Source organism: Acinetobacter sp. YH12132, from assembly GCF_013418645.1.
Lineage (GTDB): Bacteria > Pseudomonadota > Gammaproteobacteria > Pseudomonadales > Moraxellaceae > Acinetobacter > Acinetobacter indicus.
Window position 1 is genome coordinate 115344 of sequence record NZ_VPBR01000005.1, and the last position, 57671, is coordinate 173014.

Genomic DNA, 57671 nt, shown 5'->3' on the forward strand with positions numbered 1-57671 from the left:
TTTGTGCAACAAAGCCGTATGATTGGCTCAATCTATACAACTGCAAAAAACGTTGTGGATGGCTCAATACTTTTCGTTGAAGAAGCTAAAAATAAAACTTTAGGTTCATACTCTCAAATTGTGAAGAATTATGTAGCTGAACATGAAAAAAAATCACGTCTATCAAATGATAAACATTTTGCAAAATTTCAAGCTGCCAACGCACCACTTTTTAAAGACTTTGAAAATAGGATTTCAAAAAATATATTTCAATGGGACACAGGAATTAAGACCAATAACTTACGACGCCAATTAAAAAATACAGCTTTTGTTAAAGGGGCTAACTATCAAGGGGGCATACCTGGATATTTGAAAAATATGAATGAGGTAGGTCGCATCAGTAAAAATCTGAGGTGGGGCGGTAATTTGATGATTGGTATGAGTATTGGTGAAGGTGGCTATAATATTTACAAATCCGCAGAAACAGGAGATGCTAAGCAAATTAGAAAAGCTGTATTGGTTGAGCCTTTGAAAGTAGGAGGAAGTATATATGGAGGAACAAAAGGAGCTGCTATCGGTGGTGCTGCTGCTTTAGTAATTGGTGTAGGGACTGGTGGTATTGGACTAGTTGTTATAGGGGCTTGTGCTGTTTTAGGTGGATTAGGAGGAGGTATTATTGGCGGTAAAATCGGTGAAACTATAGGAAATGGTGCTGATCGTAGTATAAATTGGATGATAGATTAAAATGTTTGAAAAAACTTTGGAGATAATATTTGCTCTTACAGGTGCTCTTTGGCTTTCAATCTCATTGATAACAAGTTTCAAAAGCTATGCATACGTTAAAAAAAATCTAGGTTCTATCTCAGAATTATTGTTTGGCAATCCTAAGTATTTTAAAAAATTAGATTTAACTAATTTTTTTTTGATAGAGACAACAACAGCAATTATTGCAGCTGCAAGGTTTAGAGAATTAAAAATATTAAAACGAGACACTGTTTTCTCAAAAGGGCTATTTCCTTTAGCTCCTAATCTTAATGATAAAAATCTTAACTTATTATTAAAAAAACATGGGCAATGGTATAATTCTGTCGTAAAGAATATAATTATTTCAGCATTTTGTTTACTTCTATTAGGAACTATATTATTAATTTTAAAGTAAATAGGTGATAGCTTGAATGTTCTAATTTTTTCTGTAAAGCGAACAAGGTTTAGAAAGTATAATTAAATTTTCTATTTAAAAATATCAAAATGTAAATTTTAATTATTTTAGGCTTTGTTGCACAAAGCTATTCTTAAGGACTCCTTCGGCAATATAATTTCCAAATGAAGAAGCCTACACACAAAATCTACCGCACAACCAATTGGCCCGCATATAACCGAGCTCTCATTAATCGTGGGAATATTGCCATTTGGTTCGATCCAAAGTAAGCGTCCGCTGAATCCCATACCAATTTTTAATTCGATTCAGGTTTCCAGCAGTGCGGCAGCAATTCTTCAATTTGGGTCACTTTGTGTGTCGGTAGCTTTTTCAGCACATCACTTAAAGTTGAGGGCTTTAATGAATGGGAACTTTACCAGTATGTTGTGGAAAAAATAGCATTAGCACGTGAATATGGTTTGGAAGGTACTCGGGATATTTTAAATTTTATTTGTCTAACGTTGATATATAAAAATACTTTCGAGCAAGAAGAGCTGCTTCAAAGTGTGCTGCTAAAAGTGAAAAATAAGATGATGACAATGGATCAGGCGATGGAAGACTTAGAGAGTTTAGTTGACGAAAACGAATAAACTCATAAAACATAACTTTATGCTAACACAATTAATTTGGCATCAAAGAAACGTGAAGTTAGGAATATTCTTTAAGTAAATTAAAAATTATAGGTGATGTGATGAATATATTTAAAAAAATTGTGATGCTGCCAGTAGGCTTGGCTTTAGGTTTGGTTGGTTGCAGTGCAGGCTCAAGTAAAACTTATATACTTACGACAACCTCCTTTAATTATGATCCAAGTTATCGCACATATGATGTTTTGTTAAATGAAGAGTTAATTGGTAGTGGCGGTACGAAAAGATCGGCAGTTATTACAGGACCACAATATGTTACATGGGGGCAAACAAATATTCGTAAACAACACGTTGCAAAAAATATTCCTTATTTAACCAAAGAGGATTTAAAAGGAAAAAGTTATTTAGCAGTGCATCTCTATCCGGATGATAGTGTTGAAATTACACTTACAGATTCTGAAAGCATGCCTAATGCTACACAGAAAGGGCTAGAATGGAGAAATAAACTACGAAAAGAGAAAAATAATAAATAGTGGTGTCCTATGATAAGTAATATAAAAAGTTAAGAATACAAATCAAGATGTAGATAATCTTGGTCCACAAAAAAACAAGACTGTGCTGATGGGGATTCAAGTTAGTCATCCTATTTATGTATCTGGTGTCGGAACCTCATTTAATCGTGAGCTAAATATAGTCGAAAAAAGAATAGCCACAGTGCAAGATTATGAGCTTACAGGTGGTGTAAGACGGATAAGATATGGTGAAAATCAAATCAATATTAACTTTTCGAAGCCGTTCGAAAAGAAGTTGGAGTCGCGACAGGTGATGTGATGAATATATTTAAAAAAATTGTGATGCTGCCAGTAGGCTTGGCTTTAGGTTTGGTTGGTTGCAGTTCAGGTTCCGGTAAAACCTATGTTCTAACGACCACATCATTTGGCTATGATCCAAGTTATAGACCATATATTGTACGAGTGAATGGCGAGGAGGTTGGAGGAGGCTTTGGGGCAGCCACTAAACGATCTGCGATTATTACTGGACCACAATATGTTACATGGGGACAAACAAATATTCGTAAACAACACGTTGCAAAAAATGTTCCTTATCTGACCAAAGAGGACTTAAAAGGAAAAAGCTATTTAGCAGTGCACCTTTATCCAGATGATACGGTTGAAATCACACTGACTGAAGGGCGGAATATGCCTGATGCTACAAAAAAGGGATTAGAAGTAAGATCAGAATTAATTGATGAATTAAATGAGAATGATAAAAAATAAAAAGGTAAGAATATGGTTTCTCAATTACAAAAAATAAAAAATAGCAATCAAGATGTCAGTAATCTGCATCCACAAGCCAAGCAAGATTGTGCGGATGTAGTTAATATTTCTGTTTTTTTTGATGGGACAGGAAACAATTTAGAAGCAGACCAAGATAAAGGAAAGCTCGCCAACCCAGCAAAGTTATGGCGAAATGCACAATCTTATAGTTTATTCGAAATTGAGCGTACAAAGTCGCCAGTGAAGTTAAATCATCCTATTTATGTTTCTGGGGTTGGAACCCCATTTAATGGGGAGCTGAGCAAAGTTGATAAAATAATAGCTAAAGTGCAAGATCATGACCTTTCGGGCGGTTTTACAGGCGTTGGTGGTAGAAGACGCTTAGAATATGGTGAGAGTCAGATCAGTAAAAGTTTAGAAAACACCGGCTTTGTTGCACAAAGATTTCATAACTATATGATTTTAAAAGTTTTGATTATTTTTTGATCCAAAATTAAATTTATTTAAATCAGATGCTTACATATTTATGCAACAAAGCCATCTGCGAATAAAAACAATAATTTTCAATTTTTCGTTAACATGGAGATGCTACGTCAAAGGATCAAAGTAAAGCTTAAACTCAAGGGAATACAAGAGGTAGAAGAGGAAATTAATATAATGAGTACATCACAACTCTATTTAAGTAAACAAGAAATAGAGGAGTTAGTTCGGGATATTCCTCAAGATACTTCAATTCTTTATGGGGAGGAAAACCAAGAATTTGGTGTTTGTCCTTGTGTTACTTTTTATATTTGTAATAAAGATTGTGTAGAAATATTAAATAAAGTTGTGGCTATTTATATCGAATTTGAAAATTCTATTATAGATAAGCCTTTTCAATTAAGGTTTAGGAGTGATACTGAAGTATGGAAAAAGGCTAATAAGTGGATTAGAAGTCGTAACGAAATGTTAACGGAAATGACAACGGTTTATAAAAAACATTTTATTTACTATATTGGTGCAACATCTGCAGAATCTCCTAATCAAAGTGCACGTTGGGCCTTAGGCGCTAAAATTAGAGACTCAAATGAACGTTATTCTAGTATTAAATTAACCTTTGGTGATAAATGGTATAGATCTAATCCAGTTAGGTGGCATCATTTTGTTAAGCAGTGTCTAGAAAAGCTTAACCCAATTCAAGCCTATAGTGGCTATGAAATAGGAAATACAGGGCAATTTGCATTTGTATCTCCAGAGTTTGAAACAGTTGAGCGGACTTTTACGGATTATTTTTACGGGCTCGATATAGATCATCCTGGGATGGAGTTTTCTCATGAAAATATGTTTGTCTCAGAAGATCGTGACGCTTTAGGTGGAGGAATTCGTACCCCAACATGGTGTTTTTTACTTTCGCCCTATTGGCTAGAAAAGTTAGGTTTAAGTGAAGAGCAAATTCGCGAAAAACTCAATGATCCACGTATTGAAATAACTAAAATAGAGGATTCAGAAAATCCTAATCTATATAGTCTATGGATCCGTTTGGGCGAGCTCTCACTTTATCCAGTTGAAGAAGGTGTCCCTGATCTATTGGTATTGGCAAATGAGCTAATTAAACCGATACGTTGTGATAACTTAAAACTTACGACCTTAGATGCATGGTCAGATGATCCAAACCCACGTTTTGATGTAGTAAGTGCGAAACAATGGATTGCTCGATTTGATAAAGACAGTACATGGCCTGAATTAAAACGAGTGGAAGTCGAAGCTCAAGAACCAGAAAGAATTGATATTGTACTCGCTGGAGAACCCTGCCCACACGCAGGTTACTGGTATACATTTGCCAAAGAAAACTCACGCCAATATTTTAAACACGGAGATACTTTCCCTGATTTTGAAAGTGATTGGGGGGATGTGTATTGGCAGTTTGATGGGGAAGAATAAACTCAGTCATGAACGGCTTACTATAACTTTAGTATATATTTTTACTAAAATAACAAAAATAAAAATAGCTATAAGTATTGAGTTAGATTTATCTAAGAAAGAAAAAATAAACCCGCTTACGCGGGTTTATTTTGATCTCAATCGAGATTACATATTTGGATAGTTTGGACCACCACCACCTTCCGGTGTTACCCAGGTGATGTTCTGCGATGGATCTTTAATGTCGCAAGTCTTACAGTGTACGCAGTTGGCTGCGTTAATCTGGAAGCGCTTGGAACCATCATCATTTTCCATAATTTCATACACACCCGCAGGACAGTAACGCTGTGCCGGCTCATCCCATTTAGGCAAATTCACATCAACCGGAATCGAGGCATTGGTTAGCTTCAAGTGTGCAGGCTGGTTTTCTTCATGTACGGTGTTGGAAACGAATACTGAAGACAAACGGTCAAAGGTTAATTTGCCATCCGGTTTTGGATAATTCGGCTTAAAGCTCACTGCATCTACAGTTTTTAATGCACTGAAGTCAGGCACCAAGTCATGCAGGGTAAACGGCACTTTAAAGATGTTCTGGTCGATAAAGTTAAACGCACCACCAAACCATTGACCAAACTTGTGCATTGCCGGGCCAAAGTTACGCGCGTTGTAAAGCTCTTCTTTTAGCCAGCTGTTGTTGAACTTCTCAGTGTAAGAGGTTAATTCTTTTACAAAGAAATCTTCACCCTCAGTCACGCGGGCAATCGCCAGATCACCACCTTTTTCGACACCGGCAGCAATTGCTTCAAAGACTGCCTCACCACAGAGCATGCCGGATTTCATTGCGGTATGAGAACCTTTGATTTTGGCAAAGTTCAGGAAGCCGGCATCATCACCAATTAAGGAACCACCCGGGAAAGTGAATTTAGGCAGCGAGTTAAAGCCACCTTTGGTTACGGCACGCGCACCATAAGAAATACGCTTACCGCCTTCCAAGTATTGCTTAATCAGAGGATGAGTCTTCCAGCGCTGCATTTCCATAAATGGATACATATGTGGGTTTTCATAAGACAGATCGACGATCATCCCCAGTGTGACCTGGTTGTTTTCCGCGTGGTAGAGCCACCAGCCGCCGGAAGAACCGGTTTCAGACAATGGCCAGCCAGCACCGTGCATCACCAGACCTGGTTTATGTTTGGCCGGATCAATTTCCCACAGCTCTTTAATGCCGATACCGTAGTGTTGAGGGTCGGCATCTTTGTCCAGATTAAATTTCTGGATCAGGCGTTTGCCTAAGTGACCACGACAGCCTTCAGCAAACAGGGTGTATTTGGCATGCAGTTCATAACCTGGGGCAAAGTTGTGGGTCGGTTCACCATCTTTACCAATGCCCATATCACCGGTTTGAATGCCTTTTACTGTGCCATCTTCATGGTACAGAATTTCAGACGCCGCAAAGCCCGGGAAAATAGACACTTCCAGTTCTTCGGCTTTCTGGCCTAACCAGCGCACCACGTTGCCCAGTGAAATGACATAGTTGCCATCGTTGTGCATGGTTTTTGGCACCATCCAGTGTGGTGCTTCTTTCGAAGTGGTTTCAGACAGCAGGAAGAACGTTTTATCTTCTGTCACCGGTACATTTAACGGTGCACCTTCTTCTTTCCAGTTCGGGAACAGCTCATTGATGGCACGTGGTTCCAGCACCGCACCTGACAAGATGTGCGCACCGACTTCGGAGCCTTTTTCTACGACACAAACGGACAGATCATTCAGGTTATTTTCAATTGCAAGTTGACGGATTTTAATCGCCGCAGACAGACCCGCAGGGCCAGCACCTACGATAACTACGTCAAACTCCATCGATTCACGTTCGATGTGTTCCATGTAGGACTCCTCATAATACTAGAAGGTGGCAACCGTCATCTCAGAATCCGGTGCTGCCATGAGTGTTCTTAGTTCCTAGACACAAATTTGCTATCGTGTCTTTTATATTGTGGGCTAGTATAGTTTTAAACCTTGGTCTAGCCAATTGGCTGAATCATATTATTTTTCCGTCAGCAGGGTATTCAATGATGAACAATGAGCACAATGAACCAAATCCGACGAAAAAAGTAGCATTTTCTGATGATAAAAATTTAATGGGCATTGCGCAATACTTAAAAGATGCACAGCCCGGTCACAAAAGGTCAATTCCCCCTTTGGAGCAATGGCATCCAAAGCATTGTGGCAAAATGGATTTAACGGTAAAAGCCAATGGAGAATGGTGGCACGAAGGTCAATTGGTGAAGCGCCAGTCATTAATTGAGCTGTTTTCTACCGTACTCTGGAAAGAAGGTCACACGTTCTATTTAAAAACCCCGGTCGAGCAGATTGAAATTGAGGTGGAAGATGAGCCTTTATTTGTCAATCAGGTAGATCAAGTTGATATTGAAGGCAAGACCTATCTGCAACTGACCACTACCACCCAGGACCTGGTGATTGTCGATGAGCAGCATCCGATCTTTATGCGTGAATATGAAGGGGAGTTGCGTCCCTATGTGCATGTGCGTTTTGGCCTAAATGCCCTGATCCAGCGCGCGGCTTTTTTTCATCTGGTCGAGCTGGGCAGCTTGCAGGAAAATGCCGAGGGCGATGCAATTTTAAGCCTGAAAAGTGGTGATTTGCTATTGCAATTAGGCACCTGAGGTTTAAGCTTGAGCCATCCTATTTCAAACTGCTCATTCCGCTGCCATGACCGCCATTCATCCCCTTGCTCCTTTGTTGCACCCTATGACCAGAGCGCAGGCGGATGCGCCAATCGGGATTTTTGATTCAGGCATTGGCGGCTTGTCGGTGGCGCTGGAAATTGCCCAGCATTTGCCCAATGAACAGATTGTTTATTATGCCGACACGGCGCATGTGCCTTATGGTCCGCGTGATGATCAGGAAATTCGCGAACTGACCGCTCAGGCTATCGAGTGGCTGTATCGGCAGGGCTGTAAAATTGCAGTGGTGGCCTGCAATACTGCTTCGGCCTTTAGCCTGGATTATCTGCGTGCGCATTATGGGGAAGATTTCCCGATTGTTGGTTTGGTCCCAGCCTTAAAACCGGCGGTACTGCAGAGCAAAACCAAAACCGTGGCTGTGCTGGCGACACCGGCGACCTTTCGTGGCCAGCTAATTAAAGACGTGATTCAGCGTTTTGCCTTGCCGGCCGAGGTCAAAGTGATTCCTTTAACCTCGCTTGAGCTGGTGCCTTTTGTGGAAAGCGGAGCGCAAATGAGTGCTGCCTGTTTAACTACTTTAAGTGAACTGTTACAGCCAGTGGTGGATGCTGGCGCAGATCATCTGGTGCTGGGGTGTACCCATTATCCCTTCTTAAAAACTGCGATTCAGTCTATTTTTGGTCAGAAATTGACATTAATTGACTCAGGAACTGCCGTTGCGCGTCAAACTTCCCGCATTTTAACGAAAAATGAGTTATTATTTGAACAGAGCCGAGCCGATCAGGTGCAGATTCATTGTTATGTCAGCGGTCAAAATGCTGAACATTTACAACCGATTGTCGGGCGTCTGATGCCTGAGCAGATCCGCTGGAAAATTTCCAATCTGCCACGCTAAGCCAGCTCCATAAAGAAAGCAACATGATTGCTTCAGCATGACTTATTTTTTGATTGGGGAACAATACTGATGCCCATTGGGCGCTTCAGCTATTGAGGGAAGGAAGGAGAGCCAATGCTCGATAAACGCTATCAGGTATTTATCTCTACGTCCGGTTCAGAGATGCAGCCGGAACGCATGGTATTGACACAGACCTTGGTGGGAATGGGCTTCTTTTCCTGGGGCTTGGAGCAGCGTACGCCATTGAGTACGGCATTTGCCCGTCGTCAGATTGATGACTGCGATTATGTGGTGCTGTTATTGGGCAGCCAGTATGGCGAGCAGTCGGTATCGGGTGTGGGCTATATGCATCTGGAATATATTTACGCGGTCACCAAGCAGAAACCGATGATTGTGTTTATGCATGAAGACCCGGATTCACGTGATGCCAGCTTGCAGGATGCCAAACCTGAACTGCGGGAAAAATTTAAAGAATTCCGTCGCCTGTTACAGCAGGAAGTCGATCAGGTGTTTTGCTATCGCAGCTTGCGTGATCTGGAGCTGGCGGTACGCTTTAATATGCCGCAAATGCTGGAGCGTTATCCGGTGGTGGGCTGGGTGCGTCCGCAAAATACCCAGGCCCTGCATGATGAAATCGAGCAGCTACAGGCCAAAGTGGCCCAGTTAAAAAATGAACTTGGCAAGACCGAAGCCGATCCATTCTTAAGCCTGCCCAAAGTATCCATGCATGAAGCTTTCCAGTTTGAATACCGGATGCATGCCTATCAGGATGGTAATTTTAAAGAACTGAAAGTACAAAAACAGCTGACCTGGGCGCAGCTGTTCAGTATTTTAGGCTCGACCTTTATTCATCCGACCCCGGAAGAATATTTTTCCAAACGCATGAATGAATATTTAAATGATACCGGCCTGACTGATGCGCGGCGTGAAATGCCACGGGCGCATGCGGTGGCACGGGCGCAAATCAATATTCGTGCCTTGCATACCATTAAAATGCAGATGCGCCAGAATGACTGGATTGTGCAGGCCGGCCGGGATGAACGCCAGCGTATGCTATGGCAGACTACAGCCAAAGGGCAGAAGTTGCTGGACAGTAACCTGCTTGATAATGATCGTGTTTTTCAATATAAATCGACGTATTAATTCATTTAGTAACAGACGGGAAAGCTGTTAAAGTAAACGCGTTCCCTGATGATTCCTGAGAGCCTAATGTCTGTTGTTGCGAAACCGAAAATCACCATTATTCTGGCCAATTTGGGCACACCGGATGCACCGACTGTGCCCGCGGTACGACGTTTTCTGAAACAGTTCCTGTCTGATCAGCGGGTGATTGAAATTCCCAAACTGCTGTGGCAAATCATTTTAAGGCTGTTTATTTTACCGTTTCGCCCCAAACGCGTGGCACATGCTTATGCCATGGTCTGGAATCAGGATTCGCCTATGCGCGAAATTTTGCAGGCGCAGGTTGATGCCATCAGACAGACCTTAACTCCGCTCTACCCGGAATTTGAGCTGAATATTGTGCCAGCCATGACCTATGGCAACCCGGGCATCGACGCTTTGCTGGCAAAGCTGGCCCAGCAGCCGCAAGATCATCTCCTTGTCCTGCCACTATTCCCTCAATATTCCGCAACTTCTACCGCGCCGCTATATGATGCTATAGCCAAATGGATTCCGCAGCAGCGCAATTTGCCGGGGCTGAGCATTATCCGCGATTATTATCAGCATCCTTTGTATATTCAGGCTTTGGCGCAGAGTGTGCGCGAATTTCAGGCCGAGCATGGTCCGGCGGAAAAACTGCTGATGTCATTTCACGGTATTCCACAGCCCTATGCCGATAAAGGCGACCCCTATGCCGAGCGCAGTCGCACAACCGCTCAACTGGTGGCACAGGCGCTGGGTTTAAATGAGGATCAGTGGGCGATCAGCTTCCAGTCACGTTTTGGCAAGCAGGAATGGGTCAAGCCCTATACCGATGTGCTGCTCGAAGAATGGGGCAAGCAGGGGGTCAAATCGGTTCAAATCATGAGTCCGGCATTTTCTGCCGACTGTCTGGAAACCCTGGAAGAACTGGCGATACAAAATGCCGAGATTTTTCAGCAGGCGGGCGGGGAACACTATGCCTATATTCCGGCGCTCAACCAGCGGGACGATCATTTACAATTGCTGAATGCCTTGCTTCAGGCTAATCTGGATGCGCTGAAACAGACTTTTGCCCATTTTCAACAGGACGCTTAACCCATGTTACAAGTCAAAATTGTGCCGGTCACGGCATTTGCCCAAAACTGTTCCATCGTCTGGGATGCAGAAAGCAAAGACGCCATTTTGATTGATGCGGGCGGCGAACCGGACAAGCTGCAGGCAGAAGTTGAAGCACTGGGCTTAACTGTGAAAGCCTTATGGTTAACTCATGGTCATCTGGATCATGCCGGTGCTGTCGGCGCCTTAAAAAAACGCTGGGATGTGCCGGTCATTGGCCCGCATAAGGAAGATGCATTCTGGCTGGATATGATTCAGGAAGTATCGGCGCGTTATGGTTTCCCGATTCCTGAAAAGGTCGAGGTGGATCAGTGGCTGGAAGGTGGTGAGCAGCTGCAGCTGGGCAATGAACAGTTTGAAGTGCGTTTTGCGCCGGGACATACCCCAGGTCATGTGATGTTCTATAATGCCAATTACGGTTTGCTCTGGACCGGTGATGTGCTGTTTAAAGGCTCGATTGGCCGGACAGATTTCCCGCGAGGGAATCATCAGCAATTACTGGATTCAATCCAGCGTGAATGTTTTAGCCTGCCCGATGAAACCCAGTTTATTTCAGGGCATGGTCCGATCAGTACCATTGGTTTTGAAAAACAGCACAATCCTTTTGTGGCGGGGCAGGCCGGTTAATCTGCAAATTTCACCCTAACCAAAGTCAGCACAGTGCTGACTTTTTTATTGCGCCGTTTTGATTGCCATTTATTTGCGAAACGGGTCATTCAGCTGTTTTTTCGCTTCCATGCCCACCAGCCAGGCCATTAAGGCAAATAATACCGCCACCCCAATCAGCAGCGTATCCTGACTATATAAACCGACCGCCAGCATTAAGATTGCGGCAAGCAGAAAGGCGAAAAAAAGAATTTTCAGGAGCGTGGGCATACAGGGCTCGATAATTAGAATCTCGAGGCCATTTAAAAAAGAACCGAATGCGAATAGGGTAACGTTTTGCAGTAAAATTTTTAAATGTGTGCGCTGTTTGCGCAAAGAAGTTTTAAATGTGTAGGATTTTTATTACACCTTTCCAGTAAAAGCGGCTTTTTGTAAAACCGCGTAACCGGTTTTAGTCTTCCGGGTTATCTACCGAGGGTGCATCCTGAGTCGGCAGGCGATATTCATCACTGGCCCAGGCGCCCAAATCAATCAGCTTGCAACGCTCGGAACAGAAAGGGCGAAATTCATTGCCTTCCCAGACAGAAGGTTCACCACAACGTGGGCAAGGGAATGTACGTGGCATGCGGGTCTCCTGATAAAATCCCGGATTAGATTAGGCAAAAACAGCTGCACTTGATAGACTTGTGCGGTTTTTTATAAGTTTGATCTGATTATGCCCATTCGTCAATTTCAAGCCCAGCGTATGCATGCTCCGCGTGACTTTCAAGCCATTGCCAATACTCCTGTCTGTATCGAAATTGGTGCAGGCAAAGGCAAGCACGCGCTGTTGTTCAGTGGGCAACATCCTGAGCAAACCCTGTATGCGATTGAGCGCACCCGGGAAAAGTTTCTGGCCATGCAAAAGCAGCATGGATTAGAACCGCATGCCAATCTGCAGCCAGTCCATGCCGATGCCTTACCGTGGATTGTACATGCGCTATATCCGGCGCAAGTCGAGCAGTGCTTTATTTTATATCCGAATCCGGAGCCGCATAATCCGGCCCAGCGCTGGCTGAACATGCCATTTTTTGAGTTTTTGCTGTCACGTTTGCAACCGAATGGACAGATTACCCTGGCCAGTAATATCCCTGAATATATTGCCGAAGCTGAACAGCAATTATTGGCGCTATGGAAACTACCGTTTGAGAAACAGCGGATTGCCGCCGATTCTGCCCGGACCCATTTTGAAATTAAATATTTGCAGCGCGGTGAATTGTGCCAGCAACTGATTATTCGCAAACCGGAAGGGTATCGTACCCGTTTTGACGATTTTCAGCCGCTTCAGGGCCAGTCGCCAGCGCAGGCAGTGGAAGAATAAGCATGTCCAAGCGGATTGCCATTATCGGGGCAGGCCCGGCCGGCTTGATGGCGGCTGAGGTGCTCAGCCAGTATGGCTATAACCTGCATGTCTATGAGCAGAAGCCTTCGGCAGCACGCAAGTTTTTAATGGCCGGAAAAACCGGGTTAAATATTTCCCATGCCGAAGCAGTGCCGCAGTTTATTCAGCGTTATGATCAGGCCGACTGGCTGGCGCCGTGGATTCAGCGCTGGGATGCTGGCTGGATTCAGGACTGGATGGCAGGCTTGGGCATTCGCTCTTATGTCGGTTCATCCGGGCGGATATTTCCGGTGGAGATGAAAGCTGCACCGCTATTACGGGCCTGGTTAAAACGACTGGCGGATAATGGGGTGCAGTTTCATTACCGCCAGCAGGTCAAAGGCCTTGAGCAGCAACAGCTGCAGATTCTGGACTTAAAACATGGGCAACTGCGCAGTGAAGCATTTGATGCGATTGTGCTGGCTTGTGGTGCGCTGTCGTGGTCGCAATTAGGCAGTGATGGTGCCTGGCAGGACTGGCTCCGTCCAGAGCAGATTGAACCATTTCAGGCCAGCAATGCCGGGGTGGAATATCCGTGGTCCAGCTTTATGCAGCCAGTGTTTGGTCAGCCTTTAAAACGGGTTGAGGCCTGGGTAGAACCGCATACGCGCAGTATCGGCGATATTGTCCTGACCCATTATGGACTGGAAGGCGGCCTGATTTATAAGCAGGGCCGGGCCTTACGTGCACAGCTGAAACAGCAGCAGCGCATGGTGCTGTTTCTGGATTTACTGCCCGAGCAGTCCCAGGCGCAGCTGGCCAAAAAATTACACCCCAGTAAAAAGCAGTCACTTAGCAATGTCTGGCGTAAAGCCGGTTTAGATGCAGCCAAAAGCAGTCTGCTGCGTGAACTGGTCGATAAAAGCTTATGGCATCAGCCGGAGGCACTGGCGGCACAGATCAAACAGCTACGGATTGAATTAACGGGTTTTCGCCCGATTGAAGAAGCGATTAGCTGTGCCGGCGGAATCAAACGCAGTGCCTTCAGCCCGCAGTTACAGCTGAAGGATCATCCGGCAGTATTTTGCTGCGGTGAAATGCTGGACTGGGATGCACCCACCGGCGGCTATTTGCTCACGGCCTGTTTTGCCACCGGACGGGCAGCTGGGGAAGGTGTACATGCCTATCTCGCTACAGGGCAGTAAAACTCACAGACATCCTGCCTGTAAAAAATCAGGGCTATTTAGGGCCCTGAGGTTGTGCATATCATTTAATGCTCGAGCTGTGGATACTGGTCGCGCCAGTGTTCTAATTGCTCTTGGGCATGAATAAATTTCCCCAGACCTTTAACGCTGTCTGGTGCACTCTCCGATGCAGCTGAAGCTGGTTGCTGGGCATGCAGCTGAGCCTGATGATCCCAATATTCATACATCAGGCCCTGGATATAGCGGCCCTGTTCGGTCTTTAAATCCAGCGCTTTCAGCATATTCAGTGCCGACTGGATATTGTCACCTTGCCGGCTTCGTGCAAAGCCATCATCCAGCGTGCCTTGCTGCTGCATCTGCATCAGTTCGGCTTCCATTTCCTCACTCATCTGGCCAAAGCGCTGTTCATAGTCGGTTAGTAGCTGCAGGTCATGCAAGTCCTGCTCGGTTTTTGGGAAAGTGCGTACCGGCTCACTTTTCAGTTCCTGCAGCACCTGATCTTCGGCGCTTAATTCCTGCTTCGGTTCTGGTGATGGATTGCGCTCGCAGGCACTCAGCAGCAGTGCACTGCCAAGCAGACAGGCCAGAGATAAAGGTTTAATCAGATTGGACATGACAGGTTCATCCTTATTGTTCTGTAATTTTTGTAAAGCTATACACATGGGTCAGGTAGGGAAAGTCAATTTGTTGCTGCGGCTGTTTGCCTGTATATTGCAGCACCATCTGCTCGAACTGCTGTTTCAGCTGCTGTTGCTGGTGTTCAGGCAGCGCGGCAATAAAACTGGTAGAAAGCAGGCGTTTTGACACCACCTGTTCAACTGTACCGCTTTGCCATTGCTGAAAAGTAGCTTCTGCGTTAGCGTTAAAGCCGGTCGCAGCCGAAAAGACCTGTCGCCATTGGCCGCTATGAAAACGCGGGGTATCGCCTTCCAGCGGTGCTATATGGTCGGCCAGTGCCTTGACCCAGTCGATGCTGGTGTCACGCTGATTCCAGATCAGCAACAGCTGGCCACCCGGTTTCAGCACCCGGTAAATTTCGTTCAGGGTTTCAAGATTGGCAAACCAGTGAAAGGACTGCGCGCAGCAGACGGCATCGACACTGGCATCAGGCAGCGGCAGGGCATGACTATAGGCTTGAATGCTTTGCACATCAGGATAGTGTTGCTGTAGTTGTGCCAGCATTTCGGCCACCGGCTCAACAGCAATCACATGCGGGCTAAGCTGTTGCAGAATCGGCAGGAATTTACCGGTACCGGCACCTAGGTCGACACAGACCGGTGCGGCATCAGATTTAAGCTGGTTTTTTAACCATGCAACCAGCGCTTGTGGATAACTTGGTCGGACCTGTTGATAAAGTTTGGCGGCTGTGGAAAAGCCTTGTTCTGCTGCAGGATGGAGGAATTGTGTCATATTTTGTGCTTTTTTATCTGCCGGGCATCTATAAAATAACATATTCGCTTTTTAGTCGTCGGCATACGGTCTATTTGTTATTTTGAATCTTGATAGAGGGCTGTGCAGCTCTGGTGTGGGAATGGATAAACACATAATTTTTGAAGACGATCATATCCGCGTCATCTGGATGCCCGGTCATTCAGAGGCGCTGATTTTTTCTTTTGGCGATTTAATTACCCGCGCCAAAGGCCTGACCATTAATGCTGAAAAGTCATTGAGCAAACACGGCTATAATGTGGTTGGCATCATGCCAAAGGAGAAATCCTGGTTTCCCGAACAGTCGATGCGCGCGATGCTGAATGAAATTGCCGCCACCATTGCGCCGTTTCAGCAGCGTATTGGCTATGGCGGTTCGATGGGTGGTTATGCGGCCATCAAATATTCCAACCTGCTGGATTTGCAACGTGTGGTGGCACTGGTGCCGCAATATTCGATTGATCCGGAAGATATTCTGGACACGCGCTACAATATGTTCTTCCATCCGCAACACAATGCTGACATGCGTATTCAGCCCCAAGATGTTTCGGCTGAGCGCGAATATATCGTGATTTATGATCCGCACTATGCCGAAGACCGCGCCCAGTATTTAAAACTGCAGGCGGTACTGCCTTCGCTGCAGACCCTGCATTTACCGTTTACCGGACATGATGCGATTGCGGTGCTGGCCAGTTCCGATTTGCTCAATGATTTTCTTAGCCATCCTTTTGATCCGGCACATTTTTACCAGAAGATGCGTCAGGTCAAAAAGAACAGCAAGTTCTACTATCGCAAGCTGATTGAAAACCTGTTGCCACGGCACAAACATGCGCTGGGGCAAATCCTGAAAAATAACGAACTGCAACTGGACAGCGGCTTTTTTGATGCCAAGCTCAAGCAGAACCTGATTCGCTCGCTGCTCAGCAATAAACAGGTCGATCAGCATGACCTGCATAAACTCGGGATTCAGTTTAACCTGCCGCAGGAAAGCCGCCGCCAGCTGATGGACTGTTTTGGCCATGGGCTGGTATTTAATGTCATTAGCCAGAAGATCGAAAGCTATGCTGCCAGTGCTGTGGCCTTAAACCATAAATTCCTGATTCCGATTTATGCCAAGGGCAATGGACTGGTACAAATCTGGCTGAATGACCAGCGTTATATTGTGGCCATGAATGATCGTCAGGTCATGAAACTGTTTCAGGAACAGGATGAGCTCAGCGCCGGTATGCACCCCATCGTGATTAAAAAATACAGCGATTATTATGTGCTGAGTTATAAACAGCTGAATTTAAGTAGTGATGAATTTGGCGGCAATGAATTTGTCGATGATAGCCCGGAAAGTGCCAAATTTGTGACCCAGCCCGAAGTGGTGCTGTAAGCCAAAACTGCACTGACCCCGAAGTCCTTGTTTTATTTTATATTCAGGCTAAGATGAAGGTGGATATAAAACAACCAGTGGATAAAAGTAGGGTAGTGTTATGACCATTCGACCTCTGTCTGTTGTGGTACTGAGCCTGCTGGGTTGGGCTGTTCCGTCCGTTGCTTCGGCACAAACGGTGCATTATTCAGCCTATATGGTGTTCGGCAGTGGCCTGTTATTGGTATTGGCTTTAACCATTTATGTTATTCGGCAAATCCGCTTTTCTTTACGCAATTATCACAGCAAGCGCCCATGAAATCATGGGCGTTTTTTTGTGGGCATCCCATTTTGAACTGACGCGCAGCGCTACAAGTGTGCTTTAATTTCTTCACGCCATGATGAGAGGATGCACCACATGAACGCCGTATTTCTGGATTTTGCCTCGCTGGATCAGGATGATTTACAGCTAGAAGACTTAAACGCTGTCTTTCAGCAGCAGTTAACGCTGTATCCAACTACTTCGCCTGCAGAGCTGCTGCCACGGGTGCAATCTGCCGAGGTGATTATCAGCAATAAAGTCTTGCTGGATGCCGCGACATTACAGCAATGCCCGCAGCTTAAACTGATCCTGATTTCAGCCACCGGTACCAATAATGTCGATTTGGAACAGGCACGCCGCCAGGGTGTGGTGGTGTGTAACTGTCAGGGTTATGGCACGGCCGCAGTGGCGCAACATACCTTAATGCTGATGTTAAATCTGGCTACTTCTTTTGTGCCTTATCATCAGGCGGTGCAACAGGGCCAGTGGCAGCGTTCTAGCCAGTTCTGTCTGCTGGATTATCCAATTGTCGAGCTGGCTGGAAAAACGCTGGGCATTGTCGGTTATGGTGAGTTGGGGCAGGCAGTGGCCAAGCTAGCCGAAGCCTTCGGCATGCAGGTCAAAATTGCTGCTCTCGCCAACCGGCCACAATCTGCGTCGCGGGTGCCTTTTGCCGAGCTGTTACCGCAGGTGGATTTTTTAAGCCTGCATTGTCCACTGACCGAAGATACCCGGGATTTAATCGGGCCGGCTGAGTTTGCTGCCATGAAACATAGCGCGTTTTTAATTAACTGTGCCCGCGGCGGTATTGTCAATGAAGCGGCGCTGGCCGAAGCCTTACAGTCCGGACAAATTGCCGGTGCGGCGATGGATGTGCTGAGTGTCGAGCCACCCAAGCAGGGCAATATCCTGTTAGACCCAGCTATTCCCAATTTAATTTTAACCCCGCATAGTGCATGGGGCAGTGTAGATGCGCGGCAGCGGATTGTGCAGCAAATGGTAGAAAACGTGATCGCGTTTCAGCAGGGCCAACCGATCCGTCAGGTCAATTAAGCAGATATCAAGCAATAAAAAATACGGACGCATTCAGGTCCGTATTTTTGGGTGGAATGAAAAGGCGAGTGATGATGAGGCTCTCGCTCACTCCCGTCTTAAAGTTCGGTCACGGCATAGCTGGTGGCCCCTGAACCGGTTTCAGCAGGTACTGATGCCGCCGGTTGAGCGGTATCTGGCTGACTCAAGCTGCCCTGTACAATTGGTACCGGCTGTTGCGGTGCGCCGCCTAAAGCTTCTTTGGTGTCCTGAATTTTCTGGTTGGCCTGTTGCGTGGTGTTGCTGGTTAAGGTTTTGGTATTTTCCCAGGCCTGATGCACCGAAGGCCGTACTTTTTGCACACCTTTTTCTGCCACTTCACCAACCCGATCTGCCGCGTTTAAAACACCTTGCTGTGCTTTATAGGCCCAGACATGCAGTAAATTCGGATTATCGGCATACGGCTGAATCGGGGCTTGGAGCTTGGTGCTGCTATTCGCTTCTGCTGGTGGAGTTTGTGCCCAGACTGCAGTGCCCATGAGCATAAGGCCAACAGCCAATACGGATTTCATTTTATGCATAATCATGACCCCTGCTAAAAGAGAATGGAAAGCCTAAGCCTAAACTGAAGGCATGAAGAAATCATGAAGATTCCTGTTACTGTGTTGAGCATCTGCTGAATTGTCTTGAAACTCAACCACAAAATTAAAAAAGCCCGCAGGGTTGCAGGCTTGGTTCTCTCATTTTGATTATTGTGCAGCGCCAACCGCGGTATGGGTTTTACTGCTGACTTTGGCTTTGGCCACAGGCGTATCGACATCAACCTGCGCATTGCTGTGCAATTGTACCTGTGCCGATTTCTGTTTCAGGCTGTTTTTGGTTTTTTCCGTGCGGTCTGCGGCATGTTCACGGGCTGCTGCGGCTTTCTTGGCGGCAGACTGTTTCAGTTCGCTTGAGCGTTCATAGGCCGCCTGTTTTAAATCTGCGGCTTTTTCTTTGCCGGCTTCGGCTTTTTCATTGCTGAACTGTTTGGTGTTTTGCCAGGTGTTCTGGGTCGTGGTTTTTACGCTATGTAATCCTTGACCGACATGCTCGCCTGCGCTGTGTAAGGTCTGCTGCGTACCTTGCACTACATTATTTAAAAGTCCACCAGCCTGTGGCGTCTGCACAGCTGCCGATGCGTTGACATTGGCCTGAAGTGCTGGCGCGGCATACAGTGAAGATGTCGCGAGTAGGGCGCTGCTCATGAATATTGTTGTGAGAGTTTTCTTCATAGGATTTTCCTTGCATGTGTGCCACAGACGCAATGCTGTGAGCGGTGCCTATCTTAAGGAGAAAAATATGCGCCGATATGCTTTATGCAAAAACATCCACAATCTTGCTACAACTGCTTAACAATTCAGGCATTTTTGTAAACCGGGGATTGGCTGCGAAGTCTTATACCAGTTGGTATAGCAGATATAATTTGAATGATGAAAAATCTATTTATTTTTCGGGTTATTTTTATTTTTTCTAGGAAATGTGGAAAAGCACCATACCTTTTGCAGGCATGATGCTTGAATTTTTAGTTACATTGCGCCAGTGCATCTTTATGGAAATGATCGCGCAGGGTCAGGAAGTTTTTCTGTACCGTGGCATCATGCAGGTCAAAATTATGGGCGGTGCTGGTGCCATCTTGGGCAAAGGTAGCTGAACCGGCTGAAATGAGGGTGTTGCCTTTAAATGCCCATTGTTCAATTGAGCGGCCGGCTTTGAGCTGCCCTCTAAATTCAATCACGCATTTATCAATAAACTTGGTCAGTTTGGCCGAGTTATGCGTGGTGTCTGGATAGACCTCAAGATTTTGGACTTCTTGTAATACCCCTGCTTGTAGTTGTGGAATGACTGGCGCAGAGGTACATGCACCCAGAGAAAGGCAAGTTAGACCAGATAAAATTAAAGTTTTAAGTTTCATAAGCTTCTTTCTTGTTGAGTGTTGTTAGGTTGAGTATATGAAATATATAGGGATATGCCTATAGTTACTCCACTTTTAGCTAATCCACTCTATAGCATCTCTCAAATGTTCGTAATCACTTACTAATTCTTCAATAGATTCATTATTTATAAGAGCAGTATTAAATCTACGCCATTCTTGTTCTCTTTTAGAATTAAAACCATAAACAGCCTCAATATCTCCTGTACACCATATGTATATGCCTTTAACTTTTAGAGAATTATGAATGTTTTTTAGTATGGGTTTGGCTTCAGGTAGTTGAGCTAGAGTTTTAAACTTTTTTGCACCGATTTGTCTTAAGGACGAACAGTCTTTGACATGATCCTGACAAATATTCAAATCAGGTAAGTCCTTATTTCTCTCTACTAAACTTCTAAACTCTTCAAAATAATGAGCATTAGAATCATCAATTAGATCCCAATCCTTACAATTACCGATAAAATCAAGATCTGTAAGAATTCTTGAAGGAATTCCAAGAGCACCTAAAACTTTTTGAATAGGTAAAAGACTGGTTTTACTATCAGCAGAAACTAGAGATAGTTTTTTGAGATGAAAAGGGCGTTTATGTATTTTAGTATATATGTTAGGAAGAACTCTAAGCTCAGTTTTTCCTTCTACTAAAAGGACTTCATCACTAAAAAATATTTGAGAAGCATTATTTAACTTAAACACTTCATAAAAATGACTAGGATACTTAGCATTAAGAGATTCGATAATTTTTGAAATAGGCTTTCTTGCTTGTGTGCCTAACTCTGGAGATTTATGAATTTGTAAAGCATTAATTGCATGTTCAGAGGACAAAAGACTTGCGGAATGCGTAGAAAATAAAATCTGGTAACCTGAATTACTGAGAGTCATTAATGCATCACGTACAAGTTCAATAGTTGTAGGATGTAAATAGAGTTCAGGTTCATCAATACAAATAATAGTATTTGATCTTCTTGAGCTAGGATTCTTTTGCTGTAAGTCAGCCAAATATCTAATAAGAGCCATTTGGATTGAGCGCTGAGTACCGTGCCCAAAATTATTAAAATCTCTTTCTGTATGTGTATCTTCAAATATTTTCAAAGTCCCACTTTTAAAAATATCTTCGATGGTTGGGGTTGGGAAATGCAGCTTTACCGATATATTTGGAAAAAAGTCATTAATTATTTCATTTATACCTGTATCGACTTTACTCAATGCAGGAATTCTATTACTTCCATCATGTGATAAAAGATTAGAAACAGATTCCAAACTTGTTATAAAATCTTGTTGATAGTTTTCTTGAATCTCTAAAGAAATCAGTTCAAGAAGTTTAGATATTGCTGTCCCACTTTTATTTTTTGTTGAATCCTCATGAGCATCTGTCATGGCTTCAATATGAATGAATTTTGGAAAAATTTTTATAATTGATTGTTCAATACCGGAAGGGATAGATTTCCACTCCTTACCATCAAATAAGGTAGCAACTATCTTCTGTTTTTCATTTCTATCGAGGAAGGTTCTTCTTTTAATTTTTAATTCTTCATTTTGTATAAATGGTCGAAGCTTATTTGCATGATCCTCTTCTAATAAATTTAATAGGCTTTGTTGCATAAATATGTAAGCATCTGATTTAAATAAATTTAATTTTGGATCAAAAAACAATCAAAACTTTTAAAATCATATAGTTATGAAATCTTTGTGCAACAAAGCCAATTTAATAAGTCATCTTTGATGTTGGTTAGGAGAGCTGTTACTTCTATGGGTTCTTCACAATTATTTGCATTTGCATAGTAGTTAAAAGATTTAACACTTAAGCCTTCTAAAAGAAATTTAATAGCCAAAAGAATATTTGATTTACCCGCATTGTTATAACCAATTAGAGCGGTGAAATTTTTTAAACATACCTGAGTATCTTTACATGACCTAAAATTCAAAATCTCCAATTCTTTAATAATTACACTCATTATCAGCCCTAATATATTGTTTATAAAAATAAAAAACCCCGCTAATGTTATAGCGGGGTTTCGTGTATTTTACAACCAATTAGTTTTTAGTGTTGAAGCACCGAAATATCCGCCACTTTCGTAAATAAGTTACGAAGCTGAGCAAGCAAGCGTAAACGGTTTGCTTTCAATTCAGCATCATCCGCCATCACCATTACACCGTCAAAGAACGCATCTACAGGCGCACGCAGTGCAGCAAGTGCAGAGAGCGCAGCAGTGTAGTCTTTAGCAGCGAATAATGGCTCAACTACAGGCGTGATTTTTGCAAGTTCAGCGAACAATGCTTTTTCAGCATCTTCCACCAGATTCGCTTCAACCACTTCACCAGCTGGTGCCGCTTCTTTGGCAAGAATATTGGCAACACGCTTATTCGCAGCAGCAAGTGCAGCCGCTTCAGGCAATGCGCGGAAGTGATTGACCGCATTGACACGCTTGTCAAAATCAAGCGGTGATTTTGGTGACAAGGCTTGAACGGCTTGAATCACGTCAACAGCCACACCTTGGTCTTCATATTTGGCACGGTAACGACCTTCAAGGAATGCAACCGCATCGTTTAAAGTCTTATCGTGATCTTTGAGTACATCGCCATACGCAGCTAAAGCAAGTTTGATCAAATCTTCGATTGAAACATCAAGCTCGTTTTCAGTCACTAGACGTAAGATACCAATTGCAGAACGACGCAGGGCAAACGGGTCTTTCGAACCTGTAGGCGCTTGACCAATACCGAAAATACCGGTGAGCGTATCTAAGCGGTCTGCAAGCGCAATGGTTGTACCTGTTTTGGTTTTCGGTAAAACATCACCTGCAAATTTAGGCAAGTACTGCTCGCCAAGTGCTTCAGCCACTTCATCATTTTCGCCTTCAAGACGTGCATAGTAAGTTCCCGCGATGCCTTGAAGTTCTGGGAATTCACCCACAAGCTCAGAGGTTAAGTCACATTTTGCCAGCAGGGCAGCTTTTTCAGCGTCAGCCGCATGTGCACCTGTAATTGGCGCAAGCGCAACAGCAAGTTTGGCAATACGTTCAGATTTGTTCCAAAGCGTACCCAATTCTGCTTGGAAGACCATGTTTGCCAATTTCTCTTTACGAGAAGCAAGCGGTTGTTTTTGGTCTTGCAGGAAGAAGAATTCAGCATCCGACAAACGTGGACGAACGACTTTCTCGTTACCTTCAATAATTTGTGACGGATCTTTCGACTCGATGTTTGACACCGTAATGAAGTACGGTTGCAGTTTATTATCGCTATTCACCAGGCAGAAGTACTTTTGGTTGTCCTGCATGGTGGTGATAAGAGCTTCTTGAGGAACAGCAAGGAAGCGTTCTTCGAAGCTGGCACGTAATGCAACAGGCCATTCAACCAGTGCAGTGACTTCGTCACGAAGATCCGCAGGCACAATCGCAATCGCATTCACTTCATCAGCAAGTGCTTTCACTTGCTGGTCGATGATGGCTTGACGCTCTTCAAAAGACGCAACCACATAAGCGCTACGAAGTGCATCTAAGTATGCATCTGCATTGGCCAGCGTAATCGCTTCAGGTGCATGGAAGCGGTGACCATACGTCACATTGCCAGCTTTATGATCTTGAATGGTTGCATCAACCACATCGTTGTCTTTCAGCAACACTACCCATTTTACAGGACGTACGAATTCAGTACGGCTTGCTGCAGAACGCATGCGTTTCGCGATTGGCAGGTTGTCCAAAGCATTTTGTAAAATTTGCGGTAACAGCGCATCCAGGCTTTGGCCTTTGACATCTTTTAAGTAGCACACTTTTTCAACTTTACCGGCCTGGAACGTCGAAACCTGATCAACCGTAATGCCTTGACCACGCATAAAGCCTTCTAAAGCTTTGGTTGGATTGCCTTCAGCATCAAACGCTGCTTGTTTTGCAGGGCCGTCAAAACGTTTTTGAGTGTCGGCTTGCGCGCCATCTACATTGACAATTTTAAGTGCCAAACGACGTGGTGCAGCATAGGCTTCGATTGAATCGAAAGCCAGACCTGCATCTTTTAAGCCTTTAACCGTTTCTGCCTGTAATGCATCACGTAATTTTTTCAGGCTTTTTGGTGGGAGTTCTTCACAGCCAAGTTCAAATAAAACAGTATGTTTAGACATTATTTGTTCTCCGCTGATTTTTCTGCTTGCGCGGCTTCCGCCTCAACCTGTGCTTTTAACTGTGCCAGAACTTCATCACGTAAATGCGGTTCTGCCATTGGGAAACCAAGCTCTGCACGTGCGGCCACGTAGCTTTGTGCAATGGCACGCGCCAATGTACGGACACGTAAAATATAACGCTGACGCTCAGTCACAGAAATCGCACCACGCGCATCAAGCAGGTTAAAGCTGTGTGATGCTTTCACCACTTGCTCATAGGCAGGAAGTGGCAGTTTCGCTTCCATTAAACGAGAGGCTTCTGCTTCATAGAAGTCGAACAGTTCAAACAGTTTGTCGACTGGCGCATATTCGAAGTTGTAAGTCGATTGTTCCACTTCGTTTTGATGGAACACATCGCCATAGGTGACCGTACCGAACTGACCTTTAGTCCAAACCAAATCATAAACTGAGTCGACACCTTGCAGGTACATCGCCAGACGTTCTAAACCGTAAGTGATTTCACCGGTGACCGGATAACATTCAACACCACCGACTTGCTGGAAATAAGTGAATTGCGTGACTTCCATACCATTCAGCCAAACTTCCCAACCTAAGCCCCAAGCACCGAGTGTTGGTGATTCCCAGTTATCTTCGACAAAACGGATGTCGTGAACCAAAGGATCAATCCCGATGGCTTTTAAAGAATCCAGATACAGCTGCTGGATGTTGTCCGGGTTTGGCTTTAATACCACCTGGAACTGGTAGTAGTGTTGCAAACGGTTCGGGTTTTCACCATAACGGCCATCTTTTGGACGACGTGAAGGTTGCACATAAGCGGCATTCCAGGTTTCAGGCCCTAATGCACGTAGGAAAGTTGCAGTGTGGAATGTTCCTGCACCCATTTCCATGTCGTAAGGCTGCAACACGACGCAGCCTTGCTCCGCCCAGTAATTTTGTAAGGCAAGAATTAAGCCTTGGAAAGTATCAATATGCGATATGGCGCGACTCATGGTCATCCACTTAAAATTAGAGAAAAATTGTGCTCAATTATAAGGATTTTGGCGGGAGGTAGCAAAGGTTATCCATACAATGCTGGCGCTTTGATCAGGAAGCGAAGCCTAACCGAAAAATCGCCATGAAAAATCAGTAGAGAAACCGACATTCGGTTGATCTGTCTATCCACAAAAAACGGATTTTGATCTGTAGGATTCGGGGAAAACCCAGCATTGTCATTTCAGTCATTTTTCTCAAAGATTGGTTTCATCTGGTGTATACAGCGCAATCATCTGCGCTGAACGGTGTATACGCAAAAACGATGTTTTTAAAATGAAGGGCTTATCAATTTTTTCTAAAAAGAGGATGATTCAGTGTGCCTATACTGATATACATCTCAACAGAAAAATTCATAATTATAAGATATAGAATGAATACATCTTATAAGCTGCTTCATTTTATAATGGCGGCCGTCGCCAAAATCACAAAGGATTCCCGTGTTTCATCCGCAATCTGAATGGTTAGAAATCTTAAAACCCAATTTCAAATTACTGCCGCTGAAAGAACGTCTGTTGTGCGGATTGGGTGCTTTGCTGGGCTTAAGTTTATCTTCACTGATCAGCTTATGGATTCTGGGCGATATTAATGCCTGGTATATCGCGCCGATGGGTGCGTCGTCAGTATTGCTGTTTGCGGTGCCGGCCAGTCCGCTGGCACAGCCGTGGAATATGGTGATTGGCAATACTATTGCCGGCATTATTGGTGTGACTTGTGCGCTGTATATTCCGAATCTGACCGAAGCCTTTAGTGTGGCGGTGGCCTTATCTATTATTTTAATGATGTCGACCGATTCGCTGCATCCACCGAGTGGTGCTGTGGCGATTACCGCAGTATTGGGCGGTGAGGCGGTCAGTGAACTGGGCTATTTATTTATCTTTTATCCGGTGCTGTTAAATTCGCTGTTATTGCTGTTGGTGGCAATGATGTTTAACCGACTGACTGGCAAGCAATATCCACACAAGGCCCAGCTGAACCTGCGTTCGCAAGACCCGACCCCGACCCAGAAAGTCACCATTCAGCCGCAAGATATTCATCATGTGCTGGAGCATCAGACCGAGCTGCTGGACATTAGTGAATATGACTTGCAGAAAATTATTCTGGAAGCGCAATATCAGGCCAATGCGCGTATGCAGGATGAAAACGTGCAGGAATGGCGCTGTGAAGATATCATGACCCATGATGTGATTACCTTGCAGCAGGATGATGATATCCAGCTCGCGCTAGACAAGTTCAAGCAGGTCAATTTAATGAGCTTGCCGGTGGTAAATGCCGAGCAGCAACTGGTCGGCACATTGGCACTGTATGAAGTGGTGGAATGGTTTAAACATGCTACTGATGTGCGGATGTCATGGCAGCATCAGGTCAAACACATTATGAACCGCAAGGTGGTGACGGTAAAACCACATCAGAGTATTGCCGATCTGGTCCCGTATTTTGTGGAACGTTCGTTTAACTATATTCCAGTGGTGGAACAGCAGCAGCTGGTCGGGATTATTAGCCGCGCCGATATGATTGCCGCCATGAACCAGCGTCTGATCTGGCTACGCAGCAAAACTACGGAAAGTTAAAGCCAGAAAAAAGAAGCTACGGTAATAGGGGGCCACCGTAGCTTTAAACTGTGCAAGAAAAATGAAGATTAACGGTAACTGTTCTGATCTTCATGAATGGTACGTACCGGATTGCGATAGCCATTCACGTGTTCAATTTCAGCTTTCTTTTTCGGCATCACCAGCCACAGTACCAAGTACACCAGAATACCCGGGAAGGCGGCACTCATAATGGATACCAACACAAAAATAATGCGGAGTAAATTTGCATTCCAACCAAAACGTTCAGCAATACCACCCATTACACCTGCAATCATGTTTGAGCGGTTAGAGCGGTATAAACCAACATTGGCCATTGAGGTCTCCTTAAAAAATAAAATGGTGAGTCAATCAACAACTCATAAAATAAAAATGGCGACCTATTTCCGTTTTTAAAGGGTCAATGCGCTATAAATCGTTAATTTATGTAAATAAAATGACACGGTATAAATATTGCGCTTTAAAATCTTGAAACAGGTCTACAAAAACTGTAGATTTGGGTGAAAATTCATGTAATTTCAATAGCTTCGCTGTGTGCCCATCAACCTGATGCAAAGGCATACGGTGGCTATTTTTATTGATACCCGGGAGACACCATATTGGCTGTGCATTGTTCGAAATGGTTATGGGGAATCTGTTGCCTGTCTTTGGCCGCTTGTGACCCGACGTTTAACAGTCAAGAAGAGGAGGCACAGCCGTTTACACCCGTGGCAGACCTGCAGGTGACGGAAGATGTGCCAAGTAAACGCCTGAGTGAAGTGGCTGGCCAACCGGTATTTCCATCTGCAAAAGATGCCGATAAAGCCGTGGTGCCGGAAGCGGCCTTGGCCTATTTCGGCCGGTATCAGGTAAAAATTAGCTGTGAAGATGCCTATGTCAAATGTGAGACCGGTACAGCCGATTTTATTCTGACTTTATTGCCCGATGGCACCGCACATCGTTCCATTGTCTATCTTGGCCGGGTCATGGCCGGTGCACAAATGAACTATCATCTGGATTACTGGATGTATGATGAAACCGCACACCAGATTATTGTGCATCGCAGTAATGGGGTGGAAATTTTTTATGATATTGATGACACGCAGAATCTACGCATGGATTTAGAAAAAATTGCCACAGTATCGACGGTAAATCAGCAGTATTTTTCCCGTAATCCTTTACCGGCACATGCTTATTATCTGGAAAAGTCGGCCGATTAAAAAAGCAGATTGAGCGTTCTTTCATCCACATTAATATTGAGGTTGTAGCGCAGATACGATGCAGCCCAGCATATAAATGTGCAATGCAGAGTAGGGAAGCGAAGATATTTATTTTGGAAGATAAATGGTGGGTCGTCCGCGACTCGAACGCGGGACCAACGGATTAAAAGTCCGCTGCTCTACCAACTGAGCTAACGACCCTGAGGAATAAAAAATAAGCTGCTTATTTTTTAATATGCAAGAACTGGAGTTTTTGCAGAGTTCCTAAGGAAAGATGGTGGGTCGTCCGCGACTCGAACGCGGGACCAACGGATTAAAAGTCCGCTGCTCTACCAACTGAGCTAACGACCCATCTTAGGCTTTCAAATGAGTGGTGGGTCGTCCGCGACTCGAACGCGGGACCAACGGATTAAAAGTCCGCTGCTCTACCAACTGAGCTAACGACCCATATCATTTGATGGAGCGTATTGTAGCAAGATCTCGTTTGAGCGCAAGTAAAAAATAAAAAAGTTGTCTATGTTTGATTATAAATGAAACAAATTCATGCTAGGGAATCAAAAAATAGACAACTTTGGGCTTAGAAGCGGTATTGATAGGTTTGAATCTGCTCGAAAATTTCCGGGGTTAGATCAGTATAAGCCGCTGCACCGGGCAGCAACACCAGCAAACGATCCGTGGTAGCTGCCGGATTAAATGCCTGTTCTTTGAGCTTGTTTTTCTGATATTTAAAAGTGCCGGTGGTTTCAACCTGGGCCTGAATCCGTAAAAATACCGGAACCGCATAGCCGGGCAGGGCCTGTTTAAACTGGCTCACCATCTGCTGCAGGTCATGTTCATCCAGTGTTGCATCGGTATTTAAGGTAATGGCCGCCATTCCGGCACGGCCATTGGTTTCTGGAATTTCTACGCCGTAAACCACCGCTTCGGCAATTTTCTCATAATCACAGAGTATATTTTCCACTTCGGTGGTGGAAACATTCTCACCTTTCCAGCGGAAGGTATCCCCGAGGCGGTCAACAAACTGGGCATGACGGAAGCCGATATTTCGTACCAGATCACCGGTATTAAAGTATTGATCGCCACGCTGGAAAACGCCTTTTAAAATCACCGCCTTGTTTTTTTCCGGATCAGTATAGCCATCAAATGGCGAACGGCGGGTAATTTTGCCAATCAATAAACCAACTTCACCTTTTTTGACTTTCTGGCACCAGCCGCGCGCATCCCGGACCGGTTCATTTTTTTCTTTATCGAAAGCCACAATCGCATAAGGGGTTGGAGAAAAACCAACGGTATTGTCAAAGTTAAAGATGTTGCTAAAGCCGACATTGCCTTCACTGGAGGCATACAGCTCCAGAATTTCTTCAATGCCAAAGCGTTGCTTAAACTTGTTCCAGATATTCGGGCGCATGCCGTTCCCAATCATTTTGGTAACACGATGGCCCTGATCCAGCGCGGATGGTGGTGCATCCATCAGGTAGCGGCACAGCTCGCCGACATAACCAATGGCAGAGGCATTAAATTTCTGTACATCTTTCCAGAAGCTGGAGGTGGAATATTTACGTCGAATTGCCAGGGTTGCGCTACCGGCAATTACGCCGCACCAGCACACCACAATACCAGTGGCATGATACAGCGGCAGGGTCACATACATGACATCTTTTGGATTCAGATTCAGTACATGGCCGTAGGTGCCATAGGCCAGGGTCCAGCGGCTATGGGTGAACACCACGGCTTTCGGCAGGCCGGTGGTTCCCGAGGTATAGATATAAAACAGGCCATCTTTGCCCTGGACGGAATGCGTGGTCGGCGGATTGAATTTCGGAAAATGGTCGATCTTTTCGGCCAGATTGTTAAAGCCTTTCGGAGCTTTGCCCGCATCGCGCTGGGTTTCCTGATCGGCAAACCAGTCCAGACGATCTGCCGGCAAATCCAGCGCCTGACGAATCTCCTCTACCGCAGCACGGCATTCTTCGCCAACAATTAGCGCGACCGGTTTGACCAGATTGATGCTATGGGTCAGCACCTTGCCGACCTGTGAGGTGTTTACCAGTGCAATGGTGACGCCAATTTTGGCCAGACCGATGATAGTCGCGATCAGTTCCGGGCGGTTTTCCAGCATTACCGCAATCACATCGCCTTTGCGTGCGCCTTGTGACAGATAATAGTGGGCAATCTGGTTGGCCCATTCATTCAGGGCTTTGTAGCTAAAGCGCTGCTCTTCAAACATTAAAGCCAGACCATGCGGATTACGTTTGACCGCTTTTTCAAAGGCAATGCCCAGACCGGCAGGGGTGGATGGCGTTCGTAAATAGGCTTGACTCAGACCCTGAATAAGATTCGGGACTTTGCCGATAAACTTTGGAATTTTGGCGGCGACATCGGCCAGACCAATAAGATCATGTTGTGTTGTATGGCTCATATGAATCCTATTTATTCTCGACATCCAATCTGTAGTTCTAGCGCATGAATATTGCACTTTAAGGTTTTAATCGTTTCGTTGTAGTGTAATCAACCTAATCTGACAAATTAACAAAAAAAATCCAGCCACCGAAATGACTGGATTTTTTTATTCACCTGCAAAAAAGCAAATTATGACTCAGTTGAGGTATTGGCTTTCTTTGGTGGACGGCCACGTGGACGACGCGGACGTGCCGGTTTTTCTTTCTCGGCCTTGTCTGCTGCGGCTTCTGGAGCTTCAGCTTCTGCATTTGCCGGTGCTTCGCTGGCATCTGCTGCATCAACTGGCAGTTCAGCCTGTACTGGTTGCGCTGCTTCAGCTTTCGCTGTTTCTTTAGCCGGTGCTTCGGCTGCAGCGCTTTCTTCAGTCGCCACTTCAGTTTCAGTCGCAGTGGTTTCAGCCGCTGGTGCTGCTTCAGTTGCTGCTGGCTCGGCAGTCGCTTCTACAGGTGCTGCTGTGCTGCTTGCAGCAGTGGCTTCTGTTGCTTCAGCTGCTTGAGCGTCCGCCGCAGTTTCTGCTGGTGCATCGTTAGCGGGTGCTTTTTCTGCTTCGTCGGCATGGGCCTGTTTGGCCTGTTCCAGCGCCTGTTCGGCAGCAAGTTTGGCTAAACGACGACGCTCACGCGGATCATTGGCCACACGTTTGACTGGCGCTGGTGGAGTCAGGTCCAGCACAGGAGCAGGTTCTGCTTCTGGCTCAGCTTTGCTGACTTCAACATCACGGGTCACAGGCTGCTTTTGGCTTTCTGCCGCAGGTGCTTGAGCGACCAGGCTGGCTGCATATTGTTCAGTGAACTTTTGCAGGGCGCGGTTAAAGGTTGGGATTAAACCAAACTGCTCAATCAGTACCGAGCAATCTTCACCATACACATGACGGATCAGGCTGCCTACCGTGTACTGCTGCAAGGCTGGAACCTGAGATGGTGACAGCTTTGGCGGCTGGTTTTGTTGCGCACGACCTTCACGTTGCTGGCGACGACGCTGACGCGGATCGTTGCTGGCGCGTTTCACCGGTTGCGATTTGTGCTCTTCAGCCACAATTGCCGCAGGTGCCACTTCTTCTTTTGGTACTGGTGCTTCTTCTACTGCTTCAGTGCTGGTCGCAACCGGAAGTTCAGCAGTTGCTGCAGGTGCAGCGGCTGTGTTCTGGTTTAGCGCGACAATTTCACTTTGTGCAGCATCAACATTCACCACCAGAGCAGTTGGCATCACGTCCTGACGTGGTGCATCCACCAGGTCCACTTTCAGGCCTTGTGCTTCAGCGGCTGGTGCTGCTGTAGCTGCTGCCGGTGCAGCCGTGTCATTCAGCACGCTGGCATCGCGGTGGCGATTTGGACGCTCTGGACGTTGCTGGTTACGACGGTCACGACGTGGCACAGCATCTTGCTGTTGCGCTTCGTTTTGCGTCTGTTCATTGTTGTTGTGCTGACGGCGGGAGTTGCGTTTGTTTTCACGCGCTTCCTGACGTTGCTCCTGACGTGACAGCTGCACCACTTCTTCGTGTACCTGATGCTGTGCTGGGCTGTTGTCATTCTGGCTGTTTTGCTCGCGCGGCTCTTTATGCTTGCTGCGCTTTTTGTTGTTGTGACGTGATGATTTTTCTTCACGTTCAGCCGGTTTTTCAGCGTGATCACGCTCATGCTTGGTCACAGTTGATGGGGCAAGATAAGCATTGCTGGTTGCTGCTGGTGCAGCCACAGGCGCCGCAGCTGCAATCTGACCGAACTGGCCACGGCTAACTGCGCCATTATTGACCATTTGCTCAATCGCTGCAGCCGCATTGTTGGCGCTACGTGACTGATCAACCGTGTTGGCCTGTTTTTGCACAAACAGGTTTTCTAACCATGCACATGGGCTAGCACTTGGTGCAGCGGCAGCAGGGGCCACTTGTGCAGGCGCAGCGGCTTGAGCTTTGGCTGGACGCTTCTGTTCCTTTTGCGGTGCTGCAGGCGCAGCTGCATGCTGAGCGTGCTGTTCTTCTTCTAAATGCCATTCAGAGGCTTCATAACCTAGTTCCTGTTCGCTTAAGCGGGTGGCTGCTGTGCGTTCATAGCTGGTTGGGGCAAAGCCTTCCGGATTGTAAGAGATTTCGTAATGTGGGGTTTCTAAATGCGGGTGCGGCAATACCGTTACACGTACATTTGAGGTTTGTTCAAGGTAAACCAGGCTGTGACGCTTTTCATTCAATAAGAATGCTGCAATTTCAACCGGTACTTCAACCTGAACTTCACCATGACGCTCACGTAGCGCAATCTCTTCCACTTTACGCATAATCGACAGTGAGAGAGAACGTAAGTCACGTACCATGCCGGTACCATGACAACGTGGGCAAACATAACCGGTCGCTTCTTCTAAAGATGGACGTAAGCGCTGACGGCTCATCTCCATTAAACCAAAGCGTGACAATTGACCAAACTGGATACGCGCGCGGTCGCTTTGCGTTGCTTCACGCAGCTTGGCTTCCACCATACGCTGGTTACGGTCTTTGGTCATGTCGATAAAGTCGATTACTACCAGACCACCGATGTCACGTAAACGTAACTGGCGTGCAATTTCTTCAGCAGCTTCCAGGTTGGTGTTTAGTGCGGTATCTTCAACGTCCTGACCACGAGTTGATTTTGCCGAGTTAATGTCGATTGACACCAATGCTTCGGTTTGGTCAATCACGATTGAACCACCTGAAGGCAGTTTGACTTCGCGTTCATAGGCGGTTTGAATCTGGCTTTCGATACCGAAATGCGCGAACAGTGGTTCATTTAGGGTATAGGTTTTTAACTTGTCGAGCTGACGTGGCATCACCGCTTTTACGAAGTTATAAGCTTCGTTATAGGCCTGTTCTGAGTCAATCAGGATTTCAGCCACATCATCACGCAGGTAGTCACGAATGGCACGCGTGACGACACCGGCTTCCTGATGCACCAGCATTGGCGATGGACCAGAACTTGAGGTGCTTTGAATTTGCGCCCACAGATCTAGCAGATGCTGTAAATCAAGTTGTAATTCTTCTTGAGAACGACCAATACCGGCAGTACGTACAATCACGCTCATACCGCGTGGCACGTTTAAAGAGGCCAGCATTTCTTTCAGTTCTTCACGCACTGAACCGGAAATCTGACGGCTGATACCACCCCCTTTCGGGTTGTTTGGCATCAGGACCAGGTAACGGCCCGCCAGTGAAATAAAGGTCGACAGGGCAGCACCTTTGTTGCCGCGCTCTTCTTTTTCTACCTGAACCAGCAGTTCGGTGCCTTCAGTAATCAGTTCGCGAATATTTGAAGTTTGACGAGGATCGGCCTTGTAGTAAGAGTTGGCAATTTCGCGCATCGACAGGAAACCTTGACGACCGGCACCATACTCAACAAATACAGCTTCTAAAGATGGCTCTACGCGAGTCACATGACCTTTATAGATATTTGATTTTTTTTGTTCACGGGTACGATTTTCTAAATCAAAATCGTAAAGACGCTGACCAGTGACAAGTGCAACGCGAATTTCTTCAGCATGTGTTGCATTAATCAACATACGTTTCATGGGTGTAACACCTTATAGTGATACACAGCAAAACATCGCTCTATACGTAGCGAGCATCAAACATCACGGATCATGGTTCAGATCTCAAATACAGCGGTCTGAACGTTTCTCTACCGGCCTGATAATCGGGTTTCGGTGGATGATTCACGTATTGATGATGTCAATACGGCTTCAATCTTTAAACGATTAAAGTCACCTGGTCGTTTCACTGGCGGACGAGCGGTACATTGGATGTGAGTAACTTTCACTGTCACATTGCTCAAAGATCATCCCTTCTTTTAGTCGAGTGTCTTGATACGGAATTATCGTCGTATCTTTACAATTTGTGCAGATCCAATGTATCAACGCTGTAGCCTGAATGCGACATCAGGGAACGACTAGTCTGATGTGTATCAGTTTACGTTTAAAAACCAACTTGAGGTTGGCGACATATTTTTTCAGGCAAACTGATTTATGTACCTTAAGTACAATTAAACGCAACAGTTTGCAGTTTTGCCGATATAATAAGCCTTCGGCGTCGGCATAATTCTTTTGGGACCTTTACGTGTTTAGTGGAGTGTTTGATTGAATAATCAACTTCAGTAAAAACCGAAATGACCCAACTTTTACCCACTTACGATGGTTTCCGTGCGCTGACTATATCAAACCTTGCATCATCTGCCTATGGGCTAAGCTTATGTTTCTTGTGTAAAGCATAGCCTAAATGATCAGTTTTTAATCAATTTTAGTATTTTATTAGGTCACTTAACTGTATGAATTCTACCCAACAATGGCAAAGTGTCACTTGGTTTGAAGTGGATGAGCATCAAGCGGGTCAACGCATCGATAATTTTTTGTTTAGTCGTTTAAAAGGGGTGCCTAAAAGTCGCATCTATCGTTTGATTCGCGAAGGGCAGGTACGGGTCAATAAAAAGCGTATTAAAGCAGAAACCAAACTCAATATCGGCGATCAAATTCGTGTAGCGCCTATTCGTTATGAGCAAAAAGACGACAGTGCTGCGCCTATTTCAGATAAGGTCGCACAAAGCTTATTAAGCCGTGTGATTTATGAAGATGAAGGCTTGATGGTGGTGAATAAGCCTTCGGGCATTGCGGTGCATGGCGGTAGTGGTGTCGCTTATGGTTTGATTGAGGGTTTACGTGCCGCCACAGGTAAAAAATATTTGGAGCTGATTCACCGTATTGACCGTGATACTTCGGGTTTGGTGATGGTATCTAAAAAGCGTAGCACCTTAAAAACGCTGCAGGACTTATTGCGCGAACATAAAATTCAAAAAACTTATGCGGCCATTGTTAAAGGGCAGGTGAGTTTAGATCAGCAATTGATTGACGCACCGTTGCATCGTTATGAATTGGCCAATGGTGAACGTCGAGTGCGTGTATCTAAAGAGGGTAAAGAATCCAAAACCCTGTGGAAGGTCGCAGAGCGTTTTATGCATGCCAGTTTGGTGTATGCATCGCCACTGTCTGGGCGTACCCATCAAATTCGTGTGCATGGTTTAAGTATTGGACATCCTTTGGTGGGTGATGATAAATACGGTCATCAAACTGAATACCGTGGTCCTGCACCACGTCGTTTGTGCTTACATGCTATGCGTTTGGAAATTCCAGGCTATCCTGTGATTGAAGCCCCTCTACCTGAAGATATGCAGAGTCTAGTGGCACAGCTTAGAGCGCAAAAGGCGGATAAGCCGACAGCACCACCTGAGTTTTAATTTTTGTCATTCTCAATTGTGTAATAGCAGTTCCCTTCTTTTTAAAGATGAGGAACATTGTTTCTCAAGACGGAGATTGGGCTTTCAGGGGTAATTCACAGCCACATTTTATAGTTTTTAATTTAAATTCTTGTTGTATAGGTTATGCCTTACTTTTCAAAGATGAAAAGTAACAAAAATCTTTTGTTTCGCTGATGGAACATCCCTGTGCCACAGCGAAACGGCGACATTCATGTCTCCCTTCGCGTATCGAATATTTGTTGTGATATATGTGCTGATTCTTGATCATTTATCCTTTTGAGTTAAGGTAAAGCGAGGGAATTTTAAAGCCGAATCAAATCTAGGAACCTAATATGAACAAACCTGTAGAACTCATCATTTTTGATTGGGATGGCACGTTATTTAATTCCGTCGGTCAAATTGTGGCGAGTTTGCAGTTTGCAGCACAACAATTTCAGCAGCCACTGACCGATGCTGCTGCCAAAAGTATTATTGGTTTGGGTTTGCCAGAAGTGGCGCAGCGCCTGTTTCCACAGGTGCCTGAACTGCATCAGGATATTTTGCAGTGCTATTCAGAACACTATGTGAAACACTCAAAAACTGATGTTTGGTTTGATGGTGTGGCAGAAATGCTAGATGAATTGTCAGGCTTAGGTTTGAAACTGGCCGTGGCAACAGGTAAAAGCCGTAAGGGTTTAGACCGTGTATTGGCTCAAACCAAAAGTCAGGATTTATTTGTGGCAACACGTGCAGCCAGTGAAACCAAATCTAAACCTGACCCTTTAATGTTGCAGGAAATTTTAAGCAGTACTCAGGTGCAGGTCGAGCAGGCTGTTATGGTGGGTGATACCTCTTATGATTTGGAAATGGCGCAGAATATTGCCATGCCACGTGTGGGTGTGAGCTATGGCGTGCATAGTGTAGAGGTATTGCAGCGTTATCAGCCTTTGACTATTGCACATGACGTACCGAGTTTGCATGCATTTTTATTGCAACAGTACCGTTTGCGTCGGGCAGGCTAAATTACAGCACAACAAAAAGGGCAGTTTGGCAGCAAGCAAGTTGCCCTTTTTTATTGAATATATTGTGCTGACAGGAAATGCTTAGCTTTTAGTCTAAAGTAAGGATTAAGACATTTTAAGATTGCTACAAATAGTCGAGTCATCTACTCGGAAAATAATAGTAAAGCCCGCAGGCAGCTGTTTTGATTGATTTTTACAAAAACAGACTAATAGCTAATAGCTATTGAAAAAAAGAAAATAAGTATTGGCATAAAAACGCCATTTTTCAGATGCTAAATCAGTTTATACATACCTCTGAGATGGACAGCTTATCACGCTGACGGTCAAGATCAGGGTCATGGTGCCTTTTCTTCTTTTATCACCTTTCCAACACCTCGGGGTATAAGCCCAATTTTTGCAGTTTAAGGAAACATTGATGTCGAATTCTGCTGTTGTTGAATCAGTTGCGCAAGCATTACGTACTGCCGAACTCTCTCAAACTGCGATCGCGCCAATCCGCCCAGAGCTTGGTGGTGAAAGTGCTGACGTAGATATTGCCTATGCCGTTCAAGAAGTGAATACCGAACGTGCCTTAAAAGAAGGCCGTCGTTTGGTGGGGCGTAAAATTGGTTTGACCTCTAAAGTGGTTCAAGCACAACTGGGTGTAGATCAGCCTGACTTTGGCATGTTGTTTGCCGATATGGCTTATGGCGATGGTGAAGCAATTCCTGCAGGTTTGCTGATTCAGCCTAAAGTAGAAGCAGAAATAGCGTTGGTGATTAACCAAGACCTGACCAAAGAAAAACATACCTATGCAGACATTATCAGTGCGACTGAATATGCCTTGCCTGCCATTGAAGTGGTCGATAGCCGTATTGAAAACTGGAAAATCAGTTTGATTGATACCGTGGCAGATAACGCATCTTCTGCTGCGTTTGTTTTAGGTTCACAACCCGTCAAGTTAGAAAATCTAGACTTGGTGAACTGCAAAATGGTCATGACACGTGGTGAAGAAGTTGTTTCTCAAGGCGTGGGTAAAGCATGTTTGGCAAACCCGCTCAATGCTGCGGTGTGGTTGGCCGATGAAATGGTACGCCGTGGTCGTCCATTGTTAAAAGGCGACATCATCTTAACAGGTGCTTTAGGCCCAATGGTTGTTGCGCATCCGGGTGAAGAATTCAAAGTTGAAATTGAAGGCTTTGGTTCAGTAACAGCTACGTTTGCTGCGGAATAAATCGAGATTCTAAGAGAGTACATGCATGAAAAAGATTAAATGTGCAATGATCGGTCCGGGTAATATTGGTACGGATTTGCTTTATAAATTGCAACGCAGTGAATGGTTGGAACCAGTATGGATGGTGGGGATTGACCCAACTTCTGAAGGTTTGGCACGTGCTGCAAAAATGGGTTTAAAAACCACAGCAGAAGGTGTGGATGGTCTTCTTCCTCACGTAATCGAAGATGACATCAAAATTGCTTTTGATGCGACTTCTGCGTATGTGCATGCAGAAAACAGCCGCAAGTTAAATGAACTTGGTGTGCTGATGATTGACTTAACCCCTGCGGCAATTGGTCCTTTCTGCGTACCACCTGTAAACCTTGAAGCCTTGCTACAAGCGGGCGAAGTGCCAAACGTTAACATGGTAACGTGTGGCGGTCAGGCAACAATTCCGATGGTTGCTGCAGTGTCTCGCGTTCAACCGGTTGAATACGGCGAAATCATTGCAACTGTATCAACGAAGTCAGTTGGTCCTGGTACGCGTAAAAACATTGATGAATTTACCCGTACGACTGCAGGCGCAATTGAGAAAGTTGGCGGTGCGAAACAAGGTAAAGCAATCATCATCATTAACCCTGCTGAGCCACCACTAATGATGCGTGACACTGTTCACTGTCTAGTTGAAGGCGAGCCGGATCAAGCTGCGATTACTGAATCTGTTCACGCGATGATCAAAGAAGTTCAAAAATATGTGCCAGGTTACAAACTGGTAAACGGTCCTATTTTTGACGGTAACCGTGTTTCTATCTTCCTTGAAGTAGAAGGTTTAGGTGACTTCCTGCCGAAATATGCGGGTAACCTGGATATTATGACTGCGGCAGCTGCACGTACTGCAGAAATGTTTGCAGAACACGTTTTCAACACTGCTGAAGCTTAAGGAGCAACCTCATGTCTAAGATTATTGTTCATGATATGACTTTACGTGATGGTATGCACCCGCAGCGCCATCAAACCACTGTTGAGCAAATGATTGCGATTTCAACAGCACTTGATGATGCAGGCGTACCTTTAATTGAAGTAACACACGGTGACGGTCTTGGTGGTTCATCGGTTAACTACGGTTTTGCGGCAGCAACTGACGAAGAATACTTGTCTGCTGTTGTGCCACGTATGAAGAATGCCAAAGTTTCTGCATTGCTTTTACCGGGTATTGGTACGGTTGATCATTTGAAAATGGCACATGAAATTGGTGTATCGACTATTCGTGTTGCAACACACTGTACTGAAGCGGATTGTTCGGAACAGCACATTACCGCTGCACGTAAATTAGAAATGGATACAGTGGGCTTCTTGATGTTAGCGCACATGGCTTCACCTGAAAAATTGCTAGAAGAAGCGAAAAAGATGGTGTCTTACGGTGCAAACTGTATCTATGTGACGGATTCTGCGGGTTATATGCTTCCTCAAGATGTGATTGATCGTGTAGGACATTTACGTCAACATTTGGACCCAAGCATCGAACTCGGTTTCCACGGTCACCACAACTTAGGTATGGGTGTATCAAATACGGTTGCTGCGGTTGAAGCAGGTGCAGTACGTGTGGACTTGGCCTCTGCAGGTCTTGGTGCGGGTGCGGGTAACACACCGCTGGAATTGTTCATTGCTGTAGCGAACCGTATGGGTATGGATACAGGCGTTGACCTGTTCAAAGTACAAGACGTTGCTGAAGACCTTGTGATTCCAATGATGCACAACCCAATTCGTGCAGACCGTGATGCGGCAACTTTAGGTTATGCGGGTGTTTACTCTTCATTCCTGTTGTTTGCAAAACGCGCTGAAGCGAAATATGGCGTGTCTGCGCGTGAAATCCTGATGGAACTGGGTCGCCGTGGTACAGTCGGTGGTCAGGAAGACATGATTGAAGACCTGGCGCTTACTATGTCTAAAGCACGTGAAATGCAAGCTTAAGTTTTAATTTTAAAACTGGCTTAAGCAAAGCACTCCAATATATTTGGGGTGCTTTTTTTATTGGTGTGATTGAGTTGCTTAATATCACACTTTAAAAATAAATCCGGATTTAAAATCACACAGATCAATGTATTTAAAACGCATCTTATTTTTATATAAAAAGTCTTTTAAATGATCAGCCGAGATTTATTTTAAAAGGATGGAGAAGGGGGAATGGAAAGCTAAGGGATTTAAATTAGGGGAAAAGCTGAATTGTTTTAAATATTAAATTTTTTATAAATAATACTGATAGTTAAAAGCTATTAGTTAAAGTGTTAATGTTAAAACCAATAAATAAAGCCTAAAAACTCAGAATAAATAAAAAATACAGTGAAAAATAATATGAATAACAGGGGTTTATATTTACAGGGTGGAGAGTATTTAGCAGGGAAATGATTGCTGAAATATCTTAAAAAAATAAAAAAAGCGCTGTGAAATCAAAAAAATGCCCAAACCGATAAATGTTTAATACTGTGGTCGGATTTTCTATTTGATTATGCTTACGCATGATGACGGCATTGTTTTTATCTGCTGAATGGGAAAACTTACCATGCGTCGTCAAAAATTATGGATAGCAATGCTTGCTGCGACAGCAACTTTAGGAACTTCTGCTACATATGCAGATTTTATTGATGACAGCAATGTTCAACTTAAATTTAAAAATTTCTATTTAGATCGTCAGTATCAAGATAAACCAGAATTGAACTTTGGTTCATGGTCACAGGCGGTAACTTTGGATGCCAAGTCGGGTTATCACGATATTGGTGGTGGCGTGCAAATTGGAGCAGATGTACTGGTTCAACATGCAGTTAAACTCAACGGCCGTGATCAAAATCCGGATTGGGTGTTACCTCACGATGGCAAAGAATCTAAAGATCATTTTGGTAAAGTTGGTGCAACCTTAAAAGTTAAGGTATCTGAAACTGAGTTGAAGGTTGGTGATCTATTACCAATGTCACCAGTGGTATTCTTTGATCCATCTCGCCAATTACTGACTACTTATAGTGGTGCCTGGTTAGAGTCTAAGGACATTAAAGATACTAAACTGACCTTGGCATATTTAGATGGCATTAATGCACGTTATGAAAATCAATATCATGACCTGAGCTTATTTCCGCAAAACAACTTTGCGACAGCAGTCAGTACAGATGACGGTATGTATATTGCCGGGATTGATCATCAATTCACCCCAAAAGTGGGTGGTAGTTACTGGTATGCCGATGTCACCAACATCTACCAACAACACTATGCCGCTGTAAACTATAAAACGACCTTGGCTGAAAACACCAAGTTAGACACCCATGTACGTTATTTTGACAACAGCGAATCGGGTGACCAGCTGTATGGCAAGATTGACAGCCAGGCCGTGTCTGCAGGTGCAAAAATCAACCATGGTATGCACACAGTACAATTAGGCTACCAGCAAATGTTTGGAGAGCATGGTAACAAAGCACCAATGTTCCCGACATTGGGTGGTTGGGTACCACAGCCTTATCTAGACAACTGGTCGGTGGCAAGCTTTATCCGTAAAGATGAAAAATCATGGAGCTTGGGTTATACCTATAACTTTGCTGATGTGGGTGTACCAGGTTTAACCGCAACTGCACGTCATTTCCGTGGTTGGGATGTCGATAATGGTGCAGGCGAACCGCGTGGCAAAGAAAATGAAAACAACCTGATTGTGAACTATGTGGTACCAGAAGGTAAGCTAAAAGGTTTAGGTTTCAACTACATGTTTATTGATACCAACTATGACAATATCTCAGGTGGTAACGATCTAGAAGAACACCGTATCGCGACGACCTATACCTATACATTCTAATTGGTCAAGATCAAAGAGCAGCTGCACCTCCAGCTGCTCTTTTTTATATAAAAACAGATGAAAGTCCTAATAAAAATAAGGATTTAAAATTAACTAAAATGTTTAAAAACAATGGCTTAAATAATCGTTTTTTTGTAGTTTAAAATCGTAATTTTGTATCAGTTGAAAGCGCAGGAGCGGTTAATATAAGCCTATAGAAAACGCATGTTCAACGAGTCACTTGACGTCCAGACCTTCCAAGATTGAGGGAAACGCAAGCTAAAGACTGTATGAGGAGTAAGTATGAGCACTGTCCAAATCCCTGACTATACAACAGATTCATTCTTTGGCTTAGAAGATAAATGGATTGAAACCGCAGAAGGCGAACTCACCCACTACCATGAAATTGGTGAAGGTACGCCAATTCTGTTCTTGCACGGTTCAGGTACGGGTGTATCTGCAGCAGCCAACTGGTGGTTAAACCTGCCACAAATTGGTGAACAGGCACGTTGTATCGCGATTGATACCATTGGTTATGGTCAAACCGTTGTTGCACCGGGTACCCAATATGGGATCCGTGCCTGGGTTGATCACGCAATCCGTACCTTAGATGCTTTAGGTATCGAGAAAACCTGGTTGGTGGGTAACTCTTTAGGTGGCTGGTTGGCATTTCAATTGGCACTGGATTATCCAGAGCGCGTTCTGGGTATCGTGTCTATGGGTACCGGTGGTGCCAAGCAAACTGCGGCACTGAAAGCGCACGCGAACCCAGTACTGACTGAAGAAGGGATCCGTAAGACACTGTCTATGTTCGTGGTGAACAAAGACCTGATTACAGACGAACTGGTGAAAGTCCGTTTTGACTCGGCTGCAAATGACTATGCATCTGACCGTTTAATGGACGTGGTGGGTGCGCGTGACCGTGACCGTTTCGAATTCCCGTTAGACTTCGAAAAAATGAAAGACATCACCGTACCTGTACTTCTGATTCATGGTACTCAAGACGTGGTGATTCCAGTATCCCGTACCTGGGACATTCTGAATGTGGTGCCAAATGCAGATGCACACATCTTCAGCCAGTGTGGGCACTGGTCACAAGTTGAAAAAGCCGATGAGTTCAACACAGTTATTAAAAACTACCTGGCGGCGCACGGCGTAAAATAAGTCGGTGATAAAAGCGAAAAAAGGATGGTGACAGGCCATCCTTTTTTTATGGGCGGAATTTCTGGCTCAACCGGTTTAGTGTTGAATAAAGCTGGCCACCAGATTAATACAAATCGCCAGAATGGTGGTGTTAAACATATAGGCCAGCACAATATGCAGCGTATTCAGGATACGCATCGCGCGTGAGCTGATGGTGACATCGGCGGTTTGTGCCGACGTGCCAATCACATAACTAAAATAGAGAAAATCCGGATAGGTCGGATAAGGGGTTTTCGGAAACTCCAGACCACCTGCCTGATGCTGTTGCAGCGCCAGATAATAGTCATGCGCATAGTGAATCGCAAAAATGGTATGCATAAACAGCCAGGCACATAAAATAGTGGTAATCGCCAGCAGAAAATGCCCCATGCGGGCAAAGTCGGTTTGGGCAAATAAATTGATCTCGACAATAATCGCAATAAAACACATCACCAGGGTGAGAAACAGCAGTAACAGAATCAGCCATTTACTGGCATCTTGCTGCTGGGCGCGTTGCAGAATATGCTGATGATCACTGTGCCAGAAATTCAGCAGGGTAAAGAGCAGATAGCCGGACACGGCAATATTCCAGCTGATGAGCAGGCAGGTCGACCAGGTCCACGGGCTCAAGCACTGAAAAATACCGTACAGCACCGTGGTGATCAGAAAACTGATAAAAAATAAGGATGAGACTGCATCCCGGTTTTAATATGGCTAAACGGTGTTTTTATCATTCTTATTCCTTTGATCTGGCCCATGACAGATAAAAGCATGCCTAGCATCCTGCTTCAGGGGCAGAACATAGCGGCACTTCACTGTAGTCTAGCTTATTAGACTTAAGTTGTAGTTTACGGCTGAAAATAAATCTGCGCGGCTAGCAGAGAAAAAGTCGTAAAAGTGCAAAAATGATAAAAAATGGTGCAAAAAAGCCTGCGACTTAAGTCTAATCTGATTAAAAAGTCGGCAAATTGGCCATAAAAAAAGCACCATTATTTAGTCTCGAAATAATGATGCTTACAGGCAGTCAGCCAAAGCGTGGCTTAATCGCGGTTAATATCCAGGTAAAACACCCGGGTCAGCAGTTCCATAAACTTGTCGACCGATGGCGAGTTGCTGTTTTTGCGGTAACTGACATACAGGTCCAGATAAGGCAGTTCGATATCCAGCGGACGGATGATGGTGTTGTTCATGGTCAGCGGGGCAATGTAGCCCGGCAAAATGGTACAACCCAAGCCCATGCCAATCGAGTTGATATTGAACAGGATGTTGTCGGCTTTTTGCACAATGTTAAATTCAATGCCATTGGTCTTGGCAAAGTTTAGAATCATGTCGTGCAGATTCTGCGACTGCTCTGCGGCCGGAATAATAAAATCAATGCCATTAAGAGCTTTGACCGGAATACGTTCGTATTTGGCCAGCGGATGGTCTTTTGGCAAAATGAAAATCAGCGGTTCGCGCAGCACGAACTGGCTTTCAATTTCATCACTGTTAAAGTTGTGACGGGTAAAGGTGATGTCCAGTTCACCTTTTTTAATGGCTTTCATCTGATCATTGTTGTTCATACTGAGCAATTCAATTTTCAGATCGGGGTTCTGTACGCGCAGATTCGGCAACACATACGGGAAAATCTTCATTTCCGCGACCGGTACAAAGCCAATGCGTAGCATCTGCTGTTTGGCCTGGGACACCTGACGCGCCATAGCCACGGCTTTGTCGGCCTGCGCCAGGGTCAAGCGCGCCTGTTCCAGAAACACTGCGCCTTCTTCTGTCAGTTCGACCTTACGTTTGGTCCGGTGTAACAGTTTTACGCCAACGTCTTCTTCGAGGTCTTTAATCTGTTGACTTAAAGAAGGCTGGGCTGTGTAGAGCTTCAAGGCAGCCTTACTGAAGTTCAGTTCTTCAGCCACGGTAATGAAATAGCGAAGGTGACGTAATTCCATAAACCCATTCCAAAAGATTAATTCAAAAAATGTCTAACTATCATGTCTTAAGAGTATAGTCTATAATCAACTATTAGGTGAAGATTATTCTGCCATTTAGGAAATAAATAGGCTTTCAAATTTTATTAATGCTTTAATAAAGAGAAATAAGCGATAAGTAATTGATAAAATATCTTAATTAAAACAAAAAAAATATTTCACTAAACCCCGCTAAAAAATCATTATCCATGCAAAGTTGAGTCTATTTATTTTGTGCCGTTGTGTCGGTCACAGGAGAGCTTTCAATGAGTGGAAAAATTGATGTGCGCGAAATCGACGCTTTAGTCGATGCACAAAATGGACGTATTACGCCATCTATCTATACTGATCCAGATATCTACGAGTTAGAACTTGAACGTGTATTTGGTCGTACCTGGTTATTCCTTTGCCATGAAAGCCAAATTCCTAAGGCGGGCGACTTCTTCAATACCTATATGGGTGAAGATCCGATCATTGTGGCACGTCAAAAAGATGGCTCGATCAAAGCATTCTTAAACCAATGCCGTCACCGTTCTATGCGCGTAAGCTTCGCAGACTGTGGTAATACCCGTGCGTTCACTTGCCCATACCACGGCTGGTCTTACGGTATTGACGGTTCTTTAAAAGACATCCCGCTTGAAGATCGTGCTTACCCGCATGGTGCATGTAAAGAGCAATGGGGTCTGGTTGAAGTAAACCGTGTGAAGTCTTACAAAGGCCTGGTATTCGGCTGCTGGGATGAAACTACACCAGATCTAGAAGAATACATGGGTGATATCGCTTGGTATCTTGATGGCGTTGTAGACCGTCGTCCAGGTGGTACTGAAATCATCGGTGGTGTACACAAGTGGGAAATCGAGTGTAACTGGAAATTTGCAGCTGAACAGTTTGCATCTGACCAATACCACGCCCTGTTCTCTCACGCATCTGCGATTCAGGTACTTGGCGCGAAACCAGACGACGAATCAACCAAGAAATTAGGTGCTGCTCAAACGGCTCGTCCAGTTTGGGAAACTGCAAAAGATGCACTGCAATACGGTTCACGTGGTCACGGTTCAGGCTTCTTCTTCACAGAGAAACCAGATGCAAACGTTTGGGTTGACGGTGAAGTGGCCAACTACTTCCGCGAAACGTATGAAGAAGTAAAAGAGCGTTTAGGTGAAGTGCGTGCGCTGCGTCTTGCAGGTCACAACACCATGTTCCCGACACTGTCTTGGTTGAACGGTACTGCAACACTTCGCGTATGGCACCCACGTGGTCCAAACAAAACTGAAGTTTGGGCATTCTGTATTGCCGATGCTGAAGCGTCTCAAGAAGTGAAAGAAGCGTTTGAACGCTCTGCAACGCGTGCATTCGGTCCTGCCGGCTTCCTGGAGCAAGATGACTCTGAGAACTGGATCGAGATTCAGAAAGTTTTACGTGGTTATAAAGCACGTCAAAACAAATTGATCGTTGAGATGGGTAAAGGCAACGAGAAAGTACGTGAAGATGGTATCCCGGGCATCACCAACTACATTTTCTCTGAAACTGCAGCACGCGGTATGTACCGTCGCTGGGCAGATTTATTGATCCATGAAAAATGGGAAGACGTTGAAAAAGCGGCTGACGAATACGAGAAGGAGCTTATGAAATGAGTCAAATCAGCTTAGAACTTCATCACCAGATCAGTCAGTTCCTGTATCAAGAAGCCAAGCTTCTTGATGACTGGAAATTCCGCGAGTGGTTAGACACGCTAGCTGAAGATATTTCTTATACGCTACGTACCACACCAAACGCACAAACCCGTGACCGTCGTCGTTCGGTTGAACCACCGACGACTTGGGTGTTCAACGATACGAAAGATCTGTTGGAACGTCGTGTTGCCCGTCTTGAAACCGGTATGGCCTGGGCAGAAGAGCCTCCATCACGTACGACTCACATGGTGTCTAACGTGATTGTTGAAGCGTCTGAAGTAGAAGGCGAATACGATGTGTACGTGACTTATTTACTGTACCGTACCCAAAAAGAGAAAGACGTTACGATTTACTGTGGTAAGCGTCATGACAAGATCCGTAAAGTTGAAGGCGGCTTAGGCTTCCAGATCTTCAACCGTAAGATCACGCTTGACCAAGTTACCTATAACTCACATAACCTGAGTGTGTTCTTCTAATGAATAAGATTTTTGTTTGCCAAGTTGACGAGCTTGACGAAGGCGAAGCATTGAAAGTGGACTGCGGCGTAAACGGTATCGATGCGCTGGCAGTATTCAACAATGGCGGTGAATTCTTCGCAATGAATGATCGCTGTTCACATGGTAATGCATCGATGTCTGAAGGTTATCTGGAAGACGACGGTACAGTTGAATGTCCGCTGCACTCTGCACGTTTCTGTTTGAAAACTGGTCAAGCACTATGCTTGCCAGCAACAGATCCAATCCAGACATTCCCAGTGATTGTTGAAGATGGCGCGTTATACGTAGAGATGGCAGGAGAGTAATCATGGGTTGGCTAAAAGGCGAAGTTGCACTCATCACTGGTGGTGGTTCAGGTTTAGGCTGGGCTTTGGTTGAGCGTTTTTTGGAAGAAGGAGCACAGGTGGCCGTTCTTCAGCGTTCTCAGTCTAAAGTTGATGCTTTACAGGAACACTTCGGTGACCGAATTCTTGCAATCGCTGGTGATGTTGCCAACTATGAAGACAATGTCCGTGCTGTTCAAGCGACCGTTGAGCGTTTTGGCAAGCTTGACTGTTTTGTGGGTAATGCCGGTATCTGGGATCACTATGCCGATATCGTTAACACCTCGGGTGAGCAACTAGATAAAGCCTTTGATGAAATCATGGGCATTAATACCAAGTCGCTGATCCTGGGTGCCAAAGCAGCGCTAGACGAACTGATCAAGTCTGAAGGTTCAATTATCTTCACTTTATCAAACTCTGCGCTGTATTCATCGGGCGGTGGTCCTGTTTATACCGCATCCAAACATGCCGGTGTAGGCATCATGAAAGAACTGGCCTATGAATTAGCGCCAAAAGTTCGTGTCAATGCCGTGGCACCGTCTGCCATGAATGTGAATATCAAAGGCGCGGCATCACTCGGTCAGGAAAATGTTGGCCTGCTCGATGCACGTGATCCTGAGAAAATTGCCCGTGGTATGCCACTGAACTTCTTGCCAGAACCAGAAGATATGACCGGTTCATATGTGCTGCTGGCTTCACGTCAAAACAACCGTCCACTGACCGGCGTGCTGATTAACGCGGAATGTGGCTTGGGCATTCGTGGTTTACGTCAACCACGTGCCGGTTTCTTTGACGAGTAATTCACGCCTTAAAACATAATGGACTAACCCGGCAGCCTTTTGGCTGCCTTCCGTTTAGGAGTCACACATGGCCGTTAAACTTATTTGTGCATCGCACAGTCCTTTAATGGAGTTTGCCACTCCGCAAGAACAACGCAAAGAACAAGCTGTTCGTCAGGCGTTTGAAAAACTGTCTGCGGAAGTCAAAGCCTACGATCCAACCCTGATCATTACCTTTGGTCCAGACCATTTCAATGGTTTCTTCTATGACCTGATGCCAAGTTTCTGTGTGGGTATTCGTGCCACTGCAGCAGGTGACTGGGACTACGGTAAAGACAACAACAAGATTGATGTGCCTGAAGAAACTGCACTCAATCTGGTTCGCCGTGTCCTCGATGAAGGCGTGGATGTGGCCTATTCGTATCGTATGCAGGCCGACCACGGTGTGACCCAGCCATTACATTTCCTGTGTGGTGGTCAGCTCGATCGTTATCCTACTATTCCAGTTTTCATTAATGGTGCAGCTGCACCAATGCCAACCACCAAACGTACCATCGCTTTAGGTCGTGCGGTCGGTCAGTTTATCAAGTCACTGAATCTTGAAAACGAACGCGTACTGGTTCTGGGTACGGGCGGTCTGTCTCACGATCCACCAACCCCGCAAATGGGTTCGGTACCACCAGAAGTGGAAGAATTCCTGATTGCCGGTCGTAACCCGACCCCGGAAGCCCGTGAAGCCCGTCAGGCAAAAATTATTGCCGTGGGTCAGAAGCTGGCCGCGGGGGATACTTCTGTGGCAGTCCCGCTGAATGCGGAATGGGATATTGCTTTGCTGGAGAAATTCAAGCAGGCAGATTTCGCAGCACTGGAAGCCATGACTGAAGTGGAAATCCGTCGTGATGGCGGCCGTGGCGGTCAGGAAGTCCGTTCATGGATGGCGGCATTTGCTGCATTGCATGAGCTGGGCGAATATGACATGACCACCCACTGCTATGAAGAAATCAGCGAGTGGATTGCCGGTTTCGGTATCGTTTCTGCAGAATTAAAAGGTTAACTGAATGAGCAATGTAAACAGCATCGTGATTGTCGGTGCAGGTCAGGCCGGTGCCAGCGCAATTCTGGAATTACGTGGCAACAAATACGAAGGCAAAATCACCCTGATCGGGGATGAAACCCATTTGCCGTATGAGCGTCCGCCTTTGTCTAAAGATGTGATTCTCAAACCAGCCGAAACCAAAATCGAAATTCTGTCAGAAGAAAAACTGGCGGAACTGGGCGTTGAAACCATCCGTGGTAACGGTGTGGCCAAAATCAATGCCGAGGCAAAAACGGTTGAACTGCAAAACGGTGATGTCGTTGCTTATGACAAGTTACTGCTGGCCACCGGTGGTGCAGCGCGTCGTTTACCCAACTTCGATGCGCTGGGTAAACACGTGTACACCCTGCGTAACCTGGAAGATTCACAAGCGCTGGTGCCGGTATTACAGCCGGGCCGCCGTATCATCCTGATTGGTGGTGGTGTGATCGGTCTGGAGCTTGCATCAAGCGCACGTTTTAAAGAATGTGAAGTGACCGTGATTGAAATGGGTCCAATGGTGATGGGTCGTTCATCACCACGCATCCTGAGCGAGTTCCTGCTGCAGCAGCAACAACTGGCCGGTGTTGATGTACGCCTGTCGACCCAGATTGCAGAATGCAAGCTGGATGGCGAAGAAATTGTGGTAACACTGGAAGGCGGTGAAGAGCTGCGTGCAGATGCTGTGGTCTATGGCATCGGGATTATCCCGAATGCACAGCTGGCCGTTGAAGCCGGTCTGGATGCGGACTTTGCGGTTAAGGTCAATGAAAATTGCCAGACTTCAAATCCGGATATTTATGCAGCGGGTGACGTGGCCACGCAACTGCGTGACTGTGGTAACCACCGCCGCGTTGAAACCTGGGAAAATGCCAACCTGCAAGCGGGTATCTTCGCGCGTCACGTGATGGGCGTTGAACATCCAGTGGCAAACCCGGCCTGGTTCTGGACCGATCAGCTGGACATCAACTATCAGTTTGTTGGTGATATGGCAGCGGCTGAATGGCATGTGCGTGGCGAGATTAAACCTGAACTGCGTGCTGAATCATCATTCGTATTGTTTGGTGTCACCGATGGCGTGATCGTTGGCGGGATTACCGTGAATGCAGCCAAAGACATGCGTCACCTGAAAAAGCTGATCAGCAAACAGGCGGCTTTTGAGACTGACAAATATCTCGATCTGAGTCAGGATCTTCGTAAGCTGGTAAAATAATCCGGCGATACGGCAGGGCAGACCTTGGGTAACTTTGGTCTGCTTTTTTATGGCTGTTTTATTTTAATGTCGAGACATGAGCACAATGTGCATGGTGATTTGTACATGACTTTGTGTCGGTAGGTCTTACTTTTTAAAGCTGATAAGAATCCTCAAAATTTATTTTTGAGTTTGCAGTGCAAAACTCTTTTCATTGTTTGGGCGTCTCTCTTCGTTCCGTGGTGACATTCAGGTCGTCATCCTCATTATTTCAAGATGGGTTTGAATAAAGATGCCTTCATTTTATGGTTTTCAAATTTAGTTGAGTTGTCTATGAGTTCAAACTCATCTCCCATGATCGTTACCGCCAGTATCTATGCCTTGCTGGTGCTGATCTGGGCCACCACGCCGCTGGCGATTGTGTGGAGTGTGGAAGAAGTCCATCCCATGTGGGTGCTGATTATCCGCTATTTCGGGGCTTCGCTGATTGCGCTGTTTTTACTGAAACTGATGCGTGATCCGTTGCCGCTGGATGAAACCTCACTCAAAAGTTATGTGGCGGGCAGCCTGAACCTGATTGGTGCGCAGCTGTTTATTTATCTGGCAGCCAATTACCTGACTTCGGGTTTAATGGCGCTGATTTTTGGTTTTTCCCCGCTTATTGCCGGTTTAATTGGCCATGTGATTTTAAAAACCCAGAAACTGGTGGCGTTGCAATGGCTGGGCATGGCGGTGGCGGTGGCCGGGCTGAGTTATGTCTTTGCCGACTCGGCAGACAGCAAGATCAACCCGATTGGGATTGTGCTGATGTTAATTAGCATGGTGTCGTATATCAGCTCGATTTTCTGGGTCAAGCAGATTAATGCACCACTGAGTCCGATGTCACAGGCCACCGGTTCCTTGCTGGTCTCGGCACTGGGTTCAATGCTGATGTTGCCATTCATCTGGTCACATATGCCAACCGAATGGCCGGGCATGCAAACCATGATTGGCTTTTTGTTTACCATGATCATGTCTTCGATTGTGGCGATGCTGTGTTATTTCTGGCTGATTCGCCGTCTGGCTGCGTCCACTGTCTCTTTAAGCAATGTGATGACCCCGATTATTGCACTGGTACTCGGAGCGACCCTGAATCATGAGCATATCAGTGCACATGCGGTGGCCGGGATTGCGGTGGTGATGCTGGGCATTGTGATGTATTTCTGGAAAGACTGGCAGCGTCAGTATTTTTCTAAATGGTGACAGCACAGGAAGCCATGCGCTTCCTGCTGTTTTGGCTTTTGCTAAAAACAACAAAAACATAAAACAAAATATTCCACAATTTTGGATACTATGCATATTGCATCGGCACTTGCTGTCCTGTGTAATGAAGACTTAATAAATCACAGGATTTGCTCTACGTGCTTCAATTTTTATCGGACTGACATGAATCAAAACGCGGAACCTAAGCATTTTCAGCTACCAACCGAAACATGTTGGTCACACGCCTGGCGTCAGCCTGCTTTGCAGTTTTTACCTTCCCGGCATTATAACGGTGCCCAGTTTTTCAATCCGGTGCCGGCACCCGAAGGGCGTAGCCGCAGTGATTTGCTGAAATGGCTGTTACAGCGTAAACGCAATAGCTGGACCGCAGAAAACACACCAGAGCAGCCCGCTGAAGGCAAGCGTCCGATTCCGCAGGAACGTCCGAATGCCAGCCTGGATGACTGGCAGATCTGGTTTGTAGGGCATGCTACCGTTCTGATTCAGATTGGCCCCTATAATTTCCTGACCGATCCGGTCTGGTGTGAATATGCCGGACCGCAGCAGGGCAGAGGTCCGAAACGGATTTGCCCGGCTGGAATTGCCCTGGAAGAGTTACCGACCATTCATGCGGTGCTGTTGAGCCATAACCATTATGACCACATGGATCTGGCCACCCTGCGCTGGTTACATGCCCGTTTTGCCATGCCAATTTATACCGGACTGGGCAACAGCTGGTATTTGCCAAAAAACTTTCATGTGGTGGAAATGGACTGGTGGCAATCGGCGCTATTTAATGAATTAAAACTGGTCTATATTCCGGCGCAGCATGGTTCAGGCCGTGGTATGCGCGACCAGAACAGTGCCCTCTGGGGTGGCTTCTCGATTCTGCATGGTGAAGATCACTGCTTCTTTGCCGGAGATACCGGTTATTCCTCGCATTTTAAGGAAATCCATGCCCGTATTGGCGCACCGCGGATTGCACTATTACCGATTGGTGCCTATGAGCCACGGGACCTGATGCGCTATATGCACATGAATCCGGAAGATGCTTTTCAGGCGCATAAAGACCTGCATTCCAAATGTTCGCTGGCCATTCATTACCGTACCTTCCAGCTCACCGATGAAGGCCGTGAACAGCCGGAAGTCGATTTGCAAAATGCCATGCGTAAATCCTCAAAACTGATGAATCCGTTTTATTGCATTCGCGAAGGCAAGAAGCTGATTGTTTAAGTTTAAATCCTGCAACAAAAAACCACCCGAAGGTGGTTTTTTTATGGCTTGAACTCTCTGTGTAGAGGCTTAGAGCACGCCTGGCTGACCCAGCGCAGGGTCGGTGGCTCGAGCGGCCTGAGCATCTGCCACGGTCATCCCCAAGGCTTGGGCTACACCTTCGCCGTAGGCCGGGTCACACATAAAGCAGTTACGGATATGACGGTACTTGATAAAGTCATAGGCATCGCCCATGGCACGCGCAGTATTGTCAAACAGCGCCTGTTTCTGTTCAGGATTCATCAGGTTGAACAGGGCACGCGGCTGGCTAAAGTAATCGCTGTCATCTTGACGATAATCCCAGAAATCGGCATCGCCACGGATTTTCAGTGGTGGTTCACGGTACTGTGGCTGTTCCTGCCATTGCTGGAAGCTGTTTGGCTCATAGTGTGGCAAGCCGCCATAGTTGCCATCCATACGGCCCTGACCATCACGGCGGTTAGAGTGGACCGGACAACGGGCTGCGTTTACCGGAATCTGGGAATGGTTTACCCCCACGCGATAACGTGCGGCATCGGCATAGTTAATTAAACGCGCTTGCAGCATACGGTCTGGTGAATAGCTGATCCCCGGCACCAGAGTACTTGGTGCAAAAGCGGCCTGTTCCACATCCTGGAAATAGTTTTCTGGGTTACGGTTCAGTTCAAACTCACCGACTTCAATTAATGGATAATCACCTTTTGGCCAGACTTTGGTCAGGTCAAACGGATGATAAGGCACGGTTTCCGCTTCGGTTTCCGGCATGATCTGCACGAATAGGGTCCATTTCGGGAAATCGCCACGTTCAATTGCATTAAACAGGTCATTTTGGCTGCTTTCACGATCCTGGCCAATCAGTGCTGCGGCTTCGGCATCGGTCAGGTTTTTAATGCCCTGCTGGGTACGGAAATGGAATTTGACCCAGAAACGTTCATTGTTGGCATTAATGAAGCTGTAGGTGTGGCTGCCAAAACCATGCATATGACGATAACCATCTGGAATACCGCGGTCTGACATGACAATGGTCACCTGATGCAGCGCTTCTGGTAACAGGGTCCAGAAATCCCAGTTGTTGTTAGCAGAACGGACGTTGGTTTTTGGATCACGTTTTACCGCTTTGTTCAGGTCCGGGAACTGGCGCGGGTCACGGAAGAAGAACACCGGTGTGTTGTTACCGACTAAATCCCAGTTGCCTTCTTCGGTATAGAATTTTAGTGCAAAACCGCGAATATCACGTTCGGCATCGGCAGCACCGCGCTCACCGGCCACCGTCGAGAAGCGGGCAAACATTTCGGTTTTCTTGCCGACTTCAGAGAAAATTTTGGCGCGGGTATATTGGGTAATGTCGTGAGTCACGGTAAAGGTTCCGAATGCACCTGAACCTTTGGCGTGCATACGACGCTCAGGAATCACTTCACGAACAAAGTTCGCCAGTTTTTCATTGAGCCATAAATCTTGGGTAAGTAATGGACCGCGGGCACCGGCGGTCATACTGTTCTGGTTATCGACCACCGGAGCACCGGCATCGGTGGTGAGGTGGGTGACCGGACATTTTTTAAAGTCTTGGCTCATTATCGTTCTCCGTTATTGTATTCATGTGCTGACGTTGGACACGGGCTGGATTCTCCAGGCAGGTGACATCTCATGAAATTAACCGTTATCAAAGTCATCAATATAAAAAATAAACCCAGCTTATCATTGAAATCTACCTTGCAATAGCTGGCTGGGCAGAATGACGATGGATAAAAAAACATAAAAATGCAACTTGGTTCTTATTTAACTTAAACCGAATATAACACTTTTTCAAATAGATAAAACGATTAGTGCTCAAAGGAATAATCGATAGCTTAAAGTTTTGATTTCTGAGTGTTTTGGTCGGATTTTGTTGAGATGAGCCGGGCTAAAAATGGCTGGATGGCCAGTTCAATATCGGCCTGCAGTTGCGGCCAGTCCTGAAATGTGGGCTGGATTAACAGGGTTTGTGAAATAAAGCCATAACTGATGCGATGCAGGTTTTCGGCACAGCGCAAGCGTTCGCGGGTTTCAGGCGTATAGCGGCTTAAAATCTGCTGCCAGCTGTCCAGCATCAGCTGATAATGCTTTTGATAGGCCTGTTCGCTCGACAGGCTGCGTTCAAGTAAAAACACACAGGCCCACAGCCGCTGTTCGCTGCGGATACGGTCGAGCTGAAAGCACAGCAGGGCCTGTATATCGCTGCAAATATCACCAGTTGTGGATAACTGTGGCGGTGGCTGGGTATAACTGCGTAGCGCCTCGACATGCTGGATAATCTGCTGGTGGATTCCCCAGGCCAGCAAATCTTCTTTCTGGGCAAAGTATTCATAAAAGGTGCCCAGACCGACCCCGGCCAGTTCGGTAATCTCACGGATGGTCAGTTGTGCGGGTGTCTGCTGCTGCAAAAGCCGAACAACACTGTCCAGCAGTGCCTGCTGGGTCTGTTTGGCCCGGGACTGGCGAGGCTTACGCCGCAGCTGTACAGAGGGGGAGGTCATGACTGAAAACCGAACATGCTGTGGGTGAATATTCTTTATACTGAAAGCCTATCATCATAATCAATCAGGAACGATGAACGATGCAGGCATGGATGACCCATTCTATTCAGAATCAGTTTGATGAACGTCAGGATTATAACCTGTTTGCGAGTGACCGCGTATTGCAGGAAATCTTGCAGCGCTATGGCAGTCAGGATCAGGCACGCCTTAGCGCACTCGGTCAGCAGGCCGGATCGGCAGAGGCTTATCATTCTGCCCATTTAGCCAATAGCCATACCCCGCAGTTACAGGCCTTTGATGCTCGCGGCCGCCGTCAGGATGTGGTCGAGTTCCATCCGGCCTGGCATTACTGGATGGCGCTGAACCGGGAATTTCAGACCCATGCCCATCCCTTTATTGAACCTCAGTCTGCATCTGCCTGGGTCGATTGGGCGGCGCGCTTTTATCTGAGTGGTCAGGTTGAATGTGGCAATCTGTGTCCCGCTTCTATGACCCTGGGCAGCATTCCGCTCATTCAGCGTGAACCTGAACTGTGGCAACAGCTCGGCGATAAACTGCTGTCGAATGAATATGATGCGCGGGATATTCCAATGGCGCAGAAAACATCAATCTGGCTGGGCATGGGCATGACTGAAAAGCAGGGCGGCTCCGATGTACGCGCCAATGAAACCATCGCCACTCCGGTGGGGGCAGCGGGTCGTGGCCAGCCCTATCTGCTGACCGGGCATAAATGGTTTTTCTCGGCGCCGATGTGTGATGCGCATTTGGTGGTGGCTAAAACCAAACAGGATGGCTTGGCCTGCTTCTTTGTCCCGCGCTGGCTGGAAGATGGTCGCAAGAACACGATTCATATCCAGCGTCTAAAAGACAAGGTCGGTAATCGCAGCAATTCCAGCTCGGAAGTCGAGTTTCATGAGGCCTGGGGCATCATGATTGGCGAAGCTGGCCGTGGTATTCCCACCATTATTGAAATGGCCAATTATACCCGCCTGACCTGTGTGGTCGGCAGCAGTGCCATGTTGCGCCAGGCGCTGGTGCAATGTATTGCCTATACCCGGCAACGCAAAGCCTTTGGCAAGCCGCTGGCTGAACAGCCGCTGATGCAGGCGGTATTGGCCGATCTGGCACTGGAAACCGAAGCCGCGGTGCAGCTGGGCTTTTATCTGGCGCAGTGCTACCAGTTGGATACGCCGCTGGCGCAGGCCTGGAAGCGGATTATGACCCCGGCTGCCAAGTTCTGGGTGTGTAAGCGTACTGTCGAGCTGAGCGGCGAAATGATGGAGGTCTTTGGCGGCAATGGCTATGTCGACACTGGCATCATGGCGCGTATTTTTAAAGAAGCTCCGGTGAATAGTATCTGGGAAGGGTCGGGCAATGTCATGTGTCTGGATGTGCTACGCGCGATACAGCGTGATCCGGCCTCCATGCAGGTCCTGTTGCAGTCGCTGGCCGACGGTGTGCAACAGCAGCCGCTGTTACAGCAGGAATTACAGGCGCTGATGCAGCTGTTCCAGCAGACAGACCCACAAGCCTTGCAGTTTATGGCACGTACGCTGGTAAGCCGTTTGGTGCTGCTGGCACAGGCGGTCATCTTAAACCAGCATGCACCTGATTTTGTGGCACAGGCCTTTATCCAGAGCCGTTATCAGACCCTGCATGGTCAGGTGGTGGGCATGTTAGACCCGGCCCAGGTCGATGTTGCCCGGCTGTTAGAACGTGCGCTGGCGGTTTAAACATCACGCGTGATAGAGCGTATCCTGATAGAAAAATTCCCCGCTTGACTCAGCCAAGCGGGGAAATCGGACTGGATGCATGGCGGTCTGCAGTTGCGCAGCCGTGTGATCCCGGCATCAGTCTCACTCTAACGATCAAACGAGCTTGGCTTAATGCGCCGGTTCGTCTGCTTTCACCCCTTTCTGGTACAGGGTGTAGATATAAACCGGAATATTCAGGTCTTCTAAATGCTTGTAAATCAGCGGGCGGACTTCTTCCCAATCCAGACCGCCGACACCGGTGGCCAGACGTGGCAGCGCCAGACTTTCAATATTCTCGGCTTCAACCAGCTGTTTCAGATTTTTCAGGGTGCGGTTGACGTATTCTGTCGATGCTTTACCCGGCTTGGAACCGTTGTCATAGGCCGCTTCCTGAGTCATCAGATTAATGATGCGCTGACCTTCGGCATTGACCCAGGTCCATTGTTCACCCGCTTTAGGATGGTAAATATGGCAATAGTTACGGAAGTCTTTATACAG

The 57671-nt window shown here is 45.9% G+C and carries 54 protein-coding genes, 3 tRNA genes and 2 pseudogenes (1 of these 59 only partly in view); 36 read left to right on the forward strand and 23 right to left on the reverse strand.

All coding sequences use genetic code 11. From position 1 onward, the window contains the following. Positions 1 to 3: 3 nt before the first annotated feature. The 8 genes and pseudogenes from FTU67_RS07540 to FTU67_RS07570 all read left to right on the forward strand — a co-directional run bounded on the left by FTU67_RS07540 (position 4) and on the right by FTU67_RS07570 (position 4961). Positions 4 to 723: a hypothetical protein gene (locus FTU67_RS07540; protein ID WP_228289503.1), complete on the forward strand. Its 720-nt coding sequence runs from the start codon at positions 4 to 6 to the stop codon at positions 721 to 723. 1 nt (position 724) lies between these two features. Continuing rightward, entirely contained in the window at positions 725 to 1138 is a 414-nt protein-coding gene (locus FTU67_RS07545; RefSeq protein ID WP_168369763.1) for a hypothetical protein, read from the forward strand. A gap of 164 nt (positions 1139 to 1302) precedes the next feature. After that, positions 1303 to 1404: pseudogene (locus tag FTU67_RS14250) on the forward strand (IS5/IS1182 family transposase); the annotation flags it as partial. An 84-nt stretch (positions 1405 to 1488) separates the two neighbouring features. Next, positions 1489 to 1767 (forward strand): hypothetical protein, encoded by a 279-nt coding sequence (locus FTU67_RS07550; RefSeq protein WP_228151051.1) that lies wholly within the window; start codon positions 1489 to 1491, stop codon positions 1765 to 1767. 101 nt (positions 1768 to 1868) lie between these two features. Then, on the forward strand, positions 1869 to 2297 hold the full coding sequence (locus tag FTU67_RS07555; RefSeq protein ID WP_075167225.1) for a hypothetical protein: 429 nt from the start codon (positions 1869 to 1871) through the stop codon (positions 2295 to 2297). Between the two features lie 297 nt (positions 2298 to 2594). Further along, positions 2595 to 3041 carry a hypothetical protein gene (locus tag FTU67_RS07560; protein ID WP_168369752.1) on the forward strand — a complete coding sequence of 149 codons (447 nt, stop codon included), beginning with the start codon at positions 2595 to 2597 and terminating at the stop codon, positions 3039 to 3041. Positions 3042 to 3053: 12 nt separating this feature from the next. After that, complete coding sequence (locus FTU67_RS07565) at positions 3054 to 3527, forward strand: hypothetical protein (RefSeq protein WP_228289504.1); 474 nt, start codon at positions 3054 to 3056, stop codon at positions 3525 to 3527. Between the two features lie 171 nt (positions 3528 to 3698). Then, on the forward strand, positions 3699 to 4961 hold the full coding sequence (locus tag FTU67_RS07570) for a type VI immunity family protein (protein ID WP_180006762.1): 1263 nt from the start codon (positions 3699 to 3701) through the stop codon (positions 4959 to 4961). Between the two features lie 147 nt (positions 4962 to 5108). On the opposite strand, the gene FTU67_RS07575 is transcribed toward FTU67_RS07570, so the two are convergent. Beyond that, positions 5109 to 6821: an electron transfer flavoprotein-ubiquinone oxidoreductase gene (locus FTU67_RS07575; RefSeq protein ID WP_016659624.1), complete on the reverse strand. Its 1713-nt coding sequence runs from the start codon at positions 6819 to 6821 to the stop codon at positions 5109 to 5111. A gap of 188 nt (positions 6822 to 7009) precedes the next feature. Between FTU67_RS07575 and FTU67_RS07580 the strand changes: the two genes are divergently transcribed. From FTU67_RS07580 to FTU67_RS07600, 5 genes are all read left to right on the forward strand, one after another. After that, positions 7010 to 7621, forward strand: coding sequence for a DUF1285 domain-containing protein (locus FTU67_RS07580; protein WP_034598302.1), 612 nt, complete (start codon positions 7010 to 7012; stop codon positions 7619 to 7621). Between the two features lie 46 nt (positions 7622 to 7667). Next, positions 7668 to 8537 carry a glutamate racemase gene (gene murI, locus FTU67_RS07585; protein ID WP_127801786.1) on the forward strand — a complete coding sequence of 290 codons (870 nt, stop codon included), beginning with the start codon at positions 7668 to 7670 and terminating at the stop codon, positions 8535 to 8537. 114 nt (positions 8538 to 8651) lie between these two features. Next, positions 8652 to 9680 carry a DUF4062 domain-containing protein gene (locus FTU67_RS07590; RefSeq protein ID WP_127801785.1) on the forward strand — a complete coding sequence of 343 codons (1029 nt, stop codon included), beginning with the start codon at positions 8652 to 8654 and terminating at the stop codon, positions 9678 to 9680. A gap of 66 nt (positions 9681 to 9746) precedes the next feature. Next, positions 9747 to 10775 carry a ferrochelatase gene (hemH, locus tag FTU67_RS07595; RefSeq protein WP_005181909.1) on the forward strand — a complete coding sequence of 343 codons (1029 nt, stop codon included), beginning with the start codon at positions 9747 to 9749 and terminating at the stop codon, positions 10773 to 10775. Between the two features lie 3 nt (positions 10776 to 10778). Next, entirely contained in the window at positions 10779 to 11423 is a 645-nt protein-coding gene (locus FTU67_RS07600) for an MBL fold metallo-hydrolase (RefSeq protein WP_163146170.1), read from the forward strand. Positions 11424 to 11492: 69 nt separating this feature from the next. On the opposite strand, the gene FTU67_RS07605 is transcribed toward FTU67_RS07600, so the two are convergent. Both FTU67_RS07605 and FTU67_RS07610 read right to left on the reverse strand, forming a co-directional pair. Next, entirely contained in the window at positions 11493 to 11672 is a 180-nt protein-coding gene (locus FTU67_RS07605; protein ID WP_005181916.1) for a hypothetical protein, read from the reverse strand. Positions 11673 to 11853: 181 nt separating this feature from the next. Continuing rightward, positions 11854 to 12027 carry a DNA gyrase inhibitor YacG gene (locus tag FTU67_RS07610; RefSeq protein ID WP_005181919.1) on the reverse strand — a complete coding sequence of 58 codons (174 nt, stop codon included), beginning with the start codon at positions 12025 to 12027 and terminating at the stop codon, positions 11854 to 11856. Positions 12028 to 12111: 84 nt separating this feature from the next. On the opposite strand from FTU67_RS07610, the gene FTU67_RS07615 reads away from it, so the two are divergent. Further along, complete coding sequence (locus FTU67_RS07615) at positions 12112 to 12762, forward strand: SAM-dependent methyltransferase (protein WP_171066723.1); 651 nt, start codon at positions 12112 to 12114, stop codon at positions 12760 to 12762. Between the two features lie 2 nt (positions 12763 to 12764). Beyond that, entirely contained in the window at positions 12765 to 13967 is a 1203-nt protein-coding gene (locus tag FTU67_RS07620; RefSeq protein WP_180006763.1) for a TIGR03862 family flavoprotein, read from the forward strand. A 65-nt stretch (positions 13968 to 14032) separates the two neighbouring features. Here FTU67_RS07620 and FTU67_RS07625 read toward each other — a convergent pair whose 3' ends face one another. Further along, positions 14033 to 14581: a hypothetical protein gene (locus FTU67_RS07625; RefSeq protein WP_180006764.1), complete on the reverse strand. Its 549-nt coding sequence runs from the start codon at positions 14579 to 14581 to the stop codon at positions 14033 to 14035. 13 nt (positions 14582 to 14594) lie between these two features. Then, positions 14595 to 15377, reverse strand: coding sequence for a class I SAM-dependent methyltransferase (locus FTU67_RS07630; protein WP_171525510.1), 783 nt, complete (start codon positions 15375 to 15377; stop codon positions 14595 to 14597). Positions 15378 to 15498: 121 nt separating this feature from the next. Between FTU67_RS07630 and FTU67_RS07635 the strand changes: the two genes are divergently transcribed. From FTU67_RS07635 to FTU67_RS07645, 3 genes are all read left to right on the forward strand, one after another. Continuing rightward, positions 15499 to 16773 (forward strand): hypothetical protein, encoded by a 1275-nt coding sequence (locus FTU67_RS07635; RefSeq protein ID WP_016659613.1) that lies wholly within the window; start codon positions 15499 to 15501, stop codon positions 16771 to 16773. Between the two features lie 100 nt (positions 16774 to 16873). After that, entirely contained in the window at positions 16874 to 17071 is a 198-nt protein-coding gene (locus tag FTU67_RS07640; RefSeq protein ID WP_005181929.1) for a hypothetical protein, read from the forward strand. Positions 17072 to 17170: 99 nt separating this feature from the next. Beyond that, complete coding sequence (locus FTU67_RS07645; protein ID WP_180006765.1) at positions 17171 to 18127, forward strand: 2-hydroxyacid dehydrogenase; 957 nt, start codon at positions 17171 to 17173, stop codon at positions 18125 to 18127. A gap of 98 nt (positions 18128 to 18225) precedes the next feature. Here FTU67_RS07645 and FTU67_RS07650 read toward each other — a convergent pair whose 3' ends face one another. From FTU67_RS07650 to glyQ, 7 genes are all read right to left on the reverse strand, one after another. Next, positions 18226 to 18651 (reverse strand): hypothetical protein, encoded by a 426-nt coding sequence (locus FTU67_RS07650; RefSeq protein ID WP_104470692.1) that lies wholly within the window; start codon positions 18649 to 18651, stop codon positions 18226 to 18228. A 204-nt stretch (positions 18652 to 18855) separates the two neighbouring features. Beyond that, positions 18856 to 19380 (reverse strand): hypothetical protein, encoded by a 525-nt coding sequence (locus FTU67_RS07655; RefSeq protein ID WP_005181937.1) that lies wholly within the window; start codon positions 19378 to 19380, stop codon positions 18856 to 18858. A 290-nt stretch (positions 19381 to 19670) separates the two neighbouring features. After that, entirely contained in the window at positions 19671 to 20060 is a 390-nt protein-coding gene (locus FTU67_RS07660; protein ID WP_005181941.1) for a hypothetical protein, read from the reverse strand. A gap of 75 nt (positions 20061 to 20135) precedes the next feature. After that, positions 20136 to 21677 carry an ATP-dependent endonuclease gene (locus FTU67_RS07665; protein WP_180006766.1) on the reverse strand — a complete coding sequence of 514 codons (1542 nt, stop codon included), beginning with the start codon at positions 21675 to 21677 and terminating at the stop codon, positions 20136 to 20138. Between the two features lie 74 nt (positions 21678 to 21751). Beyond that, positions 21752 to 22030: an AAA family ATPase gene (locus tag FTU67_RS07670; protein ID WP_180006767.1), complete on the reverse strand. Its 279-nt coding sequence runs from the start codon at positions 22028 to 22030 to the stop codon at positions 21752 to 21754. A gap of 86 nt (positions 22031 to 22116) precedes the next feature. Further along, the gene (gene glyS / locus FTU67_RS07675) at positions 22117 to 24186 is read right to left on the reverse strand and encodes a glycine--tRNA ligase subunit beta (protein ID WP_180006768.1); all 2070 of its coding nucleotides are present in this window, start codon (positions 24184 to 24186) and stop codon (positions 22117 to 22119) included. Then, a complete protein-coding gene (gene glyQ, locus FTU67_RS07680) occupies positions 24186 to 25175 on the reverse strand; it encodes a glycine--tRNA ligase subunit alpha (RefSeq protein WP_127801778.1) in 990 nt (329 codons plus the stop codon). Before glyQ ends, glyS begins: the two co-directional genes overlap by 1 nt. A gap of 480 nt (positions 25176 to 25655) precedes the next feature. Between glyQ and FTU67_RS07685 the strand changes: the two genes are divergently transcribed. Beyond that, a complete protein-coding gene (locus FTU67_RS07685) occupies positions 25656 to 26786 on the forward strand; it encodes an HPP family protein (protein WP_005181952.1) in 1131 nt (376 codons plus the stop codon). Positions 26787 to 26854: 68 nt separating this feature from the next. Here FTU67_RS07685 and FTU67_RS07690 read toward each other — a convergent pair whose 3' ends face one another. After that, entirely contained in the window at positions 26855 to 27121 is a 267-nt protein-coding gene (locus FTU67_RS07690; protein ID WP_005181954.1) for a PspC domain-containing protein, read from the reverse strand. A 288-nt stretch (positions 27122 to 27409) separates the two neighbouring features. Between FTU67_RS07690 and FTU67_RS07695 the strand changes: the two genes are divergently transcribed. Beyond that, complete coding sequence (locus tag FTU67_RS07695) at positions 27410 to 28003, forward strand: hypothetical protein (protein ID WP_228289529.1); 594 nt, start codon at positions 27410 to 27412, stop codon at positions 28001 to 28003. Positions 28004 to 28128: 125 nt separating this feature from the next. Here FTU67_RS07695 and FTU67_RS07700 read toward each other — a convergent pair. The 5 genes from FTU67_RS07700 to FTU67_RS07720 all read right to left on the reverse strand — a co-directional run bounded on the left by FTU67_RS07700 (position 28129) and on the right by FTU67_RS07720 (position 33991). Then, positions 28129 to 28204: transfer RNA gene (locus FTU67_RS07700), tRNA-Lys, on the reverse strand. A gap of 74 nt (positions 28205 to 28278) precedes the next feature. Next, a tRNA-Lys gene (locus tag FTU67_RS07705) sits at positions 28279 to 28354 on the reverse strand. A 20-nt stretch (positions 28355 to 28374) separates the two neighbouring features. Beyond that, a tRNA-Lys gene (locus FTU67_RS07710) sits at positions 28375 to 28450 on the reverse strand. Between the two features lie 130 nt (positions 28451 to 28580). Further along, positions 28581 to 30422, reverse strand: coding sequence for a long-chain-acyl-CoA synthetase (locus FTU67_RS07715; RefSeq protein WP_168384441.1), 1842 nt, complete (start codon positions 30420 to 30422; stop codon positions 28581 to 28583). A 170-nt stretch (positions 30423 to 30592) separates the two neighbouring features. Then, positions 30593 to 33991 (reverse strand): Rne/Rng family ribonuclease, encoded by a 3399-nt coding sequence (locus tag FTU67_RS07720; protein WP_180006770.1) that lies wholly within the window; start codon positions 33989 to 33991, stop codon positions 30593 to 30595. A gap of 752 nt (positions 33992 to 34743) precedes the next feature. Between FTU67_RS07720 and FTU67_RS07725 the strand changes: the two genes are divergently transcribed. From FTU67_RS07725 to FTU67_RS07755, 7 genes are all read left to right on the forward strand, one after another. Further along, positions 34744 to 35706: an RluA family pseudouridine synthase gene (locus tag FTU67_RS07725; RefSeq protein WP_168417529.1), complete on the forward strand. Its 963-nt coding sequence runs from the start codon at positions 34744 to 34746 to the stop codon at positions 35704 to 35706. 353 nt (positions 35707 to 36059) lie between these two features. Next, entirely contained in the window at positions 36060 to 36728 is a 669-nt protein-coding gene (locus FTU67_RS07730; RefSeq protein ID WP_179988473.1) for an HAD-IA family hydrolase, read from the forward strand. A gap of 415 nt (positions 36729 to 37143) precedes the next feature. Next, entirely contained in the window at positions 37144 to 37941 is a 798-nt protein-coding gene (locus FTU67_RS07735) for a 2-keto-4-pentenoate hydratase (RefSeq protein ID WP_180006771.1), read from the forward strand. Positions 37942 to 37966: 25 nt separating this feature from the next. Beyond that, positions 37967 to 38863 (forward strand): acetaldehyde dehydrogenase (acetylating), encoded by an 897-nt coding sequence (locus tag FTU67_RS07740; protein ID WP_180006772.1) that lies wholly within the window; start codon positions 37967 to 37969, stop codon positions 38861 to 38863. 11 nt (positions 38864 to 38874) lie between these two features. Further along, the gene (gene dmpG, locus FTU67_RS07745) at positions 38875 to 39894 is read left to right on the forward strand and encodes a 4-hydroxy-2-oxovalerate aldolase (protein ID WP_160232107.1); all 1020 of its coding nucleotides are present in this window, start codon (positions 38875 to 38877) and stop codon (positions 39892 to 39894) included. Positions 39895 to 40483: 589 nt separating this feature from the next. Continuing rightward, entirely contained in the window at positions 40484 to 41755 is a 1272-nt protein-coding gene (locus FTU67_RS07750; protein WP_005181973.1) for an OprD family outer membrane porin, read from the forward strand. A gap of 282 nt (positions 41756 to 42037) precedes the next feature. Beyond that, complete coding sequence (locus tag FTU67_RS07755; protein ID WP_005181976.1) at positions 42038 to 42898, forward strand: alpha/beta fold hydrolase; 861 nt, start codon at positions 42038 to 42040, stop codon at positions 42896 to 42898. 75 nt (positions 42899 to 42973) lie between these two features. Here the strand turns inward: FTU67_RS07755 and FTU67_RS07760 are convergent. Both FTU67_RS07760 and hcaR read right to left on the reverse strand, forming a co-directional pair. Further along, positions 42974 to 43650: pseudogene (locus FTU67_RS07760) on the reverse strand (DUF1345 domain-containing protein). A 306-nt stretch (positions 43651 to 43956) separates the two neighbouring features. Continuing rightward, a complete protein-coding gene (gene hcaR, locus FTU67_RS07765; protein ID WP_005181980.1) occupies positions 43957 to 44856 on the reverse strand; it encodes a DNA-binding transcriptional regulator HcaR in 900 nt (299 codons plus the stop codon). Between the two features lie 284 nt (positions 44857 to 45140). Between hcaR and hcaE the strand changes: the two genes are divergently transcribed. From hcaE to FTU67_RS07805, 8 genes are all read left to right on the forward strand, one after another. Next, positions 45141 to 46508 (forward strand): 3-phenylpropionate/cinnamic acid dioxygenase subunit alpha, encoded by a 1368-nt coding sequence (gene hcaE / locus FTU67_RS07770; protein ID WP_005181982.1) that lies wholly within the window; start codon positions 45141 to 45143, stop codon positions 46506 to 46508. Beyond that, positions 46505 to 47023 carry a 3-phenylpropionate/cinnamic acid dioxygenase subunit beta gene (hcaF, locus tag FTU67_RS07775; protein WP_005181997.1) on the forward strand — a complete coding sequence of 173 codons (519 nt, stop codon included), beginning with the start codon at positions 46505 to 46507 and terminating at the stop codon, positions 47021 to 47023. Before hcaE ends, hcaF begins: the two co-directional genes overlap by 4 nt. Then, on the forward strand, positions 47023 to 47349 hold the full coding sequence (gene hcaC / locus FTU67_RS07780) for a 3-phenylpropionate/cinnamic acid dioxygenase ferredoxin subunit (protein WP_005181999.1): 327 nt from the start codon (positions 47023 to 47025) through the stop codon (positions 47347 to 47349). The genes hcaF and hcaC overlap by 1 nt, the downstream gene beginning before the upstream one ends. Positions 47350 to 47351: 2 nt before the next feature. Continuing rightward, a complete protein-coding gene (gene hcaB, locus FTU67_RS07785) occupies positions 47352 to 48167 on the forward strand; it encodes a 3-phenylpropionate-dihydrodiol/cinnamic acid-dihydrodiol dehydrogenase (RefSeq protein ID WP_005182001.1) in 816 nt (271 codons plus the stop codon). Between the two features lie 67 nt (positions 48168 to 48234). Then, a complete protein-coding gene (locus tag FTU67_RS07790) occupies positions 48235 to 49200 on the forward strand; it encodes a 3-carboxyethylcatechol 2,3-dioxygenase (RefSeq protein ID WP_180006773.1) in 966 nt (321 codons plus the stop codon). A gap of 4 nt (positions 49201 to 49204) precedes the next feature. After that, on the forward strand, positions 49205 to 50434 hold the full coding sequence (gene hcaD / locus FTU67_RS07795) for a 3-phenylpropionate/cinnamic acid dioxygenase ferredoxin--NAD(+) reductase subunit (RefSeq protein WP_180061615.1): 1230 nt from the start codon (positions 49205 to 49207) through the stop codon (positions 50432 to 50434). Between the two features lie 312 nt (positions 50435 to 50746). After that, positions 50747 to 51655 carry a DMT family transporter gene (locus FTU67_RS07800; protein ID WP_016659599.1) on the forward strand — a complete coding sequence of 303 codons (909 nt, stop codon included), beginning with the start codon at positions 50747 to 50749 and terminating at the stop codon, positions 51653 to 51655. Positions 51656 to 51838: 183 nt separating this feature from the next. Beyond that, positions 51839 to 52888 carry an MBL fold metallo-hydrolase gene (locus FTU67_RS07805; RefSeq protein ID WP_005182011.1) on the forward strand — a complete coding sequence of 350 codons (1050 nt, stop codon included), beginning with the start codon at positions 51839 to 51841 and terminating at the stop codon, positions 52886 to 52888. A gap of 69 nt (positions 52889 to 52957) precedes the next feature. Here the strand turns inward: FTU67_RS07805 and FTU67_RS07810 are convergent, their stop codons facing one another. Together FTU67_RS07810 and FTU67_RS07815 are read right to left on the reverse strand one after the other, a co-directional pair. Beyond that, positions 52958 to 54478: a catalase gene (locus FTU67_RS07810; RefSeq protein ID WP_005182013.1), complete on the reverse strand. Its 1521-nt coding sequence runs from the start codon at positions 54476 to 54478 to the stop codon at positions 52958 to 52960. Positions 54479 to 54753: 275 nt separating this feature from the next. Beyond that, positions 54754 to 55419 carry a TetR/AcrR family transcriptional regulator gene (locus tag FTU67_RS07815; protein ID WP_180061616.1) on the reverse strand — a complete coding sequence of 222 codons (666 nt, stop codon included), beginning with the start codon at positions 55417 to 55419 and terminating at the stop codon, positions 54754 to 54756. Between the two features lie 80 nt (positions 55420 to 55499). Between FTU67_RS07815 and FTU67_RS07820 the strand changes: the two genes are divergently transcribed. After that, a complete protein-coding gene (locus FTU67_RS07820; RefSeq protein ID WP_180061617.1) occupies positions 55500 to 57152 on the forward strand; it encodes an acyl-CoA dehydrogenase family protein in 1653 nt (550 codons plus the stop codon). A 150-nt stretch (positions 57153 to 57302) separates the two neighbouring features. Here the strand turns inward: FTU67_RS07820 and FTU67_RS07825 are convergent, their stop codons facing one another. Next, positions 57303 to 57671 carry the 3' portion of a macro domain-containing protein gene (locus tag FTU67_RS07825; RefSeq protein ID WP_016659595.1) on the reverse strand. The gene runs 123 nt beyond the window's last position, so the window shows 369 of its 492 coding nt (coding positions 124-492); its start codon lies beyond the right edge, outside the window; it ends in the stop codon at positions 57303 to 57305.

Bases quoted from the DNA above. Each gene is read 5' to 3' on its own strand.
- FTU67_RS07545 (WP_168369763.1), top strand. From the start codon at position 725: ATGTTTGAAAAAACTTTGGAGATAATATTTGCTCTTACAGGTGCTCTT.
- FTU67_RS07555 (WP_075167225.1), top strand. From the start codon at position 1,869: ATGAATATATTTAAAAAAATTGTGATGCTGCCAGTAGGCTTGGCTTTA.
- FTU67_RS07560 (WP_168369752.1), top strand. From the start codon at position 2,595: ATGAATATATTTAAAAAAATTGTGATGCTGCCAGTAGGCTTGGCTTTA.
- FTU67_RS07565 (WP_228289504.1), top strand. From the start codon at position 3,054: ATGGTTTCTCAATTACAAAAAATAAAAAATAGCAATCAAGATGTCAGT.
- FTU67_RS07570 (WP_180006762.1), top strand. From the start codon at position 3,699: ATGAGTACATCACAACTCTATTTAAGTAAACAAGAAATAGAGGAGTTA.
- FTU67_RS07575 (WP_016659624.1), bottom strand. From the start codon at position 6,821: ATGGAACACATCGAACGTGAATCGATGGAGTTTGACGTAGTTATCGTA.
- FTU67_RS07580 (WP_034598302.1), top strand. From the start codon at position 7,010: ATGAACAATGAGCACAATGAACCAAATCCGACGAAAAAAGTAGCATTT.
- murI (WP_127801786.1), top strand. From the start codon at position 7,668: ATGACCGCCATTCATCCCCTTGCTCCTTTGTTGCACCCTATGACCAGA.
- FTU67_RS07590 (WP_127801785.1), top strand. From the start codon at position 8,652: ATGCTCGATAAACGCTATCAGGTATTTATCTCTACGTCCGGTTCAGAG.
- hemH (WP_005181909.1), top strand. From the start codon at position 9,747: ATGTCTGTTGTTGCGAAACCGAAAATCACCATTATTCTGGCCAATTTG.
- FTU67_RS07600 (WP_163146170.1), top strand. From the start codon at position 10,779: ATGTTACAAGTCAAAATTGTGCCGGTCACGGCATTTGCCCAAAACTGT.
- FTU67_RS07605 (WP_005181916.1), bottom strand. From the start codon at position 11,672: ATGCCCACGCTCCTGAAAATTCTTTTTTTCGCCTTTCTGCTTGCCGCA.
- FTU67_RS07610 (WP_005181919.1), bottom strand. From the start codon at position 12,027: ATGCCACGTACATTCCCTTGCCCACGTTGTGGTGAACCTTCTGTCTGG.
- FTU67_RS07620 (WP_180006763.1), top strand. From the start codon at position 12,765: ATGTCCAAGCGGATTGCCATTATCGGGGCAGGCCCGGCCGGCTTGATG.
- FTU67_RS07625 (WP_180006764.1), bottom strand. From the start codon at position 14,581: ATGTCCAATCTGATTAAACCTTTATCTCTGGCCTGTCTGCTTGGCAGT.
- FTU67_RS07630 (WP_171525510.1), bottom strand. From the start codon at position 15,377: ATGACACAATTCCTCCATCCTGCAGCAGAACAAGGCTTTTCCACAGCC.
- FTU67_RS07635 (WP_016659613.1), top strand. From the start codon at position 15,499: ATGGATAAACACATAATTTTTGAAGACGATCATATCCGCGTCATCTGG.
- FTU67_RS07640 (WP_005181929.1), top strand. From the start codon at position 16,874: ATGACCATTCGACCTCTGTCTGTTGTGGTACTGAGCCTGCTGGGTTGG.
- FTU67_RS07645 (WP_180006765.1), top strand. From the start codon at position 17,171: ATGAACGCCGTATTTCTGGATTTTGCCTCGCTGGATCAGGATGATTTA.
- FTU67_RS07650 (WP_104470692.1), bottom strand. From the start codon at position 18,651: ATGCTCATGGGCACTGCAGTCTGGGCACAAACTCCACCAGCAGAAGCG.
- FTU67_RS07655 (WP_005181937.1), bottom strand. From the start codon at position 19,380: ATGAAGAAAACTCTCACAACAATATTCATGAGCAGCGCCCTACTCGCG.
- FTU67_RS07660 (WP_005181941.1), bottom strand. From the start codon at position 20,060: ATGAAACTTAAAACTTTAATTTTATCTGGTCTAACTTGCCTTTCTCTG.
- FTU67_RS07665 (WP_180006766.1), bottom strand. From the start codon at position 21,677: ATGCAACAAAGCCTATTAAATTTATTAGAAGAGGATCATGCAAATAAG.
- FTU67_RS07670 (WP_180006767.1), bottom strand. From the start codon at position 22,030: ATGAGTGTAATTATTAAAGAATTGGAGATTTTGAATTTTAGGTCATGT.
- glyS (WP_180006768.1), bottom strand. From the start codon at position 24,186: ATGTCTAAACATACTGTTTTATTTGAACTTGGCTGTGAAGAACTCCCA.
- glyQ (WP_127801778.1), bottom strand. From the start codon at position 25,175: ATGAGTCGCGCCATATCGCATATTGATACTTTCCAAGGCTTAATTCTT.
- FTU67_RS07690 (WP_005181954.1), bottom strand. From the start codon at position 27,121: ATGGCCAATGTTGGTTTATACCGCTCTAACCGCTCAAACATGATTGCA.
- FTU67_RS07715 (WP_168384441.1), bottom strand. From the start codon at position 30,422: ATGAGCCATACAACACAACATGATCTTATTGGTCTGGCCGATGTCGCC.
- FTU67_RS07720 (WP_180006770.1), bottom strand. From the start codon at position 33,991: ATGAAACGTATGTTGATTAATGCAACACATGCTGAAGAAATTCGCGTT.
- FTU67_RS07725 (WP_168417529.1), top strand. From the start codon at position 34,744: ATGAATTCTACCCAACAATGGCAAAGTGTCACTTGGTTTGAAGTGGAT.
- FTU67_RS07730 (WP_179988473.1), top strand. From the start codon at position 36,060: ATGAACAAACCTGTAGAACTCATCATTTTTGATTGGGATGGCACGTTA.
- FTU67_RS07735 (WP_180006771.1), top strand. From the start codon at position 37,144: ATGTCGAATTCTGCTGTTGTTGAATCAGTTGCGCAAGCATTACGTACT.
- FTU67_RS07740 (WP_180006772.1), top strand. From the start codon at position 37,967: ATGAAAAAGATTAAATGTGCAATGATCGGTCCGGGTAATATTGGTACG.
- dmpG (WP_160232107.1), top strand. From the start codon at position 38,875: ATGTCTAAGATTATTGTTCATGATATGACTTTACGTGATGGTATGCAC.
- FTU67_RS07750 (WP_005181973.1), top strand. From the start codon at position 40,484: ATGCGTCGTCAAAAATTATGGATAGCAATGCTTGCTGCGACAGCAACT.
- FTU67_RS07755 (WP_005181976.1), top strand. From the start codon at position 42,038: ATGAGCACTGTCCAAATCCCTGACTATACAACAGATTCATTCTTTGGC.
- hcaR (WP_005181980.1), bottom strand. From the start codon at position 44,856: ATGGAATTACGTCACCTTCGCTATTTCATTACCGTGGCTGAAGAACTG.
- hcaE (WP_005181982.1), top strand. From the start codon at position 45,141: ATGAGTGGAAAAATTGATGTGCGCGAAATCGACGCTTTAGTCGATGCA.
- hcaF (WP_005181997.1), top strand. From the start codon at position 46,505: ATGAGTCAAATCAGCTTAGAACTTCATCACCAGATCAGTCAGTTCCTG.
- hcaC (WP_005181999.1), top strand. From the start codon at position 47,023: ATGAATAAGATTTTTGTTTGCCAAGTTGACGAGCTTGACGAAGGCGAA.
- hcaB (WP_005182001.1), top strand. From the start codon at position 47,352: ATGGGTTGGCTAAAAGGCGAAGTTGCACTCATCACTGGTGGTGGTTCA.
- FTU67_RS07790 (WP_180006773.1), top strand. From the start codon at position 48,235: ATGGCCGTTAAACTTATTTGTGCATCGCACAGTCCTTTAATGGAGTTT.
- hcaD (WP_180061615.1), top strand. From the start codon at position 49,205: ATGAGCAATGTAAACAGCATCGTGATTGTCGGTGCAGGTCAGGCCGGT.
- FTU67_RS07800 (WP_016659599.1), top strand. From the start codon at position 50,747: ATGAGTTCAAACTCATCTCCCATGATCGTTACCGCCAGTATCTATGCC.
- FTU67_RS07805 (WP_005182011.1), top strand. From the start codon at position 51,839: ATGAATCAAAACGCGGAACCTAAGCATTTTCAGCTACCAACCGAAACA.
- FTU67_RS07810 (WP_005182013.1), bottom strand. From the start codon at position 54,478: ATGAGCCAAGACTTTAAAAAATGTCCGGTCACCCACCTCACCACCGAT.
- FTU67_RS07815 (WP_180061616.1), bottom strand. From the start codon at position 55,419: ATGACCTCCCCCTCTGTACAGCTGCGGCGTAAGCCTCGCCAGTCCCGG.
- FTU67_RS07820 (WP_180061617.1), top strand. From the start codon at position 55,500: ATGCAGGCATGGATGACCCATTCTATTCAGAATCAGTTTGATGAACGT.